The following is a 56,630-nucleotide window of genomic DNA, read 5'->3' on the forward strand; positions in this document are numbered from 1 at the left end:
CCAGAACCCAAAAAAGGAGCCTTTCATGGCTCCTTTTGTGTACTCTGAAAACGAAACGACTTAATCGAACTCAGGATCATGAAGAGCTGAATAAAAGCCCAACTTACTAGAACATTCTTGTTGAAGTCTCCTAAATGTTTAACAAGTGTCGATTCGACGTTAAGATAATTTTCAACTCGCGATTGTGTAGTTAATTTTACTTCCTATCGTTATTGAAAAATTAGACTTGGATATATTCATCCAGAGAAAGGGCAATACTCTAATTCTTTTTTGATACCTTAAACCTTTCATCTTTCCTCCTAGCCAATAAAAAAGGCGAGATAATCCCGCCTTAAATCAGTTTTAGTCAGACTCAGAAATAGCGTCTGCATTTCTCGCTTCAAAGTAAGCTTCTTCTAATAACGCCTCTTTTTGCTTGTCTAGCAGCAATCTAACGACCTCTAACTGCGTTTTTCCTTCAACATCTTTGGTTTTAATGTAAAAGTCATATTCATCGCAATTAAATAGGTTTGGTGAGATCTCATGAAATCCCAGACCGCAAAGAAGTTCAAACCAATCAAAATCACCCACTCAAAGCCCCCCTTTTAGAATTACGAATTTTATTTTCAATTCTCTTCATTTTGCTTAAAACTTGATAGCGAAGCATTAGGTTTCCATGTTTAAGAAGCAATAGAGACTTGTCCTTATCCTTCATCCTCATAATCTAACTTCCCCAAACAAAAATTATCTCATTGCTTGAGATTATCACATCTTCAATGAAGTATTGCCGGATATCGGTCGCACCATGGTTTTTCACATACTCTCTTGCGTGATCTTCCACAACCTCTAACGCACCACCCAGAGTCGTGTTATAAGGTATATCGACAACAATATCTTTGAATGGAATTTCTACTCTCGGGTCTTCTGGAAGAGCCGAAACCATTGGTAGTTTAGCTTTCATTCCTGCACTAACTGCGGTGCTTGGCGCAAAATGATCACAATCCCATATGCTTTTCATAGCTCTCCCCTTGAAATTAATTCACCTATCTCACTAGAACACTTCTCACACAAGAGTTGATCGAATGGGTATGGTGGCTCATAGGGAATGAAAGTACCGCATTGAGAGCATTCAATAAGTATTTCATCCGAACTTCTCCACTCTGTGGATTTTTCACCGTTGTATTTAACGTCTACTACAAACTCTTTACCACTCGGTGATGAAGGGTATTTTTCAAAAATAACGCCTGACAGTGTTATCATTTCACCATTTATGTAAGTTTTTTCCCTATCACGAAATTTAATTGGTTTACTCATACTACAGACCTATGTCAATGCTTAGGTAAACATCACGCACGCGCTCATCCGTGATACCGATGTATTTAAACGTCTCCGTGACGCTTGAGTGGTTGAATAGCTTCTGCAGTACGTTAATGTCTGCGCCGTTCTTATAAGCGTGGTATCCGAAGGTCTTACGCAATGAGTGCGTATTTAAGCTGTAATCCAGCCCCAGACTGTCTTTAACATCAATCAGCTTAGTAGATATCCATTGTCGGCTAACCGGCTTAGGATCGCCTTTGACGCGATTTCCGGTAGCCTGAAACAAATAGATAGCCTCGGTATTGTTCATTCTCAGGCGTTCAACGCACTGCAGAGCGGTTCTATTCAGTGTCAGGCGCTTTGGTTTGCCGGTCTTTTTCTCTTCCAGCTCCACGTAACCAATATCTTCACCTTCAAGCTGCATTGTCTTGATGTCATCAAACCTCAGCTTCAGTAAGTCACTAATACGAAGCGCCACGTTACAACCAAGCATAACTAACTCAGCTTCACGATGGTTTCCCCACTTTTTCAAGCGGTTGTAGATGGATCTCACATCATCTAGATCTTTAATTGGGTCAACTTGTTTCATGCTTTATCTCTCTGGTTGTGCAGCAAATCGAAATTCACCGCACTTGATCATCTTTCCGTACTTACGATGCTACGCAACAGGTCAGCTTAGCCGGTTCATCACCGTGAACCGGCGTGTTTACTCGCACATTACTGCCATCTTGAACGCCAGAGGAATAATCATCACGGCTACCGCCTTTTCGTCTTGTTGTTTTGGCTGCTTCTGGCTCTTTACCGCTCTCATTTACACGTCTCATATAAGATTTGATGCGGGTTTCCTCCTCCTCCGGCAACTTCTCTGCTTTCAGGTTCTCAGTAACAGCGATCACCCAGCCCTCACAATAACGGTCCGCTCGGACTGTCTTGTTTTGCTTGCGCATCCTCGGGTTCAACGTTGATAAATACTGCTTTCTAGCATTTATTAGCTGACGATAAAGCACATCAAAGGCATAGGCTGCCATCATGGCAGCATCCTTGCGTCCAATAAATTGAGGGAAAGAGCCTTCGTAGCAAGTTTCAAGCATAGGGATGACCTGAAACGACTTCGCAATTTCTGAAACAAGCACACTCACATACGCATTCGGCTTGCGCTGAATTCGACTTCTGCTTGTCGTCTCTCCCATTTCAATAAATTCAATATCCTCATCGCTAAGACCATACTTGCGCATCAGCTTACGAGCCATAGCCAAAGCATTAGCAGCTTCATTGGGATTACTAGATTTTGAGAGATCAAAGCATTTCTTAATCTTCTCTAAATGCTTGGGGTTCATGTTATTTCCTTTGGTCGGGGTAATTAACTTACTAATGCTGCCCGAAAGCAGCATGGTGTAAGCCAACTACTTAATGCGAGGGGCGCCTCTAAAATTGGCAGGTACAGCTTCCAGATGTTCAAGTATTTTGGTTGTCACCTTTTCACAACGCTCACTAACAGGAGCATTAAGTGGGCACTCTTCCCAAACACCCCCTTTCGCACGAAGATTAATCACCCCTATGTAGTGCTTTGGTTGATTCCAATACACCGTGTCACCAATCACACAGATCTTTGTCGTACCAAAATAATCAGGATGAGATTCAGGAGTACGGTCTTTTAAGGCGATTGCCTGTGCAGAGTTTGAGTGGAGATTAACAGGGAATCTAAAAACAGCTGTGAATTTTTGCATCGTTATCACCTTGGTCGGGGTTACAAATCTAATTGCTATAACGAGAATATAATAAGGTTGTGTAAATCAAGCAAGGAAAGAATAGAGAAATGTGAGAAATGACGGGGGGTTTCTTATTGCTAAAACGTGCTTTTAGCAATTAGGAGGCTAAAAAAATGCCCCGCATCCTTGCGAGGCTACCCTAATACCCTACTGGCAGTGCAATCTATACATTGGGATAGCAATGCTCGCTCTTGGCATGAGGTTGGGGGACGACAGCCAGTGTAAACACCACTTACCGAACCCCCGTGTGCAGCTAAGGGAAGCTACGCCATTGCAAACAATGCCCATTCATCTTAGTGCGGTCACTACGCAGCCAACCACAACAAAAAAATGTTGGATATAAGAAAGCCCACTCACAGGAGCGGGCTTTGTCTTACACCGAGTTGAAAGAAGGAAGCTTTCACAAACGATAGTACGGACGCTTATGCGCTGGTACTACAACATTTTCTTGTTATTCTCGCCGCCTTACTAAGCCACACAATGGCGCAGCCATTGCCCGTAATTTAGACGATTAGGACCATTGTTCCTATGTAGTTAGTATGAGTATTTTTTACACAGGGTTATCCCCTTAATTTGGGGATAACCGCTTATGCTCGCTTATAAAACTTGAAGAACTCATCCAATCGCTCGATTTCCATCAAGCCAACTTGAGCGTACTCCTCCAAGCCGTCCTCTATCCAATCACCACATGCTGACTGTATCGCAGCTCTAACCTCGGGGTAATCTTCAGCAAGACACTCAACCACACCACCGCTTTCAATTGCAGCCACTGCCTGATCTGCTGGGCTTGATTCTTCCTCTCCCAGCAATGCCATTGCGTTAGCCAGTGCACTATCAGATTGACCGTCGCTTTGCTCGCCGGCAGGAATGTAATCCACCAACCAGAAGAATGCTGTTGCGTCGAAGATATCAGGAGACTTAATGCCCTCACTACGCAGCTGCTTCTTAGAGAACAGGCGCCAACGTCCCAACTCATCAAACTCATACGGGATCTTGACGAATTGCTTCTGCAGTTTCTTCTCAAACTGTTTCGTCTCACCTTTATGCAGCTTCAAGCGACCAGTATTCAACGCTTCCTTGACCATGACGCACGCATAGTCTTTTTCTTTCGGGAATCGCTGTTTCACTGAGTTAGCGTGTGGAGGTCTACCCCAGTGGATGCGAGTAACATTCACACCAAGCTTTTCACACTCTTGAGCCGTTGTCAGACCGTACCCGTCCGCATCAATACCAACAGTGATATTGGTGTAGCCAGATGTTTCTTGATGGATAAAGCGAGCAAATTGAACCCCGTCCATATCTGCAGGTGCTTCGATAGCCTTAACGACCTCTACCTGTCGCTCACTACCAAAACCACAAACCTTACCGATCTTGAGCACTGAGCTATCTCGACCTTCACCGCCTGCAACGTCGGCAACAGCCACCCAGCCCCACTCATCAACGAACTCAATAACTGCCTCAAAGCCTTTATCGACCATGCTACGGGAGATCAGGAAGCCACTTGCATCATCAGGACACACACCAAGAACACGAATGCCATACTCAGGGCTACTCACACCCCCGTATTCGATGCGTTTTTCTCGGATAAACTTGAGGTTAACAAACGGACTCATTTCACTATTAAGCGTGATAGCCGTGTACAGCCCTTGCTCTGCCAATTCCATTTGTGAATCAGCAAAGTGACCAGTTGGGCGCGTAAACTGGCTAATGAGTAGCATTTTGTTGTTGTCTTCGGTCAATGCACCACGAAGCACCTCAAACGCTCGATCGGATACACCAGACGCTTCATCGACCACCACCATGTAATCCCTACGGTGCTGACCGGCTAAGCCTTCCTCATTGCCTTTTGAACATGTTTTCCCGAAAATTTGCCATACGCCCTTGTAGCCCTTCGCATAGAAAGACTTAGCTGTAATGACGAAGTACTGCTCCAACCACGGCTGACGCTGGCAGATCTTCACCCAAAGGCGCTTAATGTATGAGAAGACAACGTTAGTTACCTGATCTAAGGAGTTTGCCGTCAACATACACAGAGATTCTGGGTGTGTAATGATGAAATGAAGACACAAAGCTGCGGTTAGGTGAGACTTACCCGTACCGTGACCAGAAGCAACAGACACACGCGCCCCGACCGGAGTCAGGGCGTTAATGACTTCAATTTGCTGAAACGATGGTTCCATCCCGATAATGTCGTAGATGAAAGCCAACGGTCGACTTCGGTAGCTCGCTGCAAAATCCAGATAACGAGGATCCAGCGTAATAGCGGCGTGCTTATGCTTTTTGCGGCTTCGGTTTCTAGCTGCCATGGCGGTCCTCAGCGTTTAACGCTTCCAACTCAGCCATACGTGCCGCTAAAAACTCTTCAGAGCTTTGCTGGTTGCCGAGCTGCAATTGTTTCTCGCGCTCTTCCACCAATTGAGGTGTAACTGCACCCGTTGGCAGTTCTGAATCGTCGTCATCACCTTCACCAAGCTCAAAGCGGATCTGAGCCAGTAGGTTAGGCGGAATATCTAACCCATTCGCACTGAGCATGTGCCCAGCGGTTAAAGCATCTATCTCTTCATTAGCCAACTGATTAAAGACTGTCGACTTGATAGCCAATTGCTCGCTATACGTTAATGTGCTGCCTTGAAGTAGCTTTTGACGCAGGGACTCCAAGTTGGCAACGCGCCCCATCCATCGGTCAATGACAGCATCCCAATCCACACGTTTCATTTTTATCGTGGTACCAAGTGGACCTATGTTGTCTTCAAAGACTTCTGCACGCATTGCAGCATGGTTGAAGTAATCCGGCTTTTGAAAGTTAGGAAGCCCTTCTTCATCAGGACCAACAACAGGTGGAGGCTCATTCGCTGCTTCTTCGGCTCTTCTTGCTTGGTCTTCTGCAATTCGCTTCTCAATGTACTCTTGCTCCCCTTTCAATCGGAAAGCTTCTGCCAACTTGGCACGAGCCAACGCTAACTCATGATCAATGCCGCCAGCTGCAGAGAATGCCGCTTCATAGGCTTCTGCCATTTCATCGGTTAGGTGCTGAGCGTACAACCCGTGTTTACGAGCATTCGAATTACCAGCCTGACCGCCTCTATTTCGTTTTGCACCAGCCTGAGAAAACGATCGATCACTATTGCGCGTGCGCTGCCCGTCAGAGTGATCATTATTACCGTTAACCCTTTGTTTGTTATTGGTTTTACCACCTTTTTTTGATGTGCTTTTGTTGGTATTACGATCACTTAAACGATCATTATTAAGATCGTTTTTACGATCACTATCGTGGTCAATCGGCGCATGATCGGATACTTCAATCTTGCCTTTCCGGTATTGGGTAATCGCACGGGTAAGAGAGCCGAGCGGAACCCCTTCATCTTCTGCGAAGTCTTTATTTTTGTACTTAGGGTCATCCTTCTGGCGCTGAAACAACAGCGCCAGTAGACTCGACCAATCGTAGGTGGACTTTCTAGCCATAGCTAACCTCTACTACTGTGCTGCCGCTGCTTCAGCAATACAGTGATCGCACTTTGCTAGTAATTCATTTTCTTGAAGTAACCTCTTGTTTATCTCCTCCAATTTCCCTAATCGCTGAGACATTTCAGTAACTTGGTTTTCCAACTTACTGCGCTCTCGCTCCCATTCTCTGCGCTCACTTTCCAACTGCTTTGAATACAGGTCCTCAATAGCCTTAACACGTCTATCAAGGTCTTCCTGCAACTGCTTCATAACCTTTTGCTGTAACTCCACAACAGACGTAGCCCCTTGAATCATGACCTCATCAGCCCGTTTCTCTTCGGTGGCAGCTTTGGCTTCATCAAGCGGCTTTTCCTGCCGTTTCTTCATAAAGTCCCAAAAACCAGCCCCAAGAACGGCAGTGATCACGGGCACTAGGTAGTCTTTAAGTTCAGTCAACGCCATCCTGTGAACCCTCGTCCTCTACCCATTCACGAAGCGACTGTTTATCAACGTTACAGGCTTTAATAACAGCTTCACGCTCAGCACTTTGAACGATGGCATCTTTAAAGCTTTCTCCCTTCAGCTGGGCATCAGGGCAGTCTTTCAGCCACTCTGGCGGTGGATATTGTTTCTCTACAACGGTTTTAATGACCGTCACTGTCTTTGGCGGTACCGCCGAGCAACCGGATAACGCTGTCAGGCATCCGAGTACGCAAACACGCAGACTCTTCCCCCTCATTGGCACTCTCCTCCTCAAGTTGAGCGAGTTTCCGTCCTAACTCGCTGTTACTCTTAGAAAGTTCACGCTCACGATCTGCAGAAATCTTCCGCTCAAGGTCTCGCGCTTGCTTCATCTGAGTGATTTGCTCGTTGGACTGTTGCAATTCCTGCTTAAACTGGGCGTTAGTCTGCGCCAGCTTGGCATTCTCTTGCGTTTTGGCTTCTATCGTGGTCTCTAAGCCATTGATGGTGATGTACTGGACGCCTACGACGCCCAGTAACAAAGCCCCAATGAGACCACCTGCGGCATACACAGGGTTCATTTGAGCATCCTCATCTGCATCCAATACCGCCAGATACGCTCAACATAGGTCTTCGTCTCTTTCGAGTGATGCCCTGTTACCTGCGGAAGACACCGGATAATGTCTTTGTAAGGAGCGGGATTACCACAAAGCTTTTGAGCCTTGAGGATCCAGCCACACCCTGCGTTGTAACAAGCCCATGCGAGCGATAAACGGTCCGACATTGGACGGGGGGACTGCCATACATTCAACCTGCCTGCCATGTAGTAAGCAGCGGCTTCAATGTTGTGCTCTGGGCTATGCACCGACACACCATTAAAACCAAGCTGCCCCGACACTTCAGCCCATGTTGCAGGCATAAACTGCCCCAACCCTGCCGCCCCGACATAACTGACAGCCTGCGGATCAAGAAGGCTCTCCTGATACAGTTGAGCCTTTAAAATCTCCATCCCATAGACCGCCTCATAAGCAGGAAGCCAGCGCTTAGCTGACTTCTTGATTTGAGCGTCATATTTGTCAGGAAAGGACGCTGCCAAGGAGGAAACAGGTACTACCGAACATAACGCACTGGTAAATAGCAACAGAGCGGAAATCACCCTTTTCTTTAGCTTGCGCAATCCAGTCATTTTTCACCCCGTCATCACCAAAAATAACCTTGCGCATCATGGTCATAACAACCAAAGCAAGGCACAAAAACACCAACTTCATACCGATACCAGTCAGAGCAGTAGCGCCCATCGTGAATAGATTGATTGATTCAGGCATAAGCCCTCCGATTTATTAACAAAAAGACAGCGTTAGCTGAGCCTGTAGTTTGTTTCGACGGGGGTTTTATCGCATCAACACGTTTTTATTGATATGGGTCAGCCTGTACCGTGAATCCTCCTACACAATAGATTCACTCAGGCTATGCAAAGCCACGCCACACAAGGGATTGAGGAAATAAGAAGCAAAACAGAGATTACGCGCCAGTCTCATTTTTTATCTGGCTTTTCTGGTGAAATTTAGGCATAAAAAAACCAGCACTCTGGCTGGTCTTTAATCAATAACACGCTAGTTAAAGTGACAACATCACATTCCTAGTAACCTCTCTAGCCATAACAGGCGGTACCGCGTTGCCTATCATCAGCTTAGTTTGGGTCTTCGATTCCGGAAACTGATAATGCTCAGGGAACGTTTGTGCCAAAGCCTGCTCCCTTATAGAAAGCGGTCTTATCTTGTCTCCCATAACCAATGAGTGCTTATTATTCGTGGTAACAGTACCTAACGGTTTATTTATGGACCGCCCTCCCTTTTCAGTGCCATATGCAGCATCTAAAAATATGTCGCCATGCTCTTTTCGACCATTCATCACTCGATTTTGAGTAGCTTCAACCCTATTACTAACCAAGTCCCATTGATAACCAGCCGGATTTAAATCAAGGAATGATTTAGCCGGCACATGTTCAACCTTAGGTATGTTTAACTCGATCGGGTTCTTACTGCGAGTTGCCACAATAAAGAGTCTAATTCTGTTTTGCGGCACCCCTAGATCAGCTGCGTTCACCACGTTTAGAGACAAACTGTAACCTAGCTTTTCCATAGCCATTGACCATGGTTCAAATAACTCCCACCTTTGAAAGTCTAAAACGTTTTCAATGATAGCTACTGGTGTTCTATGAGCTTCTAAGCAACTAACAACAGCCCAAGCGGTTGACCTACTTAAATCAGCTTTAACAGTCTTCCTCTTAGCTCCTGCTGCTCTTGAATGACCTTGGCAACAAGGCGAAGCGAATACTATATCGTGCTCTGGAACCAAGCCCCAATCAGCTTGATGAAGATCTTGGCAAACATGCTTCGCTTCTGGATGGTTTTTAGCGTGAAACTCAACAGCAACAGGGTTATGGTTTGCAGCCCAAACTACGTTAACACCCGCATCTTTGGCGCCAGTGGTTGTGCCACCAGCGCCAGCAAACAAGTCTATTCCTCGCATTCGCCACCCTGTCGCTTAAAAGACTCTTCTAAGCTTCTTGTCCGGTCTTCGATAGGGTAATTAGCACCTAAACTATGCGCTACAGCCTCGGCTTGTGCCTTTATATTCGCATTGCTCGTGTGAGCGTAGTCGTAAAAAAATGAGCAGTACGTGAATGGCTTGCTAACTCCATCATCATGCTGAATCATGACGTGTTTTGCTCCCGTAATATCTGATTCAATCCAGACTTTACGGCGAAATACCTTTACTGCTTCCACCACTTCAATACTCATTATACGGCTCCCTCCTGTTGTTTTAGCTCTTCAACAACCAATGATATGTTCTTGTTGATGACCTCGAACTCTATTACCCAAACATACGGGTTAGCATCCCAATCGCTATAAATGCCATTCCATAGATTTTTGAACCACGTAACCGGCTTTTGGTACCAACTCAAGCCAGATTCAACAGCCATACGCTGACATTCTTCATCAGTTGGCATTCCCTCAAGAACAGCTTGTGCTTCAGTAATATCCTGAACCTGTTCAATACGGACATCCGTTACCTTTAATGTGATTCTACTTGCTGCTTTTGGCATGTGAATTGACGGGTGCCATGCTGATATTTCTTCTTCAAAATCATCACACCAGCGCATTTCACCATCAGCACGATAAATTACGTTCCCTGTGTAATAGCCCTTGCCGTACTTCAGCTCTCTTACTGGTAAAGCTGGTCTGTCTGGCGTCCATTCAACCATATTGCCGTCTTCATCAAATGAGTGATTCACAACGCCCCACGTTTCACGAACCCAAACTAGATCACCAACAAAGCAGGGAGCAGTAACAAGATCTGACTGAGGGAAATCAGTCCCTACCCCTCGACGTATTAACGCGCCCCACTTGCCCTTTTTAGGATGAGGACTGGTGATTTTTGATGGTTTGCGGTCATGAAGCTCCCAGCCATCAGGGATAACTAAGGGACGACGAGTTACTAACTTTCGCCCGTCCAGCAACGCATTAACCATATCGGCAGTAAATGGAAGGTATGTTTCTTTCATAGTTAACAACCCTCCAAATCAATTAACTCAACTTCAATACTGGATAAGTTAGAAAAGCTGTCACAACCATTTAGCGACACACAATTGAACCCATTGCTTTTACAAATCACGTCATTCATCTTGCTTGTCAGATCGTCTTTTTCAAACCATTCATCTTTAACAACCGAAACAACCAGATCGCGCAACTCTTTTACATCCTCACTTAGCTGAGTTCGAAACCCATCCATTGAAAAATGCACTTGCCCATTTTCAACCTCTCCCTCTTCCAAAGAATTAACCGATACACGATCACATTCATCAGCCAGCTCTAACAGGTACTCGATAAACTCTGGAGTCTGCCAATAACCCAAAACTTCGCCATCTTCCTTAACTGCACGGTCAGAACCTTTTCTTGTTTCTCTCAGTGCTGCTGCCACTTGTTTCAACGCCACTTCTGGCTTGTTATTCAATAGTTTTTCCATATCCTTAGCACCTAAATAACTTCTCTAAGCAGCTCTACGTCTGCATCGTTGAGCGATTTCGCTTTCTCTGGCACTTTCACACCACGGCTTGCCAAATAGTTCTCTGCAAGCTTCTTGATACGGTCTGTATCTACCTGCTTACCAACCACCTTAGAACCAGGGTCTTGAATGCCTCGGGCTTGTGATGATTTCACCCCCAAGATAGAGAGGATTTCCGGATCACTGCCGTATTGAGTCACCGCATGGAACACAAACACTGAGTCTTCCTGCCCGTCACGGTCCAAACGACCAATGCACTGGGTCATAACCTGCGGACTCCAATCCTCTTCACCAAAGATGACCGTTGAACAACGATGCTGAATGCCGTCAGTACCTGCCCCAGAACGAAGACTCATAATCAAAAGGTCTGACTCACCATTGATGAACGCTTTCTTGTTTCGCTCCTTCTGGGTTTGACTCTCAGAGCCGGTATAAAACAGAGGATTAAGGTCTGCGAGGTCCTTAGCCCATATGTCATAAACGCCCCTATGCCAGCCAAATAGAACGACAGGGGTTCCAGACTCTATAAACATTCGTACATAGGCAGCGACACTGTGAGCCTTTGCTATGCCCGTCATTTCGCGCATCTTGAGGTCAAAGTCTCGTGCTGCTTGTCCTCGTTCAACATAAGAGCCGGATAAGGTTTTCACCGCTAATTGTTCGGCTAACACTTCCATATCAGCAACTTTCTTCATGTTTGGAGCCACCCACTCAATATGCGGCTCTAACTGCTTAGCAACCTGACCAACATCTGCCTTCGTGCGACGAATAAGCACTCTTGACTCTCTCAAGTACGAACCAAGCGCATCAGGGTCCGCCACAATCCCCTTATCGTTGGCGACTCCATAATCACGAGTACACCATTCACGCAAGAACTCATCACGGCTACCTAGCACTTCTGGCTTAATCATGTTGCTAATATTGAAAGCTTCAATGCCGTAGTTGTAGATAAGCGTTGCTGTTAAACCGACAACCATTGATACGTTCTGGTTGATAACAAACGCCGCCATACCTCGCTGGCTTTCCTCTCCACGTCTTAGCTGTTGAACTTCGTCATATACGATGGCTTTTACCCATCCTGCGGACAATACATCTACCCATGACGACAGCTGACTGTACTTAAAAACATAGATATCAGCTTGCGGCAGCTTGTATGGCTTATTACCTTTCGCTTTATGGACCGCTAGGTTGATAAACTCAGCTGCTTTTTCACACCACTGATCTTGTAAGTGCGGCTCCACCACAATTACCAGTGGCAAAGCATCAGGAAGTAGACCTACCCCTAAACCAAGGTATGTCTTACCTAGACCAACATCATCAATAACCAAAAGACGCTTAACCGATTCGAGCAGATCAAGCCCAACCAATTGATAATCACGAAGCGACTGATTAGGCATTAATCCTGCGCGTACTGCAGGCGTGTAATCAGGAAGCAAAATAGAGTGCGCCTCTTCCTGCTTCTTATGGTATTCACGACTGCGTTTTTTTAAGTACCTTATATCTTTATCAGACGCTTTTAGTGCATACCTCTGAGTAAACCAAAGAAGATCTGCCGCCACTTCTTGAGAGTCCTGAAGCGAAAACAACTTCGCTTGATGCTTTGGGATCTTAGGGAAAAGCTGTTTAAGGCGTATTGCCACATGAGGCTCGATATCCACAAGCTCCCAACGAGTATCAGAACGGCGCAACGCTCCAAAGGTTCGATTAATAACGAGTTTGCTCATAGCCCGTTCTCCCCTAAGTGATAAAAGCGCGTTGGCTTACCCTCAATTTGTTCTGGCAAACCTTGCGGTCTCGCTGTAGCCAATATCAATCCAGAAATTTCAGGATTCAGACAGTAGCGCTCACACTGACGATAAACGCCCATCTTGTTCCAAGCCTTAGATGCTTTGACTTCCAAACCGATCCCAGAATTGGGAAAGAAGAAGTCGATGATGCTACGACCATCAGATAAACGATATTCACGCTCAAATCGAAGCCCTAGATTAGAGAAGTGCTCCTCTAAGTACTCTTGGCATACTTTCTCATCCGCAAACTCATATTTGCCTTTGCGAAGTATGACGATCAAGGCTTCAAGCTTATCGTTGAGGCAGATTGACTCTGCCCCGACTTTGTTTTGCATAGTCCCAGCTCCTTAGCTATTGCCCAAGCCGGACAAGAAGCTATAAAGCTCTTCCCAGTTTTCGTTGTCATAATGAGCCACCAGCTCGTCCCAATGAGAAGCTATATCTCTCCACTCATGACCGGTGGTTAGCATCAGGAACACTTTCTTCTCAAATCCAAGCGCTCGGACCATGCGAAGGCAGCGACCGAAATCATCCGCGTCATGAGGGTATGAATAACTTTGCACCGGCAATCGTGTAGCGCCCCCGTCAATGGCATAAGCCATGTACTTCGAGCTAGTTCCAGTATCGTCACATTCAAACCATTCAGAGATAGACATACCATCCCTTACTTTTACAGGCTCCCTGCCGCACTCATCCACGACTAAATTTGCCGCCTTGATAACCGTATTAAAGATGCTTGGGCAGAAAGGCATGTTAGGACATTGGCGCGATAACTCTGCATTGATGGCATTAACTAAGCCCATTTGGTCGATAGAAATAGGATCGTGCATGGTTATGACCTCTTACCCTGATTTTGTTTTACAACGTTTATCAATTCCAAAGGTGACTTAAAATCACCGGATGTCGACTCTGCTATACCTGCATGTTTAAGAAATCCACATTCTTCCCAACCGTAGAGGTGATGTGGACACTCTTCCTTGTCGAGAGGCTTATAGCCTTTATGCCACGCCCACACTTCTGCACCAGCAATCATGTAAGCCGCTAAAGTCATTCCGTATTCAATAGGGGTTTTAACTTCCACTGAAGTATTAATAAGAACGTTGCGAAGCAATGAATCATCGCTACTCGTCTGCATAGACAAATCATTGCGAACTATGCGCGTTTCATCTAGCGAATCAAAACAATCGTCTGTCCACTCATCAGAACCAACAACAAAACGAGTACCATTCCAAAATGAGACTAACCATTCATTAGTTAGTCCCTTATCTCTCAGGTGACGACCAAAATGAACCCAGTAATAACCAATTTCTCTTGTTATTTGCGCCTCCATCATTTCGAACCCTCTTTCTCTTCAAAGGTAACAACTTGAGGTCGAATGATTTCAGAGACATTTTCACAGCGAACCCATTCAATCTCCCATGGGTCAAACTCTTCATCATCAGCCGGCTTTTCTGGAAGCAAGCCAAACAAACGCTCAGGGAAACTGCATGAAACGATAAACTTCCGCTCTCCATCATGCATGGCATACATGTTTCCAGTGAATCCAGTATTATCAAACTGTTCAGGCGTCATTTTGCACCCCCTTGACGAGACAACTGATCACGAAGGTTAGGCGGGGTTCCCTTGATGGTAAGAGTGTCGGTTTCCGCATCATAGAAAACACGCTCGCCTAGCAACAGCGCGTCAAAGGTAAGATTGATGCCGCCACCAGCACCAACAAACTTTGTAAGCTTACGAACACAGGCAGAATCTACAGGAAAGCTTTCTTCTAGTTCATAACCCTGATCTTGGGTGTAATTAACGAACGAACCTACGTCACCGAAGTCTGGCAGCTCACCTGACAGCTCTTTAACGCAAACTTCTTCACCAAGTTTCTTTTGTCCATTGCAGTAGTCATGAACTTGCTTCTTAACGGACATCTTTTCTTCGCGGTCTAACTTCGCATCCGCACAGAAATCTTCAACCGCCTGCATGAGAACTTGGTTTTGTTGCTTTGCATCGAAGCCAACTTCTGCCTGCAGAAAATCAAGGAAGAAGTCTGACACCTTACGACCTACACGCCCTTTGATGAATGATAGGTAGCGATTTGATTCTGTATCCGTTTCAAATGTCGACAGGTCCACTACAGCGGCAAGATCCATCTTGGCAATATCCAGATAAGCCGTAGCACTTAGGCTTAGGTTGTCCATTACGGTCATACCAGAGTTAGATGAAACTAAGCCCACCAGTAAGTAATCAGTTGCCAATGATTGATACTGAGCAAAAACAAGTGTGCCCTCATCAGCAAATGGGTATTTGCTTAGTTCATTTTTAAGTCGGATTGCGCCTGTCTTAGAGAACTCATAGAAAGGAGCATTACCTTTACGGCAATCAATTAACCACTGCTTGAACTCACTATCCGACTGAAATTGTCCGTAGCCCTTGGTTTTACCCGAATAAGCGCGATGAAGCTCTTCTACTAGCGCTTCATACGCAGGCTGGATTGGATGATGGTGATTACCGTAGTTAACCGTCAATTCGTCTTGTTCGTTTTTAACCAACTGGTGTAGAGCAACTGCATTCAGTGAAATACTCATTGGGTTTCCTTCTTTGTGTGATTTAAAGGGTTTTGGTCAGGGTCTGTAATTAAGCAGCCATACGCTTAGAGTCTTGCAGGTACTCCAAGACTTCTACGCAATAGCTTTCTTCAGCGCGATTGATATAGATCTCACGCTGCATTGAGATTCGTTCTGACGGGAGTTCAGTTTCTTCTAAGAGCTGCTCGGTCTTTTGGATCTCAGTTCTTAACTGCTCCAATAGCTCTTCAAAATACTTTTGATTACCCACGTTCAACATGACAGTACGAATGCTGTGCAGGGACTTAATTGAAGGGATGGCGCTTTCTACCGCCTCATTGAGCTTGGCAATTCCATCATTGGTCAGCGAATAAACCTTACGATCGGGCTTACCTTTCTGCGGCTCATCTTTGCAAGCCAGAAAACCATCATCTGCGAGCTTATTCAGGGAGCGATAGATTTGTTGGTGGGACGCACGCCATACATGGCTAGTGCTCATCATTTTTGTCAGGTCATAGCCTGTCGCCGTTTTATGCTCAGATAGCAAAGAAAGCAGATGGATATTCAATTCGTTTAACAGCATTTCGACACTCCTTTTTTAGAAAGTGGAAACACCATATAATAAAAACCTGTACATTGTACAGGATTATTTATTTTTAAGTGGAATTTTTGAGAAGATTAGAACGGGAATCCCTGTTTCTTTAGCCAGTCGTGGTACTCGCTAAGGGCTTCTTTCATCTTGTGTTCGACGTGAGTATGGATATAAGTCTTATCCAGCTTGCTAAGAGCATGGTTCAACAACATTTCGCCCACCATGTAATCCACACCAAGATCAGCCCAGACCGTACGCGCTACTTTTCGTAAGTCGTGCGCTGTCCAATTACTGGCTGAAATGCGCTTAATTTGAGTGCTCGCGGTACTAGCAGGAACACATTGACCACTACGATCATCGTTAGGGAATAGAAATTGCCCTGTGTAACCCTTGGATTTTTGAGCATTCCGGTAAGCATCAAGCAAAGCTTTAACTGGCTCAGTCAAAGGTAAGCGGTGCGACTGCTTCGTTTTGGTGTGCTCTGCAGGTAGGTACCAATAATCACCGTCTATATGGGACCACTTAGCCTGACGTGTTTCGCCTATACGGGTACCAAATAGCAACATCATGAAAATCAGCATTCTGGTGCTGTAGTGACAATCCACCAGCGAAGAAAGTACCGCTGGAATATCCGACGCTCTGATTTGCGCATCCTTGGGATTGATGCGTTTTTGAATGAAATCAGTGAACTGAAGACCAGCCAAAGGATTGGTACTAATACGGTTTTGCTTGGAGGCAAGCTTAAATGCCGCTTTCAGTGCGGAAAATATCAATCTGACGTTAGATAAGGAGTATTTACTTTGAAGGCGCCAGATAAGCGCATCGTCTATGCAAGCATGGTTCAACTCATCAATCAGCTTATCACCCAGCATAGGGATCAGGTGCTTATTGATAACGGACTTCACCGTGGCTTTACGCTTTTTAGATAACTCACGATCTGATTGCGCTCTATCGCAGTACCACTCAAGCAGATCAGAAACTTTCTGGAAGCCGCTGATCTCGATATTCGCTTCAGGGTTCAGCGTTAACTCCATCACTATGCTAGGCAAACGCTCTTTTACCAGTGATACAGGAACCGCCGGATAACCACCTAGTGGGTGATATTTCTTACCTTTTCTCAGATACCAAGTGCCAGTTTCTAACCCTTTATGCGGACGCAACAATACCGTGGGCTTGGACGAAACTTTGATTTCGTAACCCTCGGCGGTTTTTAGCGCTCGCTTAACGGATGATTCGGAAAAACTGACTGTAAGTGTCTGCATTAAGAGTCCCAACGGCTGAGTGACTTTTTACCTCTGGCTCAACCTTTTTAAAAAAATCCTGTACATTGTACAGGATTTAGATATATATTGGCGTCGTTAGCACGAAGAGAGCTAACTGTCTCGGTGACGTTAACACCAGATTTTCTAACTATCGACAACAGGAAAATGTTGATGACAACACTACAAAGACATGCAAACGGAGATGGGAAGCACAAGGTAATAGTGCTTTCAGCGCACTTTCAGGGAAATACAGCAAACAACCTGACGCGACACCAGTTCGCAGATTTCCACGCTGATGCCCAAAGGTTGGCTGATGAAATTGATGGTGAATTTAATCTGACCGGCAAAAAAGCCGATGGAAAGAGATTCAAGCTAAGAATTAAGCCGAAATTTTGAAAGGTTGGCGTATCGCCCCGACCAAAGATTGATACGCCATAGTCTACACACCACACAGGAAGAAGGATCCCAAACAATGGACAATCAACAGTTATCCAGAATGGAACGCTCAGAGCGCCTGTTAGCTGCTCACTGTTTTCTTATGCGTAAACCAGTTCCCTATTCTATGCGCCTCAAGAAGTCGCTGCAAGCAAAGCTCACGCGCATTGATCAGAAGCTCGAAGTTTATATCGACAAAATCTGGAGCTTCCTAAATAGCTCTATGCAGCCATAAGCCATCACCCCGTTTATTACTACCGAGTTTAAAAATTGAAGGAGAAGTAGAATGACAACCGAGAAAAGCACCGTAGCGATTGCCCTACAGTCCGCTCTTAACCCTGCTCGTTACCAGCTAGGCATTGCTGCAGACAAAACGGAAGGTCTTGCTCACACATCTGTAAACGCTGCAATCACCATGATTGATCAAATTGAGCAAATCGTTATTGAGCAATACAACATTGAAGTTGATGACTTTAATTCGCTTTGTGATGAGCTTGAACAAACGCAAGAGAGCTTATCCAAAACAGAAAAAGCACTAGCGGATCTTCGCTCTAACCTTGACGAGCTTGAACTTGAAGCCAAAAAAGCCACTGCAGAAGCGGAACGAGAAAAAGCTCAAGCTAAACTCACTCAAGCCAATGTAAAAGATAAACTGGCAGAGCTTAAACGCCTGCAAGATATGCAGCCTGAGCAAATGAAAGCCCGTATAGCTGCCCAGCGTAAAAAGAACGACGAAAAACAAAAGCTACTGGAAGAGCAGCGCATCAAGATCCGTGATCTTAAAAATCAGCTGGTGGACACAGAGACGAAGAAGAACGTCATGGTCCAAGCCAACACGCAACTTACTGAAGAGCTAAACGAAGCTCGCTCTCGATTAATGCACAAAGACGGTGACGTCATCAATAAGGTATTTGTTGGTAGTGATGGCATATTGAAGTGCTACATCCATGTGTTTGAGTATGGTTTATCATTCCGACCAGAAGCAAAAACCATCAAAATCATTAACGACCTTGACTGGTATTACGAGGTTAAAACCAACCACGGGCTAAATATCACTGTTTCCGTGACAGACTGGCTACAACCTTTCTACCCTCCATGCGATTACTTAGCTGACCGTTGGCCAACTGACATTCATGACGCTTTGCATGAACTCATTATCAACCGCATCGAGATCACCCACCCTCACCTCATTGAACGTATGGAGTGGGCTAAAGAAACGTACCTAGAAGATGCTGAGTTGGATCCTAAGCATCTTGAAGTACTAAACAACGCTGGATTCCAGAGCCTATACAGCGTTCTGCACATTCCACCTCATCGCCTACTTGCCATCGTTAAAGACAAAGCCGGTGACGCATCGAAAGGATTCGGAGAAGCAGCTGTGAAGCAAATCTACTCCAAGCTGGACAAGTTAGTAGACCAATGGCAACGACAGCATGATTGCTGGTCAGACCTAAATCGACAACCTAAAGCCGCTTAACGAACAACAGGCTGCGGCAAAGGTCGCAGCCACCAGCAGGAAATTACCATGGATAAAAATATCAAAATACTCATTCCTGAAGCACTACCTGAATGGACCGATCGAGTTCATAACGGACCAATGAAAGCAGTTTGGAACCGCGACAACGATAACTTGCCAACGTTGGAGCTAACCCCTCCACAAAAAGGTCTCAAATCTGAATTTATTGATGGTGCTTGGTATTGGGTTGTTGGCTGTGAGAAGTGTTTAGGCTCATCAAAGGGCTGGGATTACTTTGTCTGTGATGAGCACAACATTTGTATTGACTGCAAAACTAATCGTTCTGAAGTCATAGGGACTGTCTGGGGAACAAAAAATGGCTTTAGATGCGATCCATGCCAAACCGCCCTTTCCCTCAAACTAAAACGAGAAGCACTGGAAAAGGTTGCAAGTGACGATTATGACGAATGGGACTACAAGAACAATGATGAGATTGTCTGCCCTCATTGTGCCAGCAGCTACGAACCAGACGAACCATCGGACGGAAAAGAAACGTGTGATATCTGTGGCGGCGAATATGAGTTAGAAATTGAATACTCAGTCACTTACTCAACCACTGTTGTGGGCGAGAGAATTACCTTAGATTCATTAGACATTGAAAAATAGAGATAAAGCCATGATCTTACCAACACTTGAATACCTAAAAAGCATCAAATCAAGCCCAGTAATCCATGTAGCCGACATCGAAACAGGCTCTACAGGTCCGAATACGCACATCTTCTCAGCTGCCGTTGTAACTGTTGATTTATATCAGCGCCGAATCATCAACCAAACCTACATGTTGATCAGCGATGAGGGGCAAGAAAACCGCATCAAAGACGACATCAACCAACCAAACAGCACAATGGCTTTCTGGGAAAAACAAAAAACTGAATCACCAGAAGCGTATGCGGAACTATTTTCAGCAGAGAAGCAAGAAGAACGCTTATCTCTTCCTGAAGCTCTCCATCAAATTGCTTACTACATTAAGGAAAACACACCAGAGGGCACTAAAGCTCAGGTTATGGGGAACGGTCCAGAATTTGACAACGTTATCCTATCACACGCTTATGAAGAAGCAGGCATTGAGCAACCTTGGTATTTCCGAGGCAATCAATCACTACGCACCGCCTGTTTGCTAGGTCGACTGTTACTTGGCATTGACCCTAAATACACACTAGAACGCAAAGGTCCTCTTCATCATGCGCTATATGATGCTTTGCACGAAGCTGAATACCTTATCGAAATCACATCATCACTGATCACTGAAATCACAAAAGGGCATAACGTTGTCGCTATGGAGACTGAACAGCAAGAAATGTTCAAAAGCTCCCTGCTCAAAGCCCTTGGCTATCAACAGAACTCAGATAAAGAGTTAGTGGACCTGTTAGCAGAAGTTGAATTTAACAGAAAAGCGCTTCACAACGGCGAAGCTGAAGCCTGCGCCTGCCGATAACCCTACCATTGATTGACTGGTGCCCTCACAGATGAGGGTACCAAACAACGGAACTCAAAATGGAAGATAACGACAACATTGTTAAGTTTAAGAAAATAAAACAGCCTCCTTCTGATAAGCCCATCTTTAAAGAGACTCAGACGTATCGAAGACGATTGAAGTGTCCACACGGTGATTTTACGATTGATGAGTCTAATGAAACGATAGAGTGTGGCTTATGTGGTGAGCTATTAAGCCCTATGTGGGTTTTAAAACTTTTAGCTAATGAAAACTCTAACCTGTACTGGCAATGGCTAAAAATGCAAGAGAACGTAGAAAAGACACGCAACAAAATGCGTTGTAAGTGCCAGCATTGTGGAAAAATGACCGCCATTCAGCGTTAACCTGTACTTTGTACCGCCTGAGTGTTATTTTCTACGAAACACTGACGGAACGACTTAATGACCAATAACGAAAAACTCAAGATCATTCAGAAACACTTCAAGCTTAAAGCGCAAGACGTGGCTGACATTTGTTACAAGACAAGTGTTAACACTATTTGGGCATGGCGAACAACCCCAGACAGCGTTCGCTTCAGAACAATGAACGATGGTGAATATGCGCTATTGGTTAATTGGCTGGTAAAAAACGAACGCATTGTCGATGAATCTGAACTTGACGAACTCTTTCAAGAAGACACCAATTAAGTATCTAACGGGTATTAATAGTATACCCGTTAGATATTCATTCGACATCAACCAGATACTCTATCCTTAATCGCCCTCTCAAGCATTGCCAAGGCTGAACCGTCCTTAATCATTTTGGCATCCACTCGAAGAACGCACCAACCAAGAATTGCCGCCTCTCCATACTTAATGCAATCCTCATGAAAACCTGTAGGCGTTAAGTGCCTCGATTTTTGAGTAACCGCCTTACCTGTCCCTGAATCCATTCGCTTCTTTCCATGGCTATAAGTGCCACCTTCGATCTCTACGGCAACCTTGTGGTCTTTCCATGCAAAATCAAACCTCCAGCGTCGCTTAGGATGAAACATCAATTCATCCTTACCCCAGAGTGGCATAGGAAGCCCCGCAGCTTTAACCTGCATAGCAAAAGACAATTCCAACCCACTAGGACCTTTGTCCCCTTTCCGCTTCACAGGGACGGTTTTAAGCGGCTTCCCGTTGGTTCTTTTGGGTGCTTTAGCTTGTTTATATTTCCTCAATGCTTGACCAGCAAGGATATTGCCGGCTTTTGCCATATTTTCCAGTTGTGTTTCAGTCATAAGATCCAAATTCTACAGATAGGTTTCTATCGGTTTATTCTTGAATCCAGCCATTTCCAATAAACACCGCCAGTTAGCATAATCAATACTTCGACTCTCGCCGTCTTCAGCAATCCAATACCTAACCCCTCGGGAACTTCGACCTAACACTCGACCAATCATCTCACCGGAGATCTCACAGCCTATTTTCTCCCCAGAACGGAGTAAGATTGCAGCTTTCAACCCCTTAACCATGTATGTTGTCGGAGCTTTCCAGCGCTTATAGGGTATTTCTTGCGGCATAGCCCACGCTACCCAACGACGGATCTCTTGCTCTTCTCGATCGACATTCCAACTAATACCAACACTTGTGTTAAATCGCCCATACGGCACCACATCAGGATCACTTGACTGCAGGAACACATAACCTTGCTTACCAAGCATCTTCTTGCACAGCTTGAAGTACATTTGCTCAGCTCTAACAGGATCATCCGTTTCCACGCAGTGCAACCAATTGGCTTTGTTTGTTATATGGCTGTCTTCACTCCAATAAACTTGAAATGGTTTACTCATGGCATAGCCCTCCCTTAACAATCACATTATAGGCACAGAGTTCCTACAAAGTCAGCTGACGTTCTAATCCCTCCCCTATAGCCTTGCAGGACCTTTGCAATAGATAGTGATGCAATGGCATTCATGAGCATAGAAACGTTGAATAGCGAGGCACTGACACAGCCTAACAAGACGAAATCACAAAAGATCCTATTAGATCTCTATCTGTATTTGGATGAGCTGTTTCTTTCCATCAATTTAAAAATAAAAAAATCTCTCTTTATTATTTCTTTATTTAATAGGTTATAAGATGGCTTATTAAATGGTTATATATGGTTATAAGATGGTTGTTGGGCTTTAAAGTTGGACCAAACAAGAAACGTAAGTTCATGTTTTAACAATGAAATAAAATCAATCTGGTATCTCGACTTATGCTTTGCTAGTATCTCGATTTATGCAAAACGGCATCTCAACTTATGCGTTTGGGTATCTCGATTTATGCAAAGTGGTATCTCAACTTATGCGTTTGGGTATCTCGATTTATGCATTTTTTCACTTCAATTCCACTGTATATACAGCACTTATCCCACTGTATATGAACAGCTTTTCCACAAATAAAAGCACCACTAAACACCTACCATTTAGGCATAAAAAAACGGCACTCTCTTTCAAGAATGCCGTTTACGGTCGGTTAATTAAATCAGTAAGAATCTCTGACGATGTGGTTTCTCATTCCGTGGTACATAGCGGTGCTTAGCACTACCATGCACAGCACTAATACCGCCCCCCATACCACCAGCGACCAAAGAGTGATAAACGAAACGATGAATACTGTCGCAGGCTTTTTAAGTTGGCGTCGGTGATAGCGTCGTGTTAACTGATCAGCCTTTTGAAATTTGAGGTACATCTTGGGGACGGTGAACAGCACAAGAGCTGCACGTATGGCTATGAGCGTGATAGCAAAAGTAACCAGTTCAGGCTCGCCGGCTGAAAATCCAAACCAGCCTAGCAGCAAAGGAATGAGGTTAAAAACAATGAATATCCAATTCACAATAAGACCTTATCAATAAAAACGCCCCTGAAATACGGGGCGTTGTATCCGAACAGTATGAGCGTTACTTACGCAGAATCCGATCTGACTCTTTATCTATGTAGGCATCAACAATACCAGCTGCTTTGAGCAATTTAAGTGCTGTCTTCAACTTTTGACGAAACGTTTTCAAATCGCTCGCCTTAGAACCACAGCTATGCATCACTTTTTCTACTGACACAGCGTACTTGTTGTTCGCTTTATGGCTGGCAAAATAAAACTGCAACCATTTTGCTATGTTGTTGTTCTTTAGTACCTGACGACGTTTTAGATCGATTCTAGCAAAACCAGAAGAAGTGAAAAATTTCACCAACTCTACGGGTAAACGATAATGCCAAAAGCGTGCCATTGCACCATTTACGTCTTTATATTCGAACGAGTCTACCAAATTAAAGTTAAATCGGTGTTGAATTAGATCGCCTTCTTCTCTTCGAGTGATAAGACCTTCAATATTTGACTGACTTAATCGACGCATACATTGCAGTAGTCTTTCATAGTAAAAAGGCGTTCTAGCCCAGCCTAAAGACTTCATTAACTCAGCTCGTTTGAATTTCAACTTACCTGATAGGTCTGCATTGCGTGCATAGTGAAGAAGTTCCAGATACACATCTAGATCATCTTGCCTTAGCTCTGGTCCTACGAACTGCAGCTCCATCGGCGTATGACTACCATCAAGCAATCCCAGTAAAATTGGCTTTGTGTAGTATCGACGCTCTTGTGAAGTGCCAACGGTAAATAGCGCATATCGCGCTAATTCATTAGGTAGGCAGCGAACGGCTTTCGCCCATGGTTTTTCAATTAGCTTTACTGACATGTCGCTACCCCACCCAAAGCATCAAACAACTGAGGCAGGAAGGCATCAAACTCACCAGCAAACAGAACCATATCAGCATCAAATCGCTGAGCGACATCTTCTCTCGCAATATCGTCATTTTGGTCGGTCAGTTCGTCAGAAAACTTTAATCGCTTTAAGCTGCCATCATCCGACAAGATGAAGTCAACACGATCTTGCCAGTTGACTGCCAGCTTCGTTACTACTTTGTCAGCTTCAATGTGTGACTGAATTTCTTCAGAAGTCAGCTCTTGTTGTTTACAACGGATTTGACCGCCATCTTCTAATACTGATTTTAGCTCTGCTTCCTCAAGCAATGAAAAACCGCTAGGAACTTCACCAGTCTTTAACCAATCAGTCAGAGTCACCTCAATCGCAGACGCAAACGTAACAGGAACCACCGGCAAAGAGCCGATTGTTTTTCTTAGCAGGGCTAAAACGTCTTCCGCTTTCTTAAAGCTGCTGGCATCAACAAAAAGCAATTCTTTTTTAGGGCAAATCCAAACATAAGTGGTATTGGTTCGTTTAAATGCTCGTGGTAGCAAATCAATGACGACATCATCCTTAATGTTGTCTTTCTCTTTTTTCTTGAGAGGTCGACCTTCCGCAGCTTCAAGAGCATCTATGCGCTCATTTACTTCCTCTTTGATGACCGATGCTGGCAACATTTTCTCTTGAAGACGAGCAGCAAGCAAAATCCAATCAGCACCGACATGCAATAGCTGATTGCTATGTTTACCCATTACTGGCGCCCACCCAAACTTCCGTTTGTCTTGCTCACCGCATGGAACGAACGCAAATTCAGACAGTTGCTCACTTAGTTGGTCGGGAGTGAGTTGAACTGTCCGAGAAAAGCGATAAGCCATGATATTTTTAGGCTTCATACTCTGGGATCCTTCTTTCTTCTGGTATTACTTTTTTTGAGTTGCAGCTGCAAGCTCTGCTTCCAACTGGCTTAGAATGGTGCGTTCTGAGCGCAGCGTTATTTGAGCACTGGTTAGGCGCTCACTTTGCTGTTCGATTTCGCGGCGAAGTTGTTCAGGATCACGAGGCGCAGTTTGGGAAATAAACTGATGCTTGTTTTCTCGAAGCTGTTCAAGGAATGGGCTATGACAGTCTTTATTGGCAGCATCAATATTAATCGACTCATAAGCTTGAGGATTAACACGACGGCAATACTTGTGAAGGATTTCGCGGCAAGCGGCATACTTCATACCGTTTACTGCCGCGACATCTGCGGTTTTAGCGCCCTTTAGAATGGCGCACGCAATTTGTTCTTCTTTTCTGAGTGAGATTTCACGCTCTTGATTTGTCTCGGTCTTGTCCATTTCGATTTCAGCCTTCCAACGTCACCGCTAAGCCGTGGTACCGCGCTCTACTTCAAAAGCGCTTTTGGTTGCCACAACAAACTTTTATCTTTTTGTTGTGCACTGTTTACCGTTTTTAGCGATGGCGAGAAACAACAAAAAAATGTTGTTTAATCTTTTCTCGACTGGATCAAAACTTCGCAGATCAATCAGGTTTCAAACTCGATATCTCCAGACTCAACACCTTTAAGCACTTGCTTACCTTTTTCGGTGAGAGTGATCAAAGTTGGAGTACGGCGCATGGCTGGTATCTGCTTTCTTTCAACAGCGACCAAGCCTTGCTCTTTTAGCGACTCAAGTATCTGGTTTTTCTCTGCGGCTTTGATACCAGCATTGACATTAAGGCGTCGAGTGAGGTCGGTCATGGCAATGGTGTTCTTTTTCTCTTTCTTGAGAATAACAAGAACACGTACCTCAGCGTTTTTTAGCATGTTGATATCCATCAAATTTGTTATCTAGTTGACGATTATCGCCATGCTACATGAAGGATGCACACTTACCAATCACCAACTTACTCTTCACCGTTAGTTAGAACGCATTAAATTACGTCAATAATTACGTTTTTAATTACGCTATTGATTAACATACATCAAAGTGTTAATTTCTGTCCACCACTTTGTTTTAAAGGGAAATTGGATGTCACCGGAAATGGCTCACGTTACGTGTCGTGCTGAATTGACTTTAGAAAGTTTGAAGCAATTAAGAAAAGATGCAGGAAAGCTCACAATTTATATCAGCGGACCAATGACAGGGCACCGCCATTTCAATCATCCAGAATTCTTCCGTATCGAAGAAATGACACAGGATGCCGGACACATCCCACTGAACCCAGCAAGAAACCCCAAAGGGTTAACTTACGACCAGTACATGAAGCTGAGCTTCTCAGATCTTTTTGTCTCGAATGCTGTTGTTCGCCTTAAAGGTTGGATGGAGTCAAAAGGCGCACTGGCGGAAGTGTTTGCTGCTCATTCCCTTGGATTAATGCTCATTGATGAAGAGTAAACGTTCTTTAGTCGATGCAGCCATAGAGCTTGCAAACAACCAAGTAGAGCACACCCCAGAAGTGTGCTCTCACTGCAGCGGGAAAGGTGAAACCAAAGGGTTATTCTCTGCTAAATGGGAATGCCTTCATTGTGATGGGCTTGGTTATACCGGCGATCCAGTAGCAATAGCTAAATGGTTTAAAAGTGCGCTAATTCAACGAACCGAAAAGATACAACAGCTTGGTTCACACTGCGGCAGATTGAACGATGAAAATGATGTGCTCAAAGTTATCTATCCCGATTGGGAGCAAAAACTAAAAGAGCACTATGAACAAGAAACCCACGATAAGTGCAGATCACGGTTTGACTGACTGTGAATGGAGGCGGAATGTCAAACCACCAGCAACGATATACACGATGGCAGCGTATTAAAACACTAGGCTTCCATGATTTGCTAATTCGCTTTTCCTCTCCATACAAACTCCATTTCTTGGCTGGATTGCACGCCATATCTATCAACCATGGTGCCAACATCACTAAGGAAGTGACCTCCCTTAAAAGCGCATTCTCTGATTTAGATACGGAAAAGGCAGCAACCGCCATCATATTTCACCCGCAATTTGGGAAAACCAGCAACAAAAAGGGATAGCATGAAACCACTAATCAAATGGGCAGGCGGCAAAACGTGGCTTGCCAAACGTGCAGAGCGCATTGTTAATGACATTGCACCAGAACGAGTCGTAGAGCCTTTCGCCGGCTCTGCAGCATTTTCTTTGTTTTATGAATTTAACAACGTCACCCTCAATGATGCTAACCCCGCCCTTATCAATTTGTATAAGCAACTCTCCAACGGGTATGAAATAGATCCAAACGATTTCTTGCTAGAAGAGGAGTTCTTCTATTCTGCCAGAGAGGAACTGAATAACTCTTTACTGTCTGGTCAGGAACTAGGCGAAAGGGAAGCTGCCCTTTTTTGGTATCTATGCAAACACTCTTTCAATGGGCTTGTTCGCCAAAGCAAACGAGAAGGCAAATTTAACATGCCGTTTGGTGACTATAAGGGCATCGCCACTCCACCGGACACAAAAGAGTTTATGCGAGTCGCTAAAAACTGGACCTTTAGTTGCGGTTGCTTCTCAGCGGTAGATATATCCGATGCTCAGATGGTCCTAATGGATCCTCCTTATGAGAAAACATTTAACGGCTACACCAAAGATAAAAATGAAAACTTACAAGATCGCATTGTTAGTATGCTTAGTGGCTACGATGGAGCTGTAATCGCCACTAACACGCTTTTGCCTGAACTTACCCATATCTACCGAGAGGAGGGCTTTACCGTCTATAAAACGCCTGTGAGGCGCTCTATCAGCTGTAAAGGGAGCGGGAGAGGTAAAACATTTGAAATGATCGCACTTAGAGGGTTTTCTAAGAAGCAATTTAGGCGCTATATGGATGGGTTACAACCTTATTACCCTAAACCAGTGAACGTTTGAGGATAAACGTGAGGATTTGAGGTGAATCGTGAAGTGATGACTCCGTAGAACACCCCATCAATACCACTCCAATACTAATTAAAGCCTTGAATAATATGGCTTTTGTAAAAACTCAAAAGCTCATTGTTATCATTAGTTACCCCATAAACCGTGAAAGACAGAAGGCATCTTTCACGGTTATACTTCAAATTATCACGCTTTTTCTTCAATCTCTTGAGCAGCTTCTTCAGATTCTCTCAGTTTTGAAAAGAACCCACTGCCAAAATCGTGCCCTTCAGTACCAATCCTCACCAAATGTTCTTTTAGATTATTAATTTCCTCAATGGACGGAATGCATCGCTTATCAACAACGTCGGCAAATGTCTTTAATGCATCCTCGTAGGTCAGATTTTTCTCAACCTTAACGCCGACTTCTTTTTCCGGCAATTGCCACTGAAAAAGAAACTTAATCCCGACTACTTTTCTACCTTCTTTGATGTAAGAGAATCCGTAGTTCCCAGTTTTGTCATCGATCAGAAATCTAATATGGGACTCTTTCTCATCAATTTCTTGAATCGCTGGTTTAATGATCCGCTTGATAAAGTTAGCGTTTACAGCATAAGTCTTTTTCAATAGCGTCCCTTGCCTATCTAACAGACCAAAGAAACCATGGAGGTCTTCAATCGTTTGTGGGTGCAGCTCAGTGTTAGGGGATTTGAACCGGCAAAGCATGGTATACAATCTTTTGCCATGCTCCGTTTTTATTTGTCGGAATGATTTATGTGGAATTTGAGCGTGACCTTGGGATATCCCTAAATACTCTGTGATCAGCTCATCATTAGGTTTGATGGTTAGCGTGCCATGTTTGTACTTAACTCGCTTAAACAAAGGGATAAAGTCGAAAGAATCACCTTCCTGTATCACACCTATTTTCTTACCTGCCAATCGTTCTGACGGCTTATAGAGGATGTTATAAAGGTCTTCCTTTTCCACGCAAAACCAGTCGCAAAGCACTTTGCTTTTAAACTCATAGCTAGGTGATATCGGTGTTTTCCCTGCCATAAAGTCTTCCCACTGGTCTTTATGCAACCGTGACAGTAATAGAGCAAAAATATCGTGCTCCACTGGTGATAACGACAGTCGGGAAAAGACAAGCGCATGAGATTTTTTGAAAAAGTCGCTATGGATATCGGCAGACACTGCACTTGTGATTGTTCGTTCTTTTGGCAACTTTTGCTCAGGGGCGTCATTGTCATTCATAACTATTACCTTTTACTCCGGTGCTTCTTGCTAACTATGACTCTTTGCTGCTAAGGGGCTTTTAATTATTACCCTTTACTCCGGAAATGCCGGAGTAAGAAGTCATTTATTGTGATTTATTGCCTTTAATACCGGAGTAAGAAGTAATAGTAAAGGTTTTATAGAGAGTTTTGAGCGCCAAAGCGGAGTAAAAGGTAATAGTTATAGAAAAAATCAACGAATCAAGGACATAAATAGCCATTTATCAACAAACTTACACCTCAAGCCGGAGTAAAAGGTAATAGTTACCGGAGTAAAACGATCTATCTAGCGGAGTAAAAGGTAATAGTTACCGGAGTAAAGTGATCTAGTTACCGGAGTAGAACGATCTAGTTACCGGAGTAAAAGGTAATAGTTTGTTCTGTAAGTCATTGAGCCTAAAGGTTTTTTAGCGCCCTATATATCTTTATAGATCTTTATAGATCTTCATAAATAAAATATAACTATTATAGAAGTGTGGATTTGTGGATAACTAATTTAGTCACCTCCTTAGCCTAACATGTCAAACGCTCCTAACTAGATGGCAACTTCCAAGTGATAACAAATAAGTATCTACCTGATACCTGTTAAGTGCTTTTATGGTGTTTTATGGGTATCAATTGAGTTTTTGTGTGTTATGATAAGCACACACAAATGAAGGAGATGCTCATGATTATCTTGGTTTTTGGGCAAAGAGGTGGAGCAATGAAATCTATTTGCTCCCAAAACTTAGCCGTAGAACTTGCACACCGCCATAATTCAGTCTGTCTGGTTGATGCAGATCCTGGTGGTACTACTGCAAACTTTGGTGCTTACCGTGAGGAAGAAGGTATTGAGCCACCAATTTTTTGCGTGCAGAAAAGAGGGAAAATCACTAAAACCCTGCAGGAGTTAGATACTAAATACGATTATGTGATCGTAGATGTTCAGGGAAATATTGACCCGACTCGTACACAAGAAATGCGCAGTGGCTTACTGGCGGCTGACATTGCCTTAGCACCTTTTCGTCCCACTCAAGACCATAGAGACAGTATCCTAGAAGTACAAGACCTTATTGATACAGCTAAAGATTTTAACTCTAAGCTTAAAACGTTTTGCATGATCTCGATTGCCCCGACCCATACAGCGAGAGAGCAAGACATTATATTCACTAAGAGTACTCTTAAAGAATACAGTTCAATGGAAGTCCTTGAGACAGTGGCATACAACCGAGTGGTGTATAGCGATGCCTATGCTATTGGTCGTGGTGTAAGAGAAATGAGTGATGCAAAAGCCAAGGCAGAAATGAACAACTTGGTCAATGAATTACTGGAGAAAGCAAATGGCTGATAACACTAAACGATTCAGACAACCTATTCGAAAGAACCAAACGCCTGAAAAAAATGCCGATGCTTTCATCAATGGCGATGTTAATAGCCAACAAGATGAGGTATCACAAGAATGGTATGAGGCATTAGAGTCGACTGACAAAACAAAATCGTCAGAAAAGCCAGTGCATATCAACTTGAATGAATATTACCGCGAATGGGGTACTAAATTAGCTGAATTGGACCCTCAATTTGCTAACAGAAAACACCTTTGCCAAGTTTTAATCGCAGAAGGCATGAATAAGCTCATTGAGAAAACTCTTAAAGAGCAAAAGAAAAAAGAAGCATAAAAAAGGAGCCTGTTGGCTCCTTTTTTTAAACTAATAACCATCCTGATAACATAGGAACAAAGTTCCTAAATCATTATTGATTATTTGCTGGCTTCGCCAGCTAAAGGTCTAGCAAGGCGTTAATCGTAAAAGCCTGCGTCCATAGAAGCATTGATGCTAAATGGATCGTTCTTATCGCCTCTCTCGTCTGTTTCTGTTGATTGCTTAACAAACGTTTTTTTATGCCCTGCTATTGGTAGGTGCTGAGTGCTGATATTGGCGGTATCCATAATCATTTGCATAATGGTTTCCATGCTTTCTTCACTGTCAGCATTAATCAATGCATCAAGAACCTGATCAGTTATCGCAACATGGCTACGCTCTTGTAGTTGTTTAAAGAACTGCTCACGATTTGTCTTTTCAGATTTCAGCGTTTCTGTTTCTTCAGTGGCACTGTCCAAAAGTTGTTGAAGCTCTTGGGCTTTCTCATCTTGATCTGCAATTACCTGCTGAGCATCAAGCAACATGCCTTTAAAATGAGCCGACTCAAACGCCATGGATGCATTGAACGAATCCAATACCATTTCTCGCTCATCTTCAGGTACGCCGGCACTGGTTAGATTATCGAGGACCGCTTGGCGATCAAATTCATCTTCTGCAGATGCAGAATCCAACACATAGCCACGGTTGCCAGCGAATAACGGGTTATGTACATAATCAAAACCATAAAACCCATTAATAAGTGTGTTGCCCCCAACTTTGCCACCACCACAAGCCCACGAAAAACCACCAATACGAGAGTTGTGTAACCCAAGAAGCTTACGCCCTTCGTCATTGTCCAATACTTCTTGGGTGTGAGTTAGGTTGCCATCGTCATCAATAGACAAACCTACGGTCACACAGGCAGGAATAGCGTTAACAACGGTCATTTGTCCATTAGGCAAGTGAACGGGTAAAGTTTCCCCCAGAGTAAGCTTGCCAGCCATTTCACGAAGACCATGTGAGACATACCCCACCAATTCTCGTAAACGCAAACGCTCTTCCACTTCAGGCGCTGTCAGCACCGACTTGACGTTATCAAGAATGTACCCACGTTGTTTGCCCGTATACTTTCTACCTGTATCAAAAATATTGAATGTACAGGTAATACTTTGCAGGATTTTTTTAGACATTTTCCTCTCCCATCAGCTCTGCAATGCAGCTGTAAATCATGGTTTTCAGTTGATTATGGCTATCTGGATCGGAAACCGAGTCCAGAACCTTGTCGACTTCATCCTGATCACCATCTTTCGCAGCCTCTATCAGTTGCTTAAATGTTTCTTCACTCACACGCAAAACATCAGTAAAGAGCCAGTTTGAAGTCTGTTTAAAGTTGAACTTGTTGAGTTCGGGATCGAGCATTTGCATTAGCGTAACAACTGACGTTGCGAAGCTAATTCTTGACTCCCTCGCCGTCGCTTCTTCACGTTCTAATACGTTATTTAAGCTGTTAAACTCGATACGCCATGGTTTGTCTGTTTCCGTGTAAACCTTGCCCCATTTCATCAACACATGGATTTCACAGAGCTTTTCTGCACCAGCCTTGATCGCTCGGCGGATTAGATTAGCCTTGATTGCAGCAACCATAGATTGCGTCCACCAGCCACCCTCACCAAGACCACCACTCATATCTTCAGTAAAGCCAACGAGTGATTTATCCACGCCTAGCGCACTACACAGACGATTGACATGAAAGTTTACGTCTTCGATATGGCTAATATTGACATCCGACTGCTCGGTTTGAATGTTTACTTGACCTGAGCCGTCAGCGGTAACTGGCAGAATGTGGTTATCTATTGTTGAAATATGCCCACGTTTAGCTGAGCGCTTAGCCGACAGGTTCAACTTTCGCTTTAACGCCCCCAAAATGGTGTTGTAATACTGAGCTGCTAGAGTTGGGTTTTTCTTACCGGTCTGGATTGTGATGAATCGGTCTCGCTTCGCAGCGTTCTTACGTGCTGAGTTGAGTGACAATATGGCTTCATTTAAATCAACCCATGGATCATAAGCTGAGCGTAACAGACTGGAACCGTAGTCCTGTGTTTCGACCGGCTCTTCATTCTGGTAGTCATCATCATTAATATCAAATGCCAATGGGTTTAAACGCACAGGTTCAATAAGCGTGCTGCCGTGACCGTCCCATTTAGGGATTTTAAATTGGATAAATTTCCACGGCTCCATAAGCTCAACAAGCCCTTTCTTCTCAAGGCTTCGTTGGTATTTTGAAGTGTAGCCACACAATAATCCTGCTCGCTCATAGCAACGGATATGAGCAGGGTGTGTATAGTGGTCAAATCGAATGTGAGTGATCCCTTTTTGTGGCTCGATATAGGGACGCACATAACTCAGACCGTATTTAGCGGCTTGAAAAGCTATTGCTTCGGCATTTTCGTTTAACCAGCGACCGATAGTGTTTCGCAGGTCCTTAACAATTTTGTCTCCCTCCCCTTCTTTGGTAGAGGCAATAAACAAAATTTCTTGAGTGTCGGTTTTGGCAGACAGAGCATTGGCAACATGCATCTTTAGGGCGCTGTCGATAGTCGGATCGACTGCCATTTCTTCATATCTCAAATAACCAGCACGACGATTGCAAGGGAACGGCTCAATAAGCTTTTCGGTTTCTGACTCAGAGTTAGCTCCCTCTTTGCCTAGTAAATCATCAAGCTTGCCTGCATCCTCATAGTCGAAACCTGATTCTGCCAGCTCTAAATGACCGCTATGGTCATCGTCTTGCTGACCTTGGAACATTTGTGAGAGTTGTTGCCACCACCTCTTTTTTTTCTCAGCCATGATTCTCTCGCCTGTTAATTAACATCGAGAGAGTAACGAGCAGTGGTTAGAGGTGCATCAACACAGATTTGTTTGAGTGGGGCTTGGCGGGTATCTTGTAAGTATTTAAAGGGTATCGTATTGATACCCTTTATTTCATTGCGCTTTAAGCAATAGCATTGGCGACGGCGACTAATTCAAAGTCTTCGTCGATTAGGATGTAGCTGTCTATGGCGCCATCTTCAAACTCAATGACATGCGTATCATCTTCTAACGCTCCGATGTCTTGACGTTCGTCATGGTAAGCAAAGCCTGCGAGCAAAAGATAGGCAGGTTTTTCATAATGAATTTTCTCTAACCATTCAGCATCAATAAAATCAGACGATACCAGCTCTCGCTCAATAAGCATTTGTTTTATACCCCACCAATAGATGCCATATGCACGGTACCAAAGTGGATTTTTACGCAGCATCTTTGCTACAGCTGAAAGAAAGGTTTCCATCCACTGTTCTTCAGTCTGCCCTTCCGTTGCTTCATCATAAAGAGGCTGAAGTTCTGCTTGTGTTGGGATTTTTATTTTCATGGTCGTAATTCCTTGCCATAGGGTACCTACAATATAGCAGATACCCTACAAGTGTTAAATAAGTATTTATCTGATACCTGTTAGGTGTTAGGCGATGATCTCAAACACCTCCTTAACATCAACGCTCACAGGGAAATACCACCAGCTGCCATCCCAATCACCCTCTGCGGTACAGAACTTAGCACCAAAGCGGTTTTTAAGGATATCTTTAGCAGCAAACAGCTTACCGGCTTTACCATTTTCATCTTTCAAGAAGAAATACTGAAATGCTGACAATGAGCGAGCGCGGTATCGACCATTACGAGGAATAGAAACATCTTTGTAGTTATATCGCGCAGTAACACCGATATCTTCAAATCCTTTTTTCACTTCCGCTGGTAGCTCTTTAAAGGCTGGGTTCTTTTTTAGCTCTTCAAGTTCAGCGTCGGCAGCCTGACGTTTCGCGGTTTCTGCCTCATCAAGTAGCTTGCTTTCAAGCCCTGAAATGAACTCTCTCACCCAACGATTAATTTCCATTCGGTTATCCCCAAGCTCTGCAGCTTTATCTTCTGCAGATTCTTGGAAGTCCTGACGAGCCAGACGGTATGCTTGGTGCTTAGCTACTGCTGCTGGCAGTCCTTTTAACGAAGAGGACAATTGAATGCCTTCTAAGAGCGTTGGTTGATAGTCCATCCAAGCCTTATCACACGCTGCTAGGACATCGGCTTGTGAGGCTTTTTGTCCGTATTCCGCAATTTCTTGATCATAAAAGTCACCAAAGAATGGTTTTACAACTTCTCGCCATGCATACATTGGCTTATCTTCTCTGCGAAGTTTTAAGTAATGCAATGCAATCTCACGCTTCAAAGCGTTGTCACTGACGTCAGGGTAAACCAACATTTCTGTTGGATGCTGATCTGCGCTGGCGAGAGTAAGCTCTCCATTGACTCGGAATAGGAAGTTACCGTAACCCTGCAGCTTGATGTCATCACGGTATTTTACAAACTGATCTTTTTTCAGTTTTGATAGCGTGTTGTAGGTATAAGTGATAGATAAAATCTGTTTCACCCTTACCTCATCATCTGACAAAGAAACATGCTTTAATCCGTCTGGCATGGAGTCTAAATCCGCTTTCATGAACTCCCCATTGCGGCGCCCCCACCAATAATAGGAAACATCCCCAACAGGCACAGAGTAATGCACTGAGCGTGAAGATTGTTCAACCTGTTCAATGCGAAGAATTGCCCCGAAATCCGTTTCAAAATAAGTGCCAACCGTAAGCACCGAACCGTCACGAGCAACAATGGCATTTTCAGGGTTTTCGATAATCGCACTGTCAAACGGAAGTTCGCCAGCACTCGCTTTTTGCTTTAGGAACGTCATCCGTTGTGATAGTCGAGATTCAAGCTTGGCTTTATCTTCTTCCCATTTCGCATCATGATCTTGAAGGGATTTGTTAATTCGAGCCAATGCTTGTTCTGCTTTGCTACTATCTTCTCCTTTTTCTTTAATGCGAGAAAGCGATGCTTGAGCTTTGTCTTTACGCTCAACCAGTCGATTGTAGTCTTCAGCTTTATCCGCTTCCCAGCTGGCTAACTGACTGCGTAAGCCAATTACTTGAGACAGGTCTACAGCGCATTTCAAATCAGACTTACGCTTACGCTCTGCTTGTTTTTGGGCTAAGCGTTCCATTCGTTTAGCTTTGGCTGCTTCAGGATCGGCTTCAAACATGTCTAGGTAGTCATCGTTATCTATCGCATTGCCATTGACTGCTTCTGATTCTGTTCCATTGAACAAATCTCGCATCCAACTCTTTTTCTTATTGAGTAGATCAAGGCGGTAGCCATCAAACGAGCCTTTACCAAGGTAGTAGTACAGGCTTACTTTTGATGCTGTATTCCCTTGTCTTACCCCTCGTCCATTGCGTTGCTGAATAGAGGCAGGTGTCCATGGCAATGTTAGATGATGAATTGCACTGGTCCCTTTTTGTAGGTTTACACCGACTTCAGCTTTTTTGTTACAGATAACGATTTTAATATCACCGGCATTGTAAGCATCAGCAATTCGTTGAAGCTTTGCTCCTGCTGCATCAGAGCCATTGATAATGCCGATCTGCTTTTCATCCAGACCAAGCTGGTTAACGATGATTCGCTTTAACTTATGGTGCTGAGTTTTTTCCTCGGTAAAGATAATTTGCTTACCTTTAACTTCTAACTCCGCTTTTAAGTTAGCGACCAGCTTCGCATACTTAGGCGTTAATGGATGGCTTACGTCGGCAGGCTTGATAGCCGCATCATTTAAACGGTCAAGTACAGCCTGTTCGTACACATCAGGAACCACCAGCACAATAGAGTCGGACTCGTCCTTTCGTTGATAATCCAGCTCAATAGAGACTTTACGTTTAACCTCTTCGCCATCTTCAGTTTGTTCGATGCGCTCTGCTTCGATAGATGCAGGAAGGGCAGCGATAAGCTGATCAACCGCTTTGGCTTTTGACGCTGGGAAAGTAAAGGTCATGGTCTGGTTGAACAGATCCATGTCTGTTGTCACCTTATCCATGTCTCGCATAACAGCGAATAGAGCGCGAGCATTCGCACTACGCTGGCGAGCCGGCTTGCTGGCTTCTTTTGCTTCTTCACGTAATGACTCATATGCCGATTCTTGATCTGCGGTCATGTCGACACTTTCATGAGTTTCAGGGGCATCTGGTAGCGCTAAGCTTACGTCTTCTGCGTTACGCATTAAGGTGTAACGGTGGAATAGGTTTCGTAATCCATCTAAGTTTTGGAAGCCGACTAATCCATCCTTTTGTACGATTTCACCTTTTACCGTCATTTTCTCAACGGTTTCAACCTTGCCGAACACACGAACAAAATCATCTGCAGTATAAACACCAAACTTTTCAAACTCTTCAACGGGTAATACCAGAGAAAGCATATTGAAAATCTCAAGGGGAGAGTTGGTTACTGGTGTCGCAGATAAAAGAACAGGTCCACGACCTTCGTTTTGATCACGTAGATATGCCATCTTCATTGCCATGTCGATAGCACGTTGTGATTCAGTCGGGTTTGGCAAGTATGCAATATTTGCCGTTTTGTCACCGGCTTTAAAACTGTTCTTAAATGCATGTGCTTCATCAATGATCACTGATTGGAAGCCCATATCTTCAAAATATGGGTACTCACCTTTCTTGTGACCGCCGTCTTCAAGGAAGCGTTGTTGCAAGGCTTCACGACGAACCGCTTCTTTATAGCTGATCTTGTCTTTGCCCTTACCAAGACTGAAGTCATCACCAGCGACCGTACTTGCTGCCATCTGGTCCGAAATTAGCGATTTCTCTACCCACTTGTCGGCATACTTATGCTTGTTGACTGGACGCATTTGAATTTCTTTATACTTTTCAAATGTCATGACAACTAACGATTTTGAGGTCTGGGGAATTTGGTGCATCTTGTCAAAGACTTCTTCGGCAGATTCTTTGATTAGGATGTCTTGATATTCGACGTCACCTGTATGCTTGTTTTTCTTTGGGTTTCCTTTCTCATCTTTGACAGCTTCACGCTGAATTTGCCCGTCTTTGTCTAACTTTGGTTTAAATCCGACAAACAGCGCATTATCCAGATTGCCATGAAACATCTTCGCTTCGTGGTACCAGTTCGCTAAAACAGAGTTAGGCACGACAATTAAGGTTTTATTGGCTCGCCCCATTTGCTTGTTGTAAGCCGCAAGCGCTAAGGCGCTAAATGTCTTACCAAGACCAACATCAAACCCAAGAATACCAGAGCCATCTTCTGACAAGCGGCGTACAGCGGAACATTGGTAGCCATGAGGTTTAACCATGGCGCTAACACCTTCTAAACCTAAATCGGCATCAGAATGTTCAAATGGGATGTAAGAATTAAACTTCTGGTTGTACAGCTCCGCCAGATCATCAATATCTTTGTGCTGCTGCATCCATAAGCGGAACTCTTCATCCAAACGCGCAACGCGCTCTTTGTACTCTTCGATATACTCTTGTTTTGAGCTAGTAACGTTACCGCCATTTAGCCAGCTATTAAGCTGCTTATTGAAGCCTTGATTGTCTTCATAACCAACAAACTCACCAAATGGAGAGCTGGTATCACGCACTTTCACGTTTTCAACAAAACTGCCTCCAGTGTCATCGTCTGTCGCAACCTGCTTTTTATCGACGAGGTAATCTAAGTTTGAGTACCCTTTCTCATGCATAAATTCCAACACATACTGGCGGTCAATCCACTTGTGGCGCATTGAAAATGCGATATTTTCCGGCTGTGTTTTGTATCGGCGCTGCTCTATTTCTTCCAGTTGCTGCTGGTACTTGGCTTTAAGTTTTGGATCGGTTTCGACATTGAGTGCATGACTAAGAGTAAGCACTTTTTGGTAAACATCGCCGGAACAAAAGCGGCTCATTGGCATAACCAGACCGTCGGGATGAATAGCGAGGTTTTTATCATCTGCCAAGTCAGACAATGATTGAATTGGAGTCTTGCCTTTATAGAGTTGCTGAATGTCTTCTAGCGTAATGTGCATCATGCCTTCACGTAGATACAGATGCTCCACAATTGCATGTGGATTTGTATCATCAAATGCCAGACCTTTTGTGCTGACTTCACCAGTTAATAAGGTTGAATAATCACCATTTTCGTCCATAGCATTAGAAAAAACGCCAAAATAGCGAGAGCGTTCACCTGCTAGAATCAGCCCCTTGTTCTGTTTAGGGTGTCCATACTTGTTGATTTCGTTTGCCACCAGCTCTTGCAAACGCATTTGTTCAGTGGCATTCCAATTACCCTGATTAGTATCATTTTGGAAGCGAGCTAGATCAGCACCGATTAATGAACCTCGGAAGATTTGCTCTCGATACTCATCGCTTGGTTGCGTCATGGCAAATTCAATAGCTTGCTTTTGAGGCTTAGAAAACAAATGTCCCCATGCTTTCATTGCAGCAAATGCCTGCTTCACTGAGAGCGACATTAAACCATGATTACTTTCAAGTAGCCCCTGAAGTGCCTCCAAAGACGCCACACCGTATTTACTTTCATCAATATCAGTGGTCGTTTGTAATGCATCAACAGGCTCCCAGTTGCCACGAGTGAACTCATACGTGCGCTCATCAATAACACGGCGATCACCTTCCACGTAGTTCTTAATGGCTGGCTCAGCTGTATCTAGGGCTTCCCAGTCAATGCGAGAATGGAATTTTGCCGCCAGCTTACGCTTGAGGGCGACATCTGTAACACTCGCATCACGGATCACTTTGTCGTCGTCACGTACTTTACTGGCATCTTTTGGAACAAATTTCCCATGAATAAAAGGTTTACCGTCACGCTCCCACCACTTACCTTCTAAGAAAGTGTCCCATAGTACATTTGCCGCTTGTAACTGCTCCATTGGTAGTTGAGCGATTTTCTCTGCGGCATTCTTGGAGTGTTTACGTAAGACGATAATATCTGTAACAACACCGGTACCTTGTTTGCCAAATGTTTTGCTTGGGAGCTTGTGAGCACCAAGGAACTCAGCTTTTTTGCTGATCTTGGCTCGCCATTTTTGCCATGCTTTTCCACGTTCGCGCACAATATTCACAGGCACAACGAGAACAAGTAATCCACTAGGCTTTACTTTGTCGATAAGGCGGTTAATAAAGTAACGCTCAATGAGCTTTTCACTTTTATGATCAGGGTCATCGTGAGCAGACGCACCACGGGCACTGCCAAAAGGTATGTTGCCAATTACAGAATCAAAGTGGTTGTCAGGTGATTCAACCGCCATCTTTTCAAAAGATTGATTGAAAACATTATCTTCAGGGTGAAGAATTTTATTCACGGCAGAACTGATCGGATCGATTTCCGTTGCTGTCATTTTAACGCCTTGATGCTTAGTGGCATTAAATACACCAGCGCCGGCAGATGGCTCTAACACGTTGCCGTTATCAAACCCATTCGCACTCAACAGCTCCCAGCACCCTTCTGCAATGTAGGTTGGAGTGTAATATTCGTATTGGCTATTTTCACTCAGACCGCCACGCCCTGAGTATTGAACAAGCAGATCATAATCTTCCGCTGTGAGCGTGCTTGTGTCCCAATTTGACGCTTTAATACGATCAACGATCGCTTTTACTTTGTTGTTGATCGCTTCTCGGGTTTTTACGCCACTGGCTTTTAGACCAAACTCACGATCGCCAGCAAATGCGACAGGCTGGAATATCTGGTTGAAAGTAGCTTCTAACTCATTGATATCTTTAGCTGCCAATAGAGCTTGCACCTGTTCATCTGTCGCGCTATCAAGCACAGCATGGTCATGCACAAACTGTAATGGTAAGTCTAATTCCTCTCCATCAGCTTCAGCGATCGCTTTTTTGAAGTCTTCAATGCGCATTGTAGAGATCGGTCCCAAGAACAGATCAGAATCATACTGCTTTAGATAAGCGGCTCGGGCTTGCTCTTTGTTGTCAAAGCCTAGCATTACCTTGTCTTCGTCAAAGAACTCAGGACAAGCGCAGTCTTGAACGTGTTCCTTACATTGAGGGCAGTATTTTGATGACCATTGTTTGATTTTTTCGATCGCATGTTGCTTCACGATGTAAACGTGATCGGCTTTTCGGTTCGGACCTACATAACAATCAATACCTTCCTGATCGGTTCCTTTGGTCGATCTTATGTACCCGTAGTCATAATGCATTGACACTGCCCATTCGCTACCATCAGGGTCTACACCTGAACGTTTAGTGCCTGCCTTGTTTTCAATGGAAATCGGTAAACCTTGGAACTGATAACGGTCCTGCAGCTTGAATGATTGTGGTTTGGTCGTGAAGGATGGTTCTTCATCTTCCGCGCTATCAAACACAACATCACGGTGTGGGTACGGTTTTTGCTCACCTTCAATAAACGCAATAGAAAAACCTTGTTCAATCGCGGCTTTAGTGGTGAACGAGTAATGAGCACTCATTGGTGCCATTTCTGGAAGCTGAGCAATTCGCCCGTCTGGAGTCATGCCATGAAAACGGATGAAATTTTTTATCATCGTCTGATCTTCGGCTGTGCCATCCATTTCGACGGTTGCTTTTTGTTCCCAGTGAGAGTCAATCAGAATGGAAACTTCTGATTTAAAAGGGGTTGTTATTAAGAATCTGTACATTCAGCGTATGGCGGGAGGTTCGCCATCCTCCTTTTGATGGGCAAACATTAATGTTCATCGGGAGGGTAACAAGCTCAATGAATACAGGCATCCACATAAAATTGTCAAAAGGTGGTCTACAATAAAAATTAACATAATAATTAACGTATAAATTACGCTTTCAGTTGGCGGTCGAATAGATATGTAGAGGACGGAATGACCGCAAATAAGTATAAAGACTGCTTAAAGAAGAATAAGCATCTATGCCAACGGTGTTACCCACGAAAGGACACGTCCATTCATTATGGGATTCATGCGGGACAGTTCGTGCTGTGTGATTGTCTGATTGCTGAATTGATGCGATATCCTGGTCCTGCCGGCATTAAAGGGCTTAATTCAGAATTTCTCATAATGAACTGCCATTATAGGGAGTTGGTGGATTTACCTTGTGGGTATAGCTTTTACGGTAAGCGACTTGAAGAAATGCCATCCTGCGTTCGTCATGAGACAGCCAAGAGCTACGACATGCAAGATCGCCTCATTATGGAAGAGCGTCAGGCGATGATTTTTGCAGATTGCGACTACTTTTTCGGAGACAGTATCAAATTGCATACTGTTGAAACTCAGAAATACCCCCTAATTGACCTAAGCGGAAATTTGAACGGGATCGCTTTTTTGATAAATGATTTTTTCCGTCCTATGGATTCTAGACATGTAAAGCTGCCTGACTTTGCTGACCTTTCCACTCCTCTTAGCATGGCGGAATCTCGTCTCGTATTTTGTAAAAAAATGGGATTGTCTGACAAAGAATCCGCAGAAAGACTAGGGATTACGCCATCTACCGTGCGATCTCTCAAAGCTCGCATCCGTGATAAGACTGGTTACAGCGTGTCAGAACTTCGTACTTTATTATCCAGCCACTCATCATTTCGACTTATCACCAAGAGCGATTCATTCAGGATACGCTAGATTTGTGGACACTTTTGTCTACATACACCATAAGTATGTTTATGCATACTCGCCCTTACTGAGTCTTTGAATTATATAAAAAAGATTAAAAATACTGTATAAATAAACAGTATGTAACTGACGTTAGTTCAAATTCGACCTAGAAGGAGAAATATGTAGTGCTAGGTGATTACATCCATACAGTTTTAGCCCACATTGAAAACACGGATTTTGGGACAGGATATCTGGAATCAGAAGGACGCAAGAGCGAATCAAATGCCACCAGCCACCAGCAAAAAGGAGGCAAGCAAGAATTTATTCCGTGTGGGGATAAGGCTAACTTCCCATACAACGAAGAAACACGAAAGGCGGTCCTGTCAATCTTTCTCGGGGCGCGTATTCATGATGCTGCTGTCATGATTAGTGTTGCAGACCGAACGATGCGTGATCGCTTCCTGACTTACTGTAAGCACGCAAATCCAGATCAGTTTGAGCGGATTTATGAGCGAGCAGTCCATCAAGGATATTCAACGCCACCAGTCGAGCTATTTCAGCCTTACGTGTTGGATTTCTTTACACAAGCGGATCTACCTGTATTGCACAGTGAGGCTAAGGTTTTACCGACAGCCAAAGAGCTGGCTGAAGAAAGCCTAGAGAAAGCGAAGCTGGAACTCTCCCTAGCTCGCATTCGATTGAGTGTGGTAGAAGGTATGACAAGAATTTTAGGGTGCGAATAAAAAACCGGCTCCGTATCGTACTTGGAGCCGGAATGTAAGTATTAAATTAGTGGTAGTTCAGTATCTGATTGATACCAGTCGGGTGCTTGATTGTTGCAGGCTAGATAAAAGGCGCTTTGGGGAAGTGGTTTAATCCCTCGTGCTGATAATTCATGAAGATACATGAATATTTCTGCCTGCACTCTTTCTCTAAAGAAGTGTCGGGTTTGGTCTTGCTTGCCACTCATCACAGTTACACCGTAAATTTGCTTTCGCTGTCTAGGCGCCTTGGCTGGAAATAGCTGACAAGTTCCAAGCGTCCGAGTCCATCCCCACTTTTTATTGTGGGCATTAGTCTTCCCTTTTCCCGTTAATGCTTGTTGCCATGCTTCATCAGAAGCCATACGATGCCCATCTTGCCATGATAGTGTCGCAATTACTTTCTTTACTGCATTGGCAAAACTTGTTCCATGGACCTGCTTTTCGAGCTGCTTTTTCTGGCGTTGTATGAGGGTATCGTTAACGCCTGTCATCATACCAACCATTAACGTAAACATTTCTTCGTCACTGTCATACAAGGCGTACATGCTTTCAAGTGAGGAAAATTGCTGGATCCCCATGGAGGCAACCTCGGTCGCGCCACTCTCATACACTTTTCCGACATACGGTGAATAAAAGTTATCTGGGATAGCTATCTCATCACTTTTGTATGATCGGTTGTTGGTCAGTTCGCTGAGTCGTTGTGGGGAGCCAGAGGCACGCTTTTGGATAAACCGCTGATTGGCTAATTTAACTGACTCGTCAGCTTCAAGTAGGTGGCTCATTTCGTGAAATAGCGTGCGACGGTCAAAATCATGATCAATATCAATGGTCGCGGTATTGATTATGGCACTGGCTCGTTTGCTACCAGTTGTTACCAATCGGACATTATCGAGCCTACCGTTAAGCAAGCGATAATATGTTGCCATGTCACGGCGGACTTCTGACTCTGGGTAGCCTGATTTTCGCATTCTGGCGATAGCAGACGCACTGATCTCTTGATGGGTAGCCCAGAGGTCAGCCTCTTCCTGAGAGACGCTAGAATGTGCAAGCAGGGAGTCATACACACTGGACATCAACTCTGTCCCTATCCGCTTCTTTTGATCTTGTAACGCTTGAAGTTGAAGTCGTGCGGTTTGGTCTAATTCTTCACTGGATGCCATAAGCACAGGGTCTATTTGCGTCCGGTGAGCAGACTCAATGGCAGAGCGAATCATTTCAAATTCGGACATTAGAGCTTCACTTTGCCCTTGTTCGTGAATTTGACCGATCACCCCACGGGCTTTCTCTGCGAGTGGAGAGATGTATTCATTTTCAAGTCGCTCAATCTTTTTATTGATATCTGGGTTACTACGCAGCAATTCGTTAATGTTATGAGCGACATCTTTAAGTAATTGCGCTTTTTCTGGCTCAATTACTTTGCTGAGAAATTGCTCGCCATGCTGCTGCCAGAATTGTCGCTGTCGTTCATCAAGATCGTCAGGAACAATATAGGCTTGTCGTAAACTGTTTAGATCAGCACCCTGCTCTGATATCAATTCTAGTCGGTTGTCATTGTATCGGCTCAACTCAACTTGCAGCGAGACAATATCGCGCCAAACTTGAAATTTTTCTAAATCATCCTCGGTGTCGATTAGCTTTTGTTTTAGTGCCTTAGCTTGGTGCGTTTGGGCACTTATCATTTCGCCAAAAGCCGCAAGAAAGACGGCGCTAAGACCGTCTATCTCACTGGATGCTTGTATGGCGGAAATGACTGCCTTCTTTTTAGGCTGGGAGTCTTTTTTCGACATAGTTAACTACTGGTTGCTTTACGGACTCAAATTCGCCCGACTCTTCTGATATTTCACGCACAATAGCGATAAACTTAACTGGCTCTAGGTGATCAAATTTGCCACCAATGAGTTCATCAAGGCGAGAAGCGAGCTTTTTAGCACCACCCACAATCTGAGCGCGAATAGCCTTTATTTGTTTGGCAATTTTCAACTTCTCTATCCCTTTAATTGACGCGCTTTTAATTTGCACTCTCAACTGGCGTATTTCCTTCGCCAGTTTGAGCTTTTCTACACCAGATAACATGCTTATTACTCCTGCTTCTCATCAAGCTCTGCGTATTTTTCTACCGCTGAGCCGATCAGGGCATCGAATTGATCCACCAGCCCCAGTTTTTCTAACTCTTCGCTGGCTTCTTCTATCATTTCAAGCACATCATCTGCAGCAACATCATCATGTACACCATTAATGATATCTTCTAATGTTAGTACTGCTTGAGGCTTATCACCTATAGATTGATCTTTCATTTCATCACTTTCCCCTTCTTGGGACTCTTCCGGTGTGTTTGTTGCCTCCGGTGACGGCGTATCTGCAGACGTTGATGATGCTTCTGGCGAATCCGGCGTAGCTTGTTCATCCTTATCTTCCTTGCTGCCAGCGGCATTACTATGCAAAGACCAAACACTATTTCGAGCTGAAATGATCGGTTTATCGAGGACTTTCTGTGCTTCAGAGATAAAATCTAGTGCAGCATCAACGACTTCAGAGTGCCCATTGTTATGTCGAGTCTTTAGCTTGTTAACAATGGAATTGACAAAGAGTGAGCGAGTTAACCCTTTCTCTTCACCACGGTCAATAGCAGCGATCGTGCTCATCGACGAAACCACATCATTGAATAGCCCAGAATCAACCAGCTTAAACCGTTCTAATGTCGCATTTTCTTCGGGTGCAGGTTCGCCTTCACCTTGCGCTGGGGTTTGCTCTGGCTTTGGCTCAGGCTGAGCTGCTTTTAGCGCGGCAATCTTCTCCCGTAGGCTATCGTTATACGCTTGACGGCTGGCGAGTTCTTCAGATTTCACCGTAACCATGTGTTCAAGCTCTTGATCGCGGGTTTCTAACTGTGAAACTTCAGTTGTCAGTTGATTGAGTTCATCAAGCAGTGCATTAGAGGACTCTTGAAGGCTGGCTAATTGATTTCGAGCATCATTGACTTCTTTTTGCTTAGCTTGGAACGCTTCTGAGTTAGCGCCGGCAAGATTACCAATGCGTTTTCCAATCGTTGAGAGCGATACTTCACGCATTTTCCCTTGATTCATTTCAGGGGCGACAACCTGAGTAATATCCCGCTTGTTTAGCAGCCAACGAAAGGCAATGACCACATCATCAGGCTTAAATACCTTTGGATCTTCGTCAGGCGCATGGAAAACTACGCTCACTGCCTGCCCGTCACTTAACGAAAATTGTGCCGCAACGGTAGCGAAGAGGTTGTTTTTCTTTGGCTCACCGACTTCATGATCTGTCACAGTAATATTGCTGCTTGATAAGGCTCGGTTTAGTGCTCTAGCCAACGCTTTCATTGTGCGAGGGAATGAGGCATAACTGGTTGTCACCGCATCCAGAATAAAACCATCATGCTTGCCAACGAGTTCCCCCTCAACATACGCAGCATCCATGACTGACAAAGGCTCAACCTCAAACATTAACGCTTCTTGCTCTGGATCTGCGGTTAGCTGATACATTGCTTCTTTGATTTGAGAGCGAGTAAAGCCTTTTGCCAGTGGGTCCGGCATGGCAAAAACTTTTAATCCTTTCACTGGGTTCATGCTGCGGACTCCTCTAGCTGTTTTAGCTCCGCTTCTAGTTGCTCTGAAACAGAATATTCTTGGTTAATGTGGGTGCTGATATCTGACTTTCTTTGCTCTTTAGCTGGCAAACCGTCTTCTAATGCCTGCTTTTGCTTTCGTTTCTCAGCAACTGAAGCTTCCAAATCTTGCTTATCAGCGTTTGCCAGTGCTATCTGGGCTTTAAGTGATGTTTTAGCTCGGCTTGATGAGTCTTTACTCGTACTGCTGGCTCTGGCTGCTCGTTTTTTTAATGTCTGTTGAAACTGCTTGCTGTTTGCACTGACCTTGCCGGCAATTTCTGCAACGGCTTTTTTTAGATCGTCAACATGCTTGATTGGGATCACTCTTGTATTGAGGCGTACTTGGAAAATAGCCCCTTGCGCGGTTGCCTGAAGCATGAGCTTCTGACCATCGGCAAAATGAAGAGTGGCTTTTTTAGTCTGCACTCCAGACTGTCGTTTGGCTTTGTTGTCCGCTTCAACGCTTGTGACTTGGAGATCTTGACGTTTAAATTCATCAATGACCTTCTTTAGTCCCTTTTCATTGAATTGGGCATAATCGAAAGATAAGTAACTCACGGGAACGCTCCACACTGTGATTGTGTTGTTAACAGTTCGATGGTAGAGCGCAGGGGGTAGGATCGCATCAACAGGAAAATTTACTCCCTCGCGTGAGAGAGTAAATAGGAGGATTACAGACCAAGGTGCTTTTTGAGCTGGTTTACTTCTTCTTGCAGTTCTAGTGTTCGGCGCCCATTGTCGATGGTATACGCTGCCAGCTCTGCATAATCTGCGGCTGAAACTGGTTTAGATGGCAATGCTTGCTCAATGCTGTCTACAGGGACAGATGTTGCCCCTGACGGAAGCGTAATCTTAGCCAACATGATAGCGTTACTCGGCACGCTATCTCGAACGTAAATACCGACAGAAGACGCTTGGTGAAGTGCATATTGTGCTTCGAGCACCACATATTGCGTTTTACCTGCAGTCAATGTTACCTGCTTGGTAACATTGTTTGGCATTCTTGCTGTCAGTGAATAAGTGCCGACTTCAAGAACCGCAATATTCTGATCACTTCCTGAGACTTCGACGGTTAGCCCCGTCTTTGGTTTGACCGAAAAGCCAGAGTAAACCCCTTTAGGTAGTAACCCCTGTAACTTTTGGTTCATGGATGCACCCGAGAAGTTTTCACGCCATGCTGTATCTACTCTCAAGTCGTCCATTGGCTGTTGTGGGTATGTATTCATCCATTACTCTCCGGAAATAGGGAAGTTAACGTATGGGTGTGTGTTAATGCCCTCTTCAGGTGTTACCCAATCTGGCAAATCAATACTGACGGCAACCAGATCCCCGTCATCGTCATATAAGCCGGTTTGGCTGTATTGCTTCGGCTCTGATAAGGTATTTTCAGGCATGATACAGCGGAATAGTAATCGCCCATTAGCCCAAACAACATCTTCTGCAGGATTAATGGTCCCTTCAAAGAAAACGTTTTTGATGTCGTTTTCTGCTGCATTGAATGGTGAGAGTGCTGGCGGGGTTTTGCTGTCATCCACCAGCAACGGATCATGACCAAACTTAAATTTAACGATCTTGAACTGTTTCGCCAGTCCTGCAATTGAGAGAGCATTTTTTTCGTAAAAACGAGGCAGTAGCTCTGCAATCTGCCATGGTTGGTTTGTCGACATAGCGCTAATTCCAAAGTGGTGTGTCTAACGGTGCGAAATCAGCTGGGATTTCGTCAAACCCCAGCCATGGATTTTGGTTTATCTCTGTTGGTTGCTTTAACTCAAAAGGCAAAGAGGGGTACTCTCTGACCGTGCATTCAGCCTGAGCGCTGTAAGCGATGGAACAAGATGACTGCGTTTGCTTCGTTTGAATACAGCCATGCTGGCTCACTTCCGTTTGAAATGAGCGTAACTGGATTCGATGCTGCTTAAATGGCGGAAGTTTATCGCCTTCCTTTCCAGATAATGCTGCAGTGCCGTCTTGTGTCTTCACAAACAAATCAAGGGACCAATCCGCCCCCAGTTGATAACTCATCCAGACAGGTCTAATCGTCATTCGACTTTGCCCGTGTAAAGGATCGTTTGTTGGAACGCTGTCTGCTGGCATCGCATCAAATTGATAGTGCATATTGAACGTCAAGCATGGATAACGGACGGCTGATAGAGCACCACCATCCATAGGCATAAACCCATGATCAATAGGAACAGAACGCTCAATCGTTGATATTTCCTGCAACGCCCCGATTACGTCGCCTTCTTTCCCCGCAAGTGGTACACGGCGATCGCCCAAATCAACGAACAAATCAAGGGACCATGAAATATTGCCCAGAGAAAAGTCAACTTGGCTGGTTGTTACTCCACGAACATGCTCGACATATAAAGGGCTTTCATCTAACCAAGGTACGTCAGCTGGTCGCTCATCAAAAGAAGCCGTTAAGCGGTAGAACATACAGCAGCCTTTTTCGGCTATGGTCTGGCGCTTAACGTGATAACCCAATGGCTCATAGTTGAAATTGATGGTTAGAATGAAATATTCACCGTCATACACGATATGAGAGGGGCGTAATCGTTCAATTTCTCGTTGAGCTATGGCAATAAAAGTTTCTTTAGCCATGCCCAATTGATGAAGATGCGTGAGATCAACTGCAATCTTGCCCCGAGAGGTCATCCAGAAATCATCTAGCTCCCACTGTTTTAGTTGGATCTCTTGCTCTGTATATAGATTGTCTAAGGTATACGCTTGACTGCGGTTGGAGTAGAGAGGTTCCCATGTCACACCAAGCCCTGCGAAGTTCACGCACAAGGCATTCACGAAAGGAACGATAGTGTCTTTTTCATGAATGTTGGCTCGCTGCCAAGAAATAGACAGCCGCTTACCTGAAGAGTCGATGGGTAAGGCAGTATCAAAATAATCACCAAACTCGGCAATTTTCTTATTTAGATGTTCATCGTTGGCAGTGAAGATGTTTTTACTATCTTCAAATGTTTGGAGTTCACTGAAAAAATAGGTATCCCAGTATTCTTCCAATGCTTCAGCAAGCGCTACCCATTGGGGAGAGCCTTGTTTGCTCTTTGTAAGACGCTCAACTAACCATTTTTCAGCCACAGGAAAACCTCACTCTAAATCTCGAATGAGGGTACGGTTTAAGGCAAGAACCCGCCACGACAAAAAGATTTTTTACCTATGGCGAGTATTTGTTAGGTGTTACATCAGTATCTAGTAAATACTTAACTTAGCGTTATTTGTGTAATCTATGTCAAGCATCCCCATGGAAGCTTCAAGATTGATGTATATCATTTGCTTGAGGTTTTCTGGCTCTGCTTTACCTAGAATTTCAATATCAATGTCATCTTCACTCTCAAAGATGTTTAAGTTATTCATCAGACGGTAAAGATCGCGTTTGAGGGCTTTTGCCTTTCGCTTTGAAGCGTCTTTTCCGTAGTTGTTCCAAAGAGTATCGCTGATTAACTTCTCGGCATCGGTTAGCGTAACGCTGCGTAAAAGCTTGCCAGTGATCTTGGCAGTAAATGCCTGAGCATCTACAGGGACATTCTGGTAACGGCGGTTAAATTGGGGAATGTTCTCTTTCATGTATGCAGCAATCTCGGTACCGATAGCGTCATTGTTCGGCGCATAAACACAAAGAAAGATCTTATTGACGTTCTCCAGCTTTAGTTGACCATCCATTTTCTCTTGCTCTGCCTCTCCCCATACATTACCCCAAATCACTTCAGGAAAGTGGCGCTTAATAAAGAACAGGTAATCATCATCCCAAACATGGTTGTCGTCATAGAGCGGGTAATAAAGCGCATTACGGCGTAGCTCATCTGTTTCTTCTCTGGCAGCGCCACCAGTAAAGACGGAGGCAGTTTCAAATTCGATGTCTTCTGCGTCATCATCCACTGGCGTCAGTGGTTGGTTTGGCATTAACTTTGTGTCACCTTCAGTTAGCCATAGCTCAACTTTTACTTTTGAGTCTTTTGCTGGGATAAGTCCGAAAATATTGTTGCCAAATCGGATCCCTACCTGATCGGTATGCGAGTAAAACTCATCAAACACTTTATCAGCGCGAGCGTTGCGAAAGCGATTGGTAGGTAGCCATTCTTCATAGCCACTTCCCATATCAACAAATACTCTGAACTTATGCAGGTTAACACTGATAGAGCGCCCAAACTCAAACTCTAAGAAGGGTTGCTCTTTCTCCACAACGAACGATAGTTCATGCTGCTTAACTTGAGAGCCTTCAACAACGACCTCTCCACCAGCTGCTACACGAACACTTTCGTTAATCATGTAGTAAACCTGATCTTCAGAAACAATAGGGAAATGCGCCATGACGCTGCGATCTCGGCTCTGTTTGTTTCTGATACGGATCTGTCCACGGCTAGGGGCAGCCTTACGAGGTAGGTACTGTCGGTCTTCAGCAAGCGCTAGAATTGAACTGCGATTATAGGCAGTACTCAAATACCCTTCTTGGACCGCCCGTTCGAGTTTATGGATGGCATATTCCAAGGCGAGGTTTTGGAAGGTGTTTATCCCCTGCATTACCTGACTATCTGCCAATGGTTCTAATACCGGCTTTTTGCGGATAATGTCGGTAAAGGAAGCGCGTGCTTCTGCCTTGTTTTCAAGATTGCTCATTGGCTACCTCAATGGAATATTGTTATCGAACAAGCCGAATTGATGGCTAATGACAATGCGGCAGAGATCAAGCTCAGGAAAGGTCACTCGGATCCCCTTGATTACAACACCTTGGACGTCACGGGGTAACTTTTCCACGATTGCCATTTCCATCATCACTGCATCATCTTCTGTTTGTGCACAGAACTGAAACGGCGCCAAGTTATGTCCCCATGCGGGGTTGTCTGCAATAGTATGCTCTGGGTTATCAAACCACTCTTCAATATTGTTATTGAGGGCTTTGCCATCGTAAGAGACGGCAAGCCCTGTGCTATCAACATTGAGTAGGTGATTAAGTTCTTCCATACTTAGATCCTGTCATGTGCCATCAACACGAGAGTTTTATCTTCAAACTCGGTTTTAATCGGGGCTGGCACCGAAGCTGATTTTGATTGAGAGGCAGCATAACGAGGACCTGAAGAGCCTGCACTAACACCGCTTTGTTGCTGTGATTTGTTCATGGCATCAACGATTGCTTTACCTAGTTTTTTCTCATCAATTTTAGCGACAGTCTCAGTCTTTTCCGTTCGAGTCTCTTTCGTTGTCGCTTGATGAAGCGCTGCTTTTGACGGACTTATCTCTGGCAATGTTGCTTTCAGCTGCTCTGGCATTACTGTGGTTTCAGACGCCTGTGAGCTGATTGCAGCACTGGCATTCGTACTATGCATCTGATCTTTGCTGTTGGTAGCGAGCGCCTGCGCTGACTCATTGTTGTTTGTCGTTAATTCAGAGTTATCCGTGTTGTCTGTGTTGGTTGTCGCGCTTTCAGAGGACTTCTCGGCAGACTGCAGCGCTTCCGCTTCACGTTCTGCGCGTGTTTTACCATCAGTACCTTCCATTCTGTCACTGACTGCTTCGCCAACAACATCACCTCCCTTGCTTCCCAGCCATCCACCAACTGCGGCACCTAATAAACCACCGATTAATGTCCCCACTACTGGGACCACGGAACCCATAGCCGCACCCATAGCCGCGCCGGCACTTGCACCTCCTAGCGATCCAGCGGTTGTCGCACCTACTTGAACTGCTTTCTGAGAGCCTGTGAGATCTTCTCTATCTTTAACTTCGTTATATTTAAAGTATCCAGTCGCTAATGCTGCGACTGGGGCTGCTGCACGGCTGGCAACGGAACCCACGGTTTTGAGTGCGCCACCAGCTGCTTTACCTACCCCTGTATTGGCTAAGCTTCCGGTTGCATTCTTTACGCCTTGTGCAACTTTACCAAGACGGCTTGTTGGGGCTGACTTTAGAGCAGAAGCATTTGTGGCTGAAGCTGATTTAGTTCCCTTTAAACGGTCAAACAGCGAGCCTAGTCGACCTTTTCTACCTTTGCCTCTTCCTCGCTTGCTGCCGCCTTTCTCTTTGCCATCACCACCACCAAACATATCTGTTAGATCGCTAACGCTATCCATTAGAGAGCCGCCAGATTCGCCGCCGAACTCTTTCTTTTCGATGGTCTTAATCAGTTCCTTATGTTGGTCTTGAGAAAGCTCTACCTGCTCATCAAGACGATCCGCAATAGCTTCATTGCTGCGGACTTGCTCTCTTTCCTTTACGACATTGGCAGACGTCACACTAGCTTGCTCATGTGAGTTAACCTCACGGTGAGTTTGTTCTGAACGTTCAGGAATGTGCGAGGTGTTCGTTTGCTTTTCGGTAGTTCTATCTCTCTCATCGTGTGTATTAGTTTGGTATCTATCTAATACTACATGAGTGCTTTTACTCTCCGTTGAATCCTTGCTATTGCTATGACCATCAGTATTTTGTTCGCTCGCAGTCGCATGGGTCTCTCTGTCTTTTGGAGATAGAGTGTTTTCTGAATCTTCACTGTACTTGTTAGTATTTGATTGATACTGATTTAGTGTTTTATGGGTATCTTCTTTTCGCTGATTTACAACAGAAGTCGCCTCTGATTGCTTGATAAAGCGTCCACGTTCATCCCTGACTGGTCCTTTCTTGTTCTCTTTGGCAACCGCTTCTTTCGGTGTCGAGGTATCACTTTCTTCGTCTTCGTCTGATTTCTTTCCGGTGACTTTCTCAATGATTTTTTGACCAAGAGAACTGTTTTTTACATCATCAGTGGCTTCTTTGACTTCTTTTGCTGCCTCCCAGAGAGAGCCACCCATAGCAGATCCTGCAGCGTCAGTCGCTGTATCACCAGCTTCAAGCTCTTCTCTTTCCTCTGCGGCTTTTTTAAAGACATCACCAACGGTTTTTAATAGACCAGATCGCTCCCGCTTTTCCTTTTGTTCTTCTTGTGCCTGTTGGCTTGCTGTAGCACTGGGTGCTTCACCCTGAGAAGCGGTTTCATTATTTGAGATTGGTACGGCTTGCTTAACCGGTGTCGGTTCTTGTTTGGTACGAGCATCAGGTTTACGCTTATTTTGACCAGTTGGAGCTACATCCACACTAGACTGGGGCGATTGCTTGTCATGGCTTAGTGTTTGATGGTCTGCCTGATCTTTCTGGGAAGCCTTATCTGTTGAGCTTACCGACGTCACATCCGCAATTTGGTTGGACTGTTCGCTCTTTTGGTCTTGCTGCTCTATGGCGCTTGCATTGCTACGCTGCTTGCTTATAGCGTTTCTCTGCTCATGAGTAAGCACTTTATGGCTTTGTTCATGTTTCGATTGCTGAATCGACGTATCCGGCGTTTTGTTTTCACCTGCGAGCGCATGAGCTTGTGTTTTATTGGCAGAGCGAGGGGCGACATTACCTTGAGACAATGTGGTGTCAGTGGATGTTACCACCTGACTAATAAGTGCTTTATTGGTGCTTGATTGGTATCTATCTAATACTGTATTGGTAGCAGTTTTCGAGCTTGAAGCTGCTTGTGCACTGGTTTTACCACCAGCAATAGACTCACGGCGAAGTAAAGCAGACGTATTGGACTCAATCTTATCAAGAATGGCTATGATCTTCGGTTGGAAGTCTTCTGCCTGCTGTGCTTTGTCTGTCACCTGATCGACAGGTGACAGTTGAGTTGGGTCTACGACAATTTCGGTCTGTTGAGTGTCTTTGGTGGTCACGACTGCCCTGCCTTTCTATAACGTTTATGCATGGTCAATACACGGCTTCTTGGAGAGCAAAGCAGGCTGTCGATCGGTTGACCAGCATCAAGGGATAGCTCATTGAGCATGACATCCCAAGAACGACTACTATACTCGCGGAATCCGGCTGTAATTCCGAAAGGGAAGCAACAACTCAGTTGTCACCTCCTTGTTTTCTTTGGTCTTGATGGTAGGGCAAATATGACTAGGCGACCGCAACATAATCTTGCCATCATCCATGACTTTACTCGGCAAACCATGCACCATACTTGCCAACGCATCATTGACCAGCACTTGCAGGGTTTGATACTTGGTTTCTGGCAACTCACGTAGCCAGTTATTCAGGTTTGCGTCTCGCTTGTAAGCGCTTTTTTCATGGTCATCTGCCATATACAAGGCTGACTTGAGCTTATGGAAGCGGATCTCGGCTTGTTTTCGCACTGCTGCTGGCGAACCCTCTTTCTCTACCATGAGAGCAAGACGCATATTCTCAAGCTCTTCCATATGGCTACCTGTTAACGGTGAAATCACCAACTTTCGACCTTCAAAAGTCAGATCTCGACTTGCTAGACCGCTAATCTCTTGATAACCCTCCGCTAAATCACGCATGTCAAATTCATGAGTGTGAGGTTGTTTACAGTGAGGACAGTCATAATCCAGTGAAACAAAGGTGTCTTCAGTGGTATGAATCCAGTACCAGAAAAGTGCTAGGCGACGATCCTCAGCGGTCCACCCCAAACAGTCAGAGAATGCTTCCTTATCTTGAATGGTGTTCAGAAACTTAGTGGTTAGCGCTTCTTCGTGCTCTGGCAAAACATCACAAAAATCCAGTGTTTCTGCCGTAGTTGCCTCTCTAATGAGTACTTGCTTTATCGGCTTGCTGGGTAATGAAAACGGTGCAAACATGATTAACTCCGGAATTGGATAACGGTCAGAGGGAACTCTTTAAAAGAATGCTCAGAATAACTTTGTGTGACATCCCCTAGCTGTACCGGTGCGACTGGGTAAGTCTCAGACAACACTTCTTCAAAGCCCGTGCCCTTATGGAGCAGGGTGTATTTTTTCCAGTCCCTGATCCATTTCGTCTCAGGGTTAAACGGTGGATTCACGGTACCGTCCCCGTTTGCCACTTTGCTGGTCCACTCTGCAAACCACTTGTGGATCCGCTCATCATCATGATCTCTAACAGTCATTGAGATAGAGACAGGCATAACGCCAGTAGGAAACTGCAGTTGGTTTACGCCCACCTTGACAGGTTCATATTCCAACTCGATAGGTCCGTAGGTCACGTCCTTAATGAAAATTTCAAAATCTAGCGGTTGCTCTTCGATTTCTAGGCGAAATTGCCATTGATGCTGGAAATAGGTGTGAACCATCTTTTTAACCAGCAACTTCTCACGATTGAAATCAGCTGCCATCAGCTGCTCCCGTGATATGGTTGTTCACCACGTCGTACATCTGTCGAATCAGAGGATAAGGCATGTTGTGGTGACGATTAGCCATAAAGAACTGGCGTAATGACTCAGAGAGCGCGTAACGCCCTTTAGGCTCGTTCTCAGTCGCTTTTTGGGTATAGAAAGCGGTTCGTTCGCTGACTAACGTGGTCTTATCGACGGCGTAGACTCTATTCTCGTAACTTACGAGCCAAACCTGCTCGTGCTCCCCTGTCACTGTGCAAGTTAACCATTCGCCCACCAGCGGTCCCTCTGGCGTGATCTGGTAGAAATATAAGGGGGTACCGATTGAAACGTCATTATGGCGCATGGACCGCTCTCCTAAAGCAACATGGAAGGCATCAGCATATTGCCCGACTCTTCCATTTCTTCTTCTAATTGGCGTTTACGCTCGTGCAGCTCTGATAACTGTGGCATTCCATCAAGTGGTAAGCCTGCAGCGCTACGTGAGTACTGTTCACGCTCTGTGTTAGGGATTTCGATAAGGACTTTGAGATACTTTTGCAGCATCCCCGTGATATGAGCCGGCAGTTCATCACTTTC

Annotated in this window: 66 protein-coding genes (1 of these 66 running past the window's edge); 15 read left to right on the plus strand and 51 right to left on the minus strand. The window is 44.5% G+C overall.

The features are described 5' to 3' along the window. Positions 1–342 precede the first annotated feature (342 nt). From AC4MRV_RS09170 to AC4MRV_RS09290, 25 genes are all read right to left on the minus strand, one after another. The gene (locus AC4MRV_RS09170; RefSeq protein WP_255905372.1) at positions 343–570 is read right to left on the minus strand and encodes a hypothetical protein; all 228 of its coding nucleotides are present in this window, start codon (positions 568–570) and stop codon (positions 343–345) included. A 133-nt stretch (positions 571–703) separates the two neighbouring features. Beyond that, on the minus strand, positions 704–997 hold the full coding sequence (locus AC4MRV_RS09175; protein WP_491187123.1) for a hypothetical protein: 294 nt from the start codon (positions 995–997) through the stop codon (positions 704–706). Then, on the minus strand, positions 994–1,293 hold the full coding sequence (locus AC4MRV_RS09180) for a hypothetical protein (RefSeq protein WP_434184992.1): 300 nt from the start codon (positions 1,291–1,293) through the stop codon (positions 994–996). Before AC4MRV_RS09180 ends, AC4MRV_RS09175 begins: the two co-directional genes overlap by 4 nt. Position 1,294: 1 nt before the next feature. After that, the gene (locus tag AC4MRV_RS09185) at positions 1,295–1,885 is read right to left on the minus strand and encodes a tyrosine-type recombinase/integrase (RefSeq protein ID WP_491187124.1); all 591 of its coding nucleotides are present in this window, start codon (positions 1,883–1,885) and stop codon (positions 1,295–1,297) included. Between the two features lie 61 nt (positions 1,886–1,946). Then, on the minus strand, positions 1,947–2,633 hold the full coding sequence (locus tag AC4MRV_RS09190) for a DUF2786 domain-containing protein (RefSeq protein ID WP_332235024.1): 687 nt from the start codon (positions 2,631–2,633) through the stop codon (positions 1,947–1,949). 66 nt (positions 2,634–2,699) lie between these two features. Beyond that, the gene (locus tag AC4MRV_RS09195) at positions 2,700–3,023 is read right to left on the minus strand and encodes a hypothetical protein (protein ID WP_332235023.1); all 324 of its coding nucleotides are present in this window, start codon (positions 3,021–3,023) and stop codon (positions 2,700–2,702) included. Between the two features lie 629 nt (positions 3,024–3,652). Next, positions 3,653–5,371 carry a protein PacB gene (locus AC4MRV_RS09200; RefSeq protein WP_110097031.1) on the minus strand — a complete coding sequence of 573 codons (1,719 nt, stop codon included), beginning with the start codon at positions 5,369–5,371 and terminating at the stop codon, positions 3,653–3,655. Beyond that, entirely contained in the window at positions 5,361–6,527 is a 1,167-nt protein-coding gene (locus AC4MRV_RS09205; RefSeq protein ID WP_222714854.1) for a hypothetical protein, read from the minus strand. The genes AC4MRV_RS09200 and AC4MRV_RS09205 overlap by 11 nt, the downstream gene beginning before the upstream one ends. Before the next feature lie 12 nt (positions 6,528–6,539). Beyond that, complete coding sequence (locus AC4MRV_RS09210) at positions 6,540–6,971, minus strand: hypothetical protein (protein WP_103412247.1); 432 nt, start codon at positions 6,969–6,971, stop codon at positions 6,540–6,542. Next, positions 6,958–7,167, minus strand: coding sequence for an Rz1-like lysis system protein LysC (lysC, locus tag AC4MRV_RS09215; protein WP_103412246.1), 210 nt, complete (start codon positions 7,165–7,167; stop codon positions 6,958–6,960). Before lysC ends, AC4MRV_RS09210 begins: the two co-directional genes overlap by 14 nt. Beyond that, the gene (locus tag AC4MRV_RS09220) at positions 7,154–7,552 is read right to left on the minus strand and encodes a hypothetical protein (RefSeq protein ID WP_103412245.1); all 399 of its coding nucleotides are present in this window, start codon (positions 7,550–7,552) and stop codon (positions 7,154–7,156) included. The genes lysC and AC4MRV_RS09220 overlap by 14 nt, the downstream gene beginning before the upstream one ends. Continuing rightward, positions 7,549–8,157: a transglycosylase SLT domain-containing protein gene (locus AC4MRV_RS09225; protein ID WP_315972593.1), complete on the minus strand. Its 609-nt coding sequence runs from the start codon at positions 8,155–8,157 to the stop codon at positions 7,549–7,551. Before AC4MRV_RS09225 ends, AC4MRV_RS09220 begins: the two co-directional genes overlap by 4 nt. After that, a complete protein-coding gene (locus AC4MRV_RS09230) occupies positions 8,048–8,296 on the minus strand; it encodes a hypothetical protein (protein WP_110097029.1) in 249 nt (82 codons plus the stop codon). The genes AC4MRV_RS09225 and AC4MRV_RS09230 overlap by 110 nt, the downstream gene beginning before the upstream one ends. A 292-nt stretch (positions 8,297–8,588) precedes the next feature. Next, positions 8,589–9,503, minus strand: coding sequence for a DNA cytosine methyltransferase (locus AC4MRV_RS09235; protein ID WP_274021038.1), 915 nt, complete (start codon positions 9,501–9,503; stop codon positions 8,589–8,591). After that, a complete protein-coding gene (locus AC4MRV_RS09240) occupies positions 9,491–9,775 on the minus strand; it encodes a hypothetical protein (RefSeq protein ID WP_274021039.1) in 285 nt (94 codons plus the stop codon). The genes AC4MRV_RS09235 and AC4MRV_RS09240 overlap by 13 nt, the downstream gene beginning before the upstream one ends. Beyond that, the gene (locus AC4MRV_RS09245) at positions 9,775–10,539 is read right to left on the minus strand and encodes an ASCH domain-containing protein (protein ID WP_274021040.1); all 765 of its coding nucleotides are present in this window, start codon (positions 10,537–10,539) and stop codon (positions 9,775–9,777) included. Before AC4MRV_RS09245 ends, AC4MRV_RS09240 begins: the two co-directional genes overlap by 1 nt. Before the next feature lie 2 nt (positions 10,540–10,541). Beyond that, positions 10,542–11,000, minus strand: a complete 459-nt coding sequence (locus AC4MRV_RS09250; RefSeq protein ID WP_274021041.1) for a hypothetical protein — start codon at positions 10,998–11,000, stop codon at positions 10,542–10,544. A gap of 11 nt (positions 11,001–11,011) precedes the next feature. Next, positions 11,012–12,763 (minus strand): SNF2-related protein, encoded by a 1,752-nt coding sequence (locus AC4MRV_RS09255; protein WP_491187125.1) that lies wholly within the window; start codon positions 12,761–12,763, stop codon positions 11,012–11,014. After that, positions 12,760–13,161: a hypothetical protein gene (locus AC4MRV_RS09260; protein ID WP_110097023.1), complete on the minus strand. Its 402-nt coding sequence runs from the start codon at positions 13,159–13,161 to the stop codon at positions 12,760–12,762. Before AC4MRV_RS09260 ends, AC4MRV_RS09255 begins: the two co-directional genes overlap by 4 nt. Positions 13,162–13,173: 12 nt before the next feature. Then, positions 13,174–13,656 (minus strand): hypothetical protein, encoded by a 483-nt coding sequence (locus tag AC4MRV_RS09265; protein ID WP_481712434.1) that lies wholly within the window; start codon positions 13,654–13,656, stop codon positions 13,174–13,176. Between the two features lie 2 nt (positions 13,657–13,658). Continuing rightward, positions 13,659–14,159: a hypothetical protein gene (locus AC4MRV_RS09270; RefSeq protein WP_481712433.1), complete on the minus strand. Its 501-nt coding sequence runs from the start codon at positions 14,157–14,159 to the stop codon at positions 13,659–13,661. Next, positions 14,156–14,398, minus strand: coding sequence for a hypothetical protein (locus tag AC4MRV_RS09275; RefSeq protein ID WP_426673638.1), 243 nt, complete (start codon positions 14,396–14,398; stop codon positions 14,156–14,158). Before AC4MRV_RS09275 ends, AC4MRV_RS09270 begins: the two co-directional genes overlap by 4 nt. Continuing rightward, entirely contained in the window at positions 14,395–15,402 is a 1,008-nt protein-coding gene (yejK, locus tag AC4MRV_RS09280; protein ID WP_347361781.1) for a nucleoid-associated protein YejK, read from the minus strand. The genes AC4MRV_RS09275 and yejK overlap by 4 nt, the downstream gene beginning before the upstream one ends. Before the next feature lie 49 nt (positions 15,403–15,451). After that, complete coding sequence (locus tag AC4MRV_RS09285) at positions 15,452–15,964, minus strand: PadR family transcriptional regulator (protein ID WP_110097018.1); 513 nt, start codon at positions 15,962–15,964, stop codon at positions 15,452–15,454. A 95-nt stretch (positions 15,965–16,059) separates the two neighbouring features. Next, entirely contained in the window at positions 16,060–17,235 is a 1,176-nt protein-coding gene (locus AC4MRV_RS09290) for a tyrosine-type recombinase/integrase (RefSeq protein WP_491187126.1), read from the minus strand. Between the two features lie 171 nt (positions 17,236–17,406). Here AC4MRV_RS09290 and AC4MRV_RS09295 point away from each other — a divergent pair, with 171 nt between their 5' ends. The 7 genes from AC4MRV_RS09295 to AC4MRV_RS09325 all read left to right on the plus strand — a co-directional run bounded on the left by AC4MRV_RS09295 (position 17,407) and on the right by AC4MRV_RS09325 (position 21,307). After that, a complete protein-coding gene (locus tag AC4MRV_RS09295; protein WP_038195521.1) occupies positions 17,407–17,631 on the plus strand; it encodes a hypothetical protein in 225 nt (74 codons plus the stop codon). Positions 17,632–17,707: 76 nt separating this feature from the next. Continuing rightward, positions 17,708–17,905: a hypothetical protein gene (locus AC4MRV_RS09300; protein ID WP_103412236.1), complete on the plus strand. Its 198-nt coding sequence runs from the start codon at positions 17,708–17,710 to the stop codon at positions 17,903–17,905. Between the two features lie 51 nt (positions 17,906–17,956). Beyond that, positions 17,957–19,147, plus strand: coding sequence for a hypothetical protein (locus tag AC4MRV_RS09305; protein WP_110097016.1), 1,191 nt, complete (start codon positions 17,957–17,959; stop codon positions 19,145–19,147). A 48-nt stretch (positions 19,148–19,195) separates the two neighbouring features. Continuing rightward, on the plus strand, positions 19,196–19,792 hold the full coding sequence (locus AC4MRV_RS09310; RefSeq protein WP_103412234.1) for a hypothetical protein: 597 nt from the start codon (positions 19,196–19,198) through the stop codon (positions 19,790–19,792). A gap of 10 nt (positions 19,793–19,802) precedes the next feature. Next, positions 19,803–20,621: a 3'-5' exonuclease gene (locus AC4MRV_RS09315; RefSeq protein ID WP_110097015.1), complete on the plus strand. Its 819-nt coding sequence runs from the start codon at positions 19,803–19,805 to the stop codon at positions 20,619–20,621. A gap of 59 nt (positions 20,622–20,680) precedes the next feature. Continuing rightward, a complete protein-coding gene (locus tag AC4MRV_RS09320) occupies positions 20,681–21,004 on the plus strand; it encodes a hypothetical protein (RefSeq protein ID WP_103412232.1) in 324 nt (107 codons plus the stop codon). 57 nt (positions 21,005–21,061) lie between these two features. Continuing rightward, positions 21,062–21,307: a hypothetical protein gene (locus tag AC4MRV_RS09325; protein WP_103412231.1), complete on the plus strand. Its 246-nt coding sequence runs from the start codon at positions 21,062–21,064 to the stop codon at positions 21,305–21,307. A 47-nt stretch (positions 21,308–21,354) separates the two neighbouring features. Here the strand turns inward: AC4MRV_RS09325 and AC4MRV_RS09330 are convergent, their stop codons facing one another. The 7 genes from AC4MRV_RS09330 to AC4MRV_RS09360 all read right to left on the minus strand — a co-directional run bounded on the left by AC4MRV_RS09330 (position 21,355) and on the right by AC4MRV_RS09360 (position 26,136). Further along, positions 21,355–21,885 carry a hypothetical protein gene (locus tag AC4MRV_RS09330; RefSeq protein WP_233902835.1) on the minus strand — a complete coding sequence of 177 codons (531 nt, stop codon included), beginning with the start codon at positions 21,883–21,885 and terminating at the stop codon, positions 21,355–21,357. Positions 21,886–21,897: 12 nt separating this feature from the next. Beyond that, positions 21,898–22,437 (minus strand): hypothetical protein, encoded by a 540-nt coding sequence (locus AC4MRV_RS09335; protein WP_103412230.1) that lies wholly within the window; start codon positions 22,435–22,437, stop codon positions 21,898–21,900. A gap of 679 nt (positions 22,438–23,116) precedes the next feature. After that, a complete protein-coding gene (locus AC4MRV_RS09340) occupies positions 23,117–23,467 on the minus strand; it encodes a hypothetical protein (RefSeq protein WP_491187127.1) in 351 nt (116 codons plus the stop codon). Between the two features lie 64 nt (positions 23,468–23,531). Beyond that, positions 23,532–24,320 (minus strand): plasmid replication initiator TrfA, encoded by a 789-nt coding sequence (gene trfA / locus AC4MRV_RS09345; protein WP_103412228.1) that lies wholly within the window; start codon positions 24,318–24,320, stop codon positions 23,532–23,534. Further along, positions 24,311–25,222: a recombination-associated protein RdgC gene (rdgC, locus tag AC4MRV_RS09350; RefSeq protein WP_426673635.1), complete on the minus strand. Its 912-nt coding sequence runs from the start codon at positions 25,220–25,222 to the stop codon at positions 24,311–24,313. The genes trfA and rdgC overlap by 10 nt, the downstream gene beginning before the upstream one ends. 27 nt (positions 25,223–25,249) lie before the next feature. Beyond that, positions 25,250–25,666 carry a hypothetical protein gene (locus tag AC4MRV_RS09355; protein WP_110097014.1) on the minus strand — a complete coding sequence of 139 codons (417 nt, stop codon included), beginning with the start codon at positions 25,664–25,666 and terminating at the stop codon, positions 25,250–25,252. A gap of 188 nt (positions 25,667–25,854) precedes the next feature. Further along, complete coding sequence (locus tag AC4MRV_RS09360; RefSeq protein ID WP_103412225.1) at positions 25,855–26,136, minus strand: hypothetical protein; 282 nt, start codon at positions 26,134–26,136, stop codon at positions 25,855–25,857. Positions 26,137–26,341: 205 nt separating this feature from the next. Between AC4MRV_RS09360 and AC4MRV_RS09365 the strand changes: the two genes are divergently transcribed. From AC4MRV_RS09365 to AC4MRV_RS09380, 4 genes are read left to right on the plus strand one after another with little or no spacing between them, the layout of a single operon-like run. Further along, on the plus strand, positions 26,342–26,707 hold the full coding sequence (locus AC4MRV_RS09365) for a DUF4406 domain-containing protein (RefSeq protein ID WP_491187128.1): 366 nt from the start codon (positions 26,342–26,344) through the stop codon (positions 26,705–26,707). Further along, entirely contained in the window at positions 26,697–27,059 is a 363-nt protein-coding gene (locus tag AC4MRV_RS09370; RefSeq protein ID WP_110097013.1) for a hypothetical protein, read from the plus strand. Before AC4MRV_RS09365 ends, AC4MRV_RS09370 begins: the two co-directional genes overlap by 11 nt. Positions 27,060–27,076: 17 nt before the next feature. Beyond that, positions 27,077–27,337 carry a hypothetical protein gene (locus tag AC4MRV_RS09375; RefSeq protein ID WP_103412222.1) on the plus strand — a complete coding sequence of 87 codons (261 nt, stop codon included), beginning with the start codon at positions 27,077–27,079 and terminating at the stop codon, positions 27,335–27,337. A gap of 1 nt (position 27,338) precedes the next feature. Next, positions 27,339–28,181, plus strand: a complete 843-nt coding sequence (locus AC4MRV_RS09380) for a DNA adenine methylase (RefSeq protein ID WP_164368922.1) — start codon at positions 27,339–27,341, stop codon at positions 28,179–28,181. Between the two features lie 192 nt (positions 28,182–28,373). Here the strand turns inward: AC4MRV_RS09380 and AC4MRV_RS09385 are convergent, their stop codons facing one another. Beyond that, positions 28,374–29,420: a replication initiation protein gene (locus AC4MRV_RS09385; RefSeq protein ID WP_103412220.1), complete on the minus strand. Its 1,047-nt coding sequence runs from the start codon at positions 29,418–29,420 to the stop codon at positions 28,374–28,376. Between the two features lie 687 nt (positions 29,421–30,107). On the opposite strand from AC4MRV_RS09385, the gene AC4MRV_RS09390 reads away from it, so the two are divergent. Beyond that, positions 30,108–30,767, plus strand: a complete 660-nt coding sequence (locus tag AC4MRV_RS09390) for a nucleotide-binding protein (RefSeq protein ID WP_158652731.1) — start codon at positions 30,108–30,110, stop codon at positions 30,765–30,767. Then, the gene (locus AC4MRV_RS09395; protein ID WP_110097010.1) at positions 30,760–31,095 is read left to right on the plus strand and encodes a hypothetical protein; all 336 of its coding nucleotides are present in this window, start codon (positions 30,760–30,762) and stop codon (positions 31,093–31,095) included. Before AC4MRV_RS09390 ends, AC4MRV_RS09395 begins: the two co-directional genes overlap by 8 nt. A 119-nt stretch (positions 31,096–31,214) precedes the next feature. Here AC4MRV_RS09395 and AC4MRV_RS09400 read toward each other — a convergent pair whose 3' ends face one another. The 4 genes from AC4MRV_RS09400 to AC4MRV_RS09415 all read right to left on the minus strand — a co-directional run bounded on the left by AC4MRV_RS09400 (position 31,215) and on the right by AC4MRV_RS09415 (position 41,485). Continuing rightward, a complete protein-coding gene (locus AC4MRV_RS09400) occupies positions 31,215–32,246 on the minus strand; it encodes a hypothetical protein (protein ID WP_103412217.1) in 1,032 nt (343 codons plus the stop codon). Then, positions 32,239–33,903, minus strand: a complete 1,665-nt coding sequence (locus tag AC4MRV_RS09405) for a portal protein (RefSeq protein ID WP_491187129.1) — start codon at positions 33,901–33,903, stop codon at positions 32,239–32,241. Before AC4MRV_RS09405 ends, AC4MRV_RS09400 begins: the two co-directional genes overlap by 8 nt. 145 nt (positions 33,904–34,048) lie before the next feature. Continuing rightward, on the minus strand, positions 34,049–34,465 hold the full coding sequence (locus AC4MRV_RS09410; RefSeq protein WP_103412215.1) for a hypothetical protein: 417 nt from the start codon (positions 34,463–34,465) through the stop codon (positions 34,049–34,051). A gap of 87 nt (positions 34,466–34,552) precedes the next feature. Continuing rightward, positions 34,553–41,485 (minus strand): SNF2-related protein, encoded by a 6,933-nt coding sequence (locus AC4MRV_RS09415; protein ID WP_164368810.1) that lies wholly within the window; start codon positions 41,483–41,485, stop codon positions 34,553–34,555. Positions 41,486–41,794: 309 nt separating this feature from the next. On the opposite strand from AC4MRV_RS09415, the gene AC4MRV_RS09420 reads away from it, so the two are divergent. After that, on the plus strand, positions 41,795–42,547 hold the full coding sequence (locus AC4MRV_RS09420; protein WP_491187130.1) for a helix-turn-helix transcriptional regulator: 753 nt from the start codon (positions 41,795–41,797) through the stop codon (positions 42,545–42,547). A 158-nt stretch (positions 42,548–42,705) separates the two neighbouring features. Continuing rightward, positions 42,706–43,263, plus strand: a complete 558-nt coding sequence (locus AC4MRV_RS09425; protein ID WP_233902834.1) for a hypothetical protein — start codon at positions 42,706–42,708, stop codon at positions 43,261–43,263. A gap of 41 nt (positions 43,264–43,304) precedes the next feature. On the opposite strand, the gene AC4MRV_RS09430 is transcribed toward AC4MRV_RS09425, so the two are convergent. From AC4MRV_RS09430 to AC4MRV_RS09495, 14 genes are all read right to left on the minus strand, one after another. Continuing rightward, complete coding sequence (locus AC4MRV_RS09430; protein WP_222714876.1) at positions 43,305–45,071, minus strand: hypothetical protein; 1,767 nt, start codon at positions 45,069–45,071, stop codon at positions 43,305–43,307. Further along, a complete protein-coding gene (locus AC4MRV_RS09435) occupies positions 45,046–45,357 on the minus strand; it encodes a hypothetical protein (RefSeq protein WP_110097063.1) in 312 nt (103 codons plus the stop codon). The genes AC4MRV_RS09430 and AC4MRV_RS09435 overlap by 26 nt, the downstream gene beginning before the upstream one ends. A 5-nt stretch (positions 45,358–45,362) precedes the next feature. Beyond that, a complete protein-coding gene (locus AC4MRV_RS09440) occupies positions 45,363–46,874 on the minus strand; it encodes a defense against restriction DarA-related protein (RefSeq protein WP_103412210.1) in 1,512 nt (503 codons plus the stop codon). Further along, complete coding sequence (locus AC4MRV_RS09445) at positions 46,871–47,473, minus strand: defense against restriction DarA-related protein (protein ID WP_164368816.1); 603 nt, start codon at positions 47,471–47,473, stop codon at positions 46,871–46,873. Before AC4MRV_RS09445 ends, AC4MRV_RS09440 begins: the two co-directional genes overlap by 4 nt. A gap of 113 nt (positions 47,474–47,586) precedes the next feature. Further along, on the minus strand, positions 47,587–48,141 hold the full coding sequence (locus tag AC4MRV_RS09450) for a hypothetical protein (RefSeq protein WP_110097060.1): 555 nt from the start codon (positions 48,139–48,141) through the stop codon (positions 47,587–47,589). Between the two features lie 3 nt (positions 48,142–48,144). Further along, the gene (locus tag AC4MRV_RS09455; protein WP_103412207.1) at positions 48,145–48,582 is read right to left on the minus strand and encodes a hypothetical protein; all 438 of its coding nucleotides are present in this window, start codon (positions 48,580–48,582) and stop codon (positions 48,145–48,147) included. Positions 48,583–48,586: 4 nt separating this feature from the next. Continuing rightward, complete coding sequence (locus AC4MRV_RS09460) at positions 48,587–50,008, minus strand: hypothetical protein (RefSeq protein ID WP_491187131.1); 1,422 nt, start codon at positions 50,006–50,008, stop codon at positions 48,587–48,589. Positions 50,009–50,119: 111 nt separating this feature from the next. Beyond that, positions 50,120–51,544: a baseplate J/gp47 family protein gene (locus tag AC4MRV_RS09465; RefSeq protein ID WP_110097057.1), complete on the minus strand. Its 1,425-nt coding sequence runs from the start codon at positions 51,542–51,544 to the stop codon at positions 50,120–50,122. 3 nt (positions 51,545–51,547) lie between these two features. Further along, on the minus strand, positions 51,548–51,889 hold the full coding sequence (locus AC4MRV_RS09470; protein ID WP_103412204.1) for a hypothetical protein: 342 nt from the start codon (positions 51,887–51,889) through the stop codon (positions 51,548–51,550). A 2-nt stretch (positions 51,890–51,891) separates the two neighbouring features. Then, on the minus strand, positions 51,892–54,612 hold the full coding sequence (locus AC4MRV_RS09475) for a hypothetical protein (RefSeq protein WP_491187132.1): 2,721 nt from the start codon (positions 54,610–54,612) through the stop codon (positions 51,892–51,894). Positions 54,613–54,741: 129 nt separating this feature from the next. Further along, positions 54,742–55,539: a hypothetical protein gene (locus tag AC4MRV_RS09480; protein WP_103412202.1), complete on the minus strand. Its 798-nt coding sequence runs from the start codon at positions 55,537–55,539 to the stop codon at positions 54,742–54,744. A gap of 2 nt (positions 55,540–55,541) precedes the next feature. Then, positions 55,542–56,051: a hypothetical protein gene (locus AC4MRV_RS09485; protein WP_103412201.1), complete on the minus strand. Its 510-nt coding sequence runs from the start codon at positions 56,049–56,051 to the stop codon at positions 55,542–55,544. Continuing rightward, complete coding sequence (locus AC4MRV_RS09490) at positions 56,041–56,397, minus strand: hypothetical protein (protein ID WP_103412200.1); 357 nt, start codon at positions 56,395–56,397, stop codon at positions 56,041–56,043. The genes AC4MRV_RS09485 and AC4MRV_RS09490 overlap by 11 nt, the downstream gene beginning before the upstream one ends. Positions 56,398–56,408: 11 nt before the next feature. Next, on the minus strand, positions 56,409–56,630 hold the 3' end of the coding sequence (locus tag AC4MRV_RS09495; protein ID WP_103412199.1) for a hypothetical protein. The gene runs 336 nt beyond the window's last position; the window shows 222 of its 558 coding nt (coding positions 337–558); its start codon lies beyond the right edge, outside the window — the gene reads right to left on this strand; the stop codon is at positions 56,409–56,411.

This window comes from Vibrio sp., assembly GCF_984391705.1.

Coding starts and splice junctions, on each gene's coding strand:
- AC4MRV_RS09235 (WP_274021038.1), bottom strand. CDS start 9,503: ATGCGAGGAATAGACTTGTTTGCTGGCGCTGGTGGCACAACCACTGGC.
- AC4MRV_RS09245 (WP_274021040.1), bottom strand. CDS start 10,539: ATGAAAGAAACATACCTTCCATTTACTGCCGATATGGTTAATGCGTTG.
- AC4MRV_RS09305 (WP_110097016.1), top strand. CDS start 17,957: ATGACAACCGAGAAAAGCACCGTAGCGATTGCCCTACAGTCCGCTCTT.
- AC4MRV_RS09385 (WP_103412220.1), bottom strand. CDS start 29,420: ATGAATGACAATGACGCCCCTGAGCAAAAGTTGCCAAAAGAACGAACA.
- AC4MRV_RS09415 (WP_164368810.1), bottom strand. CDS start 41,485: ATGATAAAAAATTTCATCCGTTTTCATGGCATGACTCCAGACGGGCGA.
- AC4MRV_RS09205 (WP_222714854.1), bottom strand. CDS start 6,527: ATGGCTAGAAAGTCCACCTACGATTGGTCGAGTCTACTGGCGCTGTTG.
- AC4MRV_RS09490 (WP_103412200.1), bottom strand. CDS start 56,397: ATGCGCCATAATGACGTTTCAATCGGTACCCCCTTATATTTCTACCAG.
- rdgC (WP_426673635.1), bottom strand. CDS start 25,222: ATGAAGCCTAAAAATATCATGGCTTATCGCTTTTCTCGGACAGTTCAA.
- AC4MRV_RS09255 (WP_491187125.1), bottom strand. CDS start 12,763: ATGAGCAAACTCGTTATTAATCGAACCTTTGGAGCGTTGCGCCGTTCT.
- AC4MRV_RS09405 (WP_491187129.1), bottom strand. CDS start 33,903: ATGGCTGAGAAAAAAAAGAGGTGGTGGCAACAACTCTCACAAATGTTC.
- AC4MRV_RS09210 (WP_103412247.1), bottom strand. CDS start 6,971: ATGGCGTTGACTGAACTTAAAGACTACCTAGTGCCCGTGATCACTGCC.
- AC4MRV_RS09360 (WP_103412225.1), bottom strand. CDS start 26,136: ATGCTAAAAAACGCTGAGGTACGTGTTCTTGTTATTCTCAAGAAAGAG.
- AC4MRV_RS09480 (WP_103412202.1), bottom strand. CDS start 55,539: ATGTTTGCACCGTTTTCATTACCCAGCAAGCCGATAAAGCAAGTACTC.
- AC4MRV_RS09470 (WP_103412204.1), bottom strand. CDS start 51,889: ATGGAAGAACTTAATCACCTACTCAATGTTGATAGCACAGGGCTTGCC.
- AC4MRV_RS09285 (WP_110097018.1), bottom strand. CDS start 15,964: ATGCTGTTAAACGAATTGAATATCCATCTGCTTTCTTTGCTATCTGAG.
- AC4MRV_RS09335 (WP_103412230.1), bottom strand. CDS start 22,437: ATGAGTAAACCATTTCAAGTTTATTGGAGTGAAGACAGCCATATAACA.
- AC4MRV_RS09195 (WP_332235023.1), bottom strand. CDS start 3,023: ATGCAAAAATTCACAGCTGTTTTTAGATTCCCTGTTAATCTCCACTCA.
- AC4MRV_RS09300 (WP_103412236.1), top strand. CDS start 17,708: ATGGACAATCAACAGTTATCCAGAATGGAACGCTCAGAGCGCCTGTTA.
- AC4MRV_RS09430 (WP_222714876.1), bottom strand. CDS start 45,071: ATGTCGAAAAAAGACTCCCAGCCTAAAAAGAAGGCAGTCATTTCCGCC.
- AC4MRV_RS09270 (WP_481712433.1), bottom strand. CDS start 14,159: ATGATGGAGGCGCAAATAACAAGAGAAATTGGTTATTACTGGGTTCAT.
- AC4MRV_RS09450 (WP_110097060.1), bottom strand. CDS start 48,141: ATGAATACATACCCACAACAGCCAATGGACGACTTGAGAGTAGATACA.
- AC4MRV_RS09220 (WP_103412245.1), bottom strand. CDS start 7,552: ATGAACCCTGTGTATGCCGCAGGTGGTCTCATTGGGGCTTTGTTACTG.
- AC4MRV_RS09185 (WP_491187124.1), bottom strand. CDS start 1,885: ATGAAACAAGTTGACCCAATTAAAGATCTAGATGATGTGAGATCCATC.
- AC4MRV_RS09275 (WP_426673638.1), bottom strand. CDS start 14,398: ATGACGCCTGAACAGTTTGATAATACTGGATTCACTGGAAACATGTAT.
- AC4MRV_RS09390 (WP_158652731.1), top strand. CDS start 30,108: ATGATTATCTTGGTTTTTGGGCAAAGAGGTGGAGCAATGAAATCTATT.
- AC4MRV_RS09240 (WP_274021039.1), bottom strand. CDS start 9,775: ATGAGTATTGAAGTGGTGGAAGCAGTAAAGGTATTTCGCCGTAAAGTC.
- AC4MRV_RS09295 (WP_038195521.1), top strand. CDS start 17,407: ATGACAACACTACAAAGACATGCAAACGGAGATGGGAAGCACAAGGTA.
- AC4MRV_RS09225 (WP_315972593.1), bottom strand. CDS start 8,157: ATGACTGGATTGCGCAAGCTAAAGAAAAGGGTGATTTCCGCTCTGTTG.
- AC4MRV_RS09180 (WP_434184992.1), bottom strand. CDS start 1,293: ATGAGTAAACCAATTAAATTTCGTGATAGGGAAAAAACTTACATAAAT.
- AC4MRV_RS09355 (WP_110097014.1), bottom strand. CDS start 25,666: ATGGACAAGACCGAGACAAATCAAGAGCGTGAAATCTCACTCAGAAAA.
- AC4MRV_RS09400 (WP_103412217.1), bottom strand. CDS start 32,246: ATGTCTAAAAAAATCCTGCAAAGTATTACCTGTACATTCAATATTTTT.
- yejK (WP_347361781.1), bottom strand. CDS start 15,402: ATGAGTATTTCACTGAATGCAGTTGCTCTACACCAGTTGGTTAAAAAC.
- AC4MRV_RS09365 (WP_491187128.1), top strand. CDS start 26,342: ATGTCACCGGAAATGGCTCACGTTACGTGTCGTGCTGAATTGACTTTA.
- AC4MRV_RS09175 (WP_491187123.1), bottom strand. CDS start 997: ATGAAAAGCATATGGGATTGTGATCATTTTGCGCCAAGCACCGCAGTT.
- AC4MRV_RS09465 (WP_110097057.1), bottom strand. CDS start 51,544: ATGAGCAATCTTGAAAACAAGGCAGAAGCACGCGCTTCCTTTACCGAC.
- AC4MRV_RS09370 (WP_110097013.1), top strand. CDS start 26,697: ATGAAGAGTAAACGTTCTTTAGTCGATGCAGCCATAGAGCTTGCAAAC.
- AC4MRV_RS09395 (WP_110097010.1), top strand. CDS start 30,760: ATGGCTGATAACACTAAACGATTCAGACAACCTATTCGAAAGAACCAA.
- AC4MRV_RS09315 (WP_110097015.1), top strand. CDS start 19,803: ATGATCTTACCAACACTTGAATACCTAAAAAGCATCAAATCAAGCCCA.
- AC4MRV_RS09200 (WP_110097031.1), bottom strand. CDS start 5,371: ATGGCAGCTAGAAACCGAAGCCGCAAAAAGCATAAGCACGCCGCTATT.
- AC4MRV_RS09410 (WP_103412215.1), bottom strand. CDS start 34,465: ATGAAAATAAAAATCCCAACACAAGCAGAACTTCAGCCTCTTTATGAT.
- AC4MRV_RS09230 (WP_110097029.1), bottom strand. CDS start 8,296: ATGCCTGAATCAATCAATCTATTCACGATGGGCGCTACTGCTCTGACT.
- AC4MRV_RS09440 (WP_103412210.1), bottom strand. CDS start 46,874: ATGAACCCAGTGAAAGGATTAAAAGTTTTTGCCATGCCGGACCCACTG.
- AC4MRV_RS09290 (WP_491187126.1), bottom strand. CDS start 17,235: ATGCAGACACTTACAGTCAGTTTTTCCGAATCATCCGTTAAGCGAGCG.
- AC4MRV_RS09435 (WP_110097063.1), bottom strand. CDS start 45,357: ATGTTATCTGGTGTAGAAAAGCTCAAACTGGCGAAGGAAATACGCCAG.
- AC4MRV_RS09310 (WP_103412234.1), top strand. CDS start 19,196: ATGGATAAAAATATCAAAATACTCATTCCTGAAGCACTACCTGAATGG.
- AC4MRV_RS09455 (WP_103412207.1), bottom strand. CDS start 48,582: ATGTCGACAAACCAACCATGGCAGATTGCAGAGCTACTGCCTCGTTTT.
- AC4MRV_RS09485 (WP_103412201.1), bottom strand. CDS start 56,051: ATGGCAGCTGATTTCAATCGTGAGAAGTTGCTGGTTAAAAAGATGGTT.
- trfA (WP_103412228.1), bottom strand. CDS start 24,320: ATGTCAGTAAAGCTAATTGAAAAACCATGGGCGAAAGCCGTTCGCTGC.
- AC4MRV_RS09325 (WP_103412231.1), top strand. CDS start 21,062: ATGACCAATAACGAAAAACTCAAGATCATTCAGAAACACTTCAAGCTT.
- AC4MRV_RS09260 (WP_110097023.1), bottom strand. CDS start 13,161: ATGCAAAACAAAGTCGGGGCAGAGTCAATCTGCCTCAACGATAAGCTT.
- AC4MRV_RS09420 (WP_491187130.1), top strand. CDS start 41,795: ATGACCGCAAATAAGTATAAAGACTGCTTAAAGAAGAATAAGCATCTA.
- AC4MRV_RS09190 (WP_332235024.1), bottom strand. CDS start 2,633: ATGAACCCCAAGCATTTAGAGAAGATTAAGAAATGCTTTGATCTCTCA.
- AC4MRV_RS09380 (WP_164368922.1), top strand. CDS start 27,339: ATGAAACCACTAATCAAATGGGCAGGCGGCAAAACGTGGCTTGCCAAA.
- AC4MRV_RS09330 (WP_233902835.1), bottom strand. CDS start 21,885: ATGACTGAAACACAACTGGAAAATATGGCAAAAGCCGGCAATATCCTT.
- AC4MRV_RS09375 (WP_103412222.1), top strand. CDS start 27,077: ATGTCAAACCACCAGCAACGATATACACGATGGCAGCGTATTAAAACA.
- AC4MRV_RS09265 (WP_481712434.1), bottom strand. CDS start 13,656: ATGCACGATCCTATTTCTATCGACCAAATGGGCTTAGTTAATGCCATC.
- AC4MRV_RS09320 (WP_103412232.1), top strand. CDS start 20,681: ATGGAAGATAACGACAACATTGTTAAGTTTAAGAAAATAAAACAGCCT.
- AC4MRV_RS09250 (WP_274021041.1), bottom strand. CDS start 11,000: ATGGAAAAACTATTGAATAACAAGCCAGAAGTGGCGTTGAAACAAGTG.